Annotated in this window: 53 protein-coding genes (2 of these 53 running past the window's edge); 36 read left to right on the top strand and 17 right to left on the bottom strand. The window is 47.3% G+C overall.

Annotated features, from left to right (window positions below; translation table 11 throughout):
* A protein-coding gene (locus QZ367_RS01870; RefSeq protein ID WP_291936561.1) for a YbaK/EbsC family protein crosses the window boundary here: on the top strand, positions 1-422 show its 3' portion. It extends 280 nt beyond the left edge of the window; 422 of the gene's 702 nt are visible here — the last part of the coding sequence; the start codon falls outside the window, past its left edge; the stop codon is at positions 420-422.
* A 201-nt stretch (positions 423-623) separates the two neighbouring features.
* Positions 624-1,241 (top strand): hypothetical protein, encoded by a 618-nt coding sequence (locus QZ367_RS01865; protein ID WP_291936558.1) that lies wholly within the window; start codon positions 624-626, stop codon positions 1,239-1,241.
* Positions 1,242-1,701: 460 nt separating this feature from the next.
* Here the strand turns inward: QZ367_RS01865 and QZ367_RS01860 are convergent, their stop codons facing one another.
* Together QZ367_RS01860 and hisD are read right to left on the bottom strand one after the other, a co-directional pair.
* Entirely contained in the window at positions 1,702-1,992 is a 291-nt protein-coding gene (locus QZ367_RS01860; RefSeq protein WP_291936556.1) for a DUF5339 domain-containing protein, read from the bottom strand.
* 257 nt (positions 1,993-2,249) lie between these two features.
* On the bottom strand, positions 2,250-3,539 hold the full coding sequence (gene hisD, locus QZ367_RS01855) for a histidinol dehydrogenase (protein ID WP_291936553.1): 1,290 nt from the start codon (positions 3,537-3,539) through the stop codon (positions 2,250-2,252).
* A gap of 147 nt (positions 3,540-3,686) precedes the next feature.
* Between hisD and QZ367_RS01850 the strand changes: the two genes are divergently transcribed.
* Positions 3,687-4,727: an SEL1-like repeat protein gene (locus QZ367_RS01850; RefSeq protein WP_291936550.1), complete on the top strand. Its 1,041-nt coding sequence runs from the start codon at positions 3,687-3,689 to the stop codon at positions 4,725-4,727.
* A 331-nt stretch (positions 4,728-5,058) separates the two neighbouring features.
* Here QZ367_RS01850 and QZ367_RS01845 read toward each other — a convergent pair whose 3' ends face one another.
* Genes QZ367_RS01845 through QZ367_RS01830 form a run of 4 tightly spaced genes read right to left on the bottom strand, consistent with a single transcriptional unit; the run spans position 5,059 to position 9,247 of the window.
* Complete coding sequence (locus tag QZ367_RS01845) at positions 5,059-6,081, bottom strand: OmpA family protein (protein WP_291936548.1); 1,023 nt, start codon at positions 6,079-6,081, stop codon at positions 5,059-5,061.
* Positions 6,068-7,357, bottom strand: coding sequence for a MotA/TolQ/ExbB proton channel family protein (locus QZ367_RS01840; RefSeq protein ID WP_291936545.1), 1,290 nt, complete (start codon positions 7,355-7,357; stop codon positions 6,068-6,070). The genes QZ367_RS01845 and QZ367_RS01840 overlap by 14 nt, the downstream gene beginning before the upstream one ends.
* Before the next feature lies 1 nt (position 7,358).
* A complete protein-coding gene (fbaA, locus tag QZ367_RS01835; protein WP_291936542.1) occupies positions 7,359-8,423 on the bottom strand; it encodes a class II fructose-bisphosphate aldolase in 1,065 nt (354 codons plus the stop codon).
* A 14-nt stretch (positions 8,424-8,437) separates the two neighbouring features.
* Positions 8,438-9,247, bottom strand: coding sequence for a peptidyl-prolyl cis-trans isomerase (locus QZ367_RS01830; RefSeq protein WP_291936539.1), 810 nt, complete (start codon positions 9,245-9,247; stop codon positions 8,438-8,440).
* Between the two features lie 105 nt (positions 9,248-9,352).
* On the opposite strand from QZ367_RS01830, the gene nth reads away from it, so the two are divergent.
* Complete coding sequence (gene nth / locus QZ367_RS01825) at positions 9,353-9,988, top strand: endonuclease III (protein WP_291936536.1); 636 nt, start codon at positions 9,353-9,355, stop codon at positions 9,986-9,988.
* 195 nt (positions 9,989-10,183) lie between these two features.
* Here nth and QZ367_RS01820 read toward each other — a convergent pair whose 3' ends face one another.
* The 6 genes from QZ367_RS01820 to QZ367_RS01795 form a co-directional block, all read right to left on the bottom strand.
* Positions 10,184-11,515 carry a hypothetical protein gene (locus QZ367_RS01820; RefSeq protein ID WP_291936534.1) on the bottom strand — a complete coding sequence of 444 codons (1,332 nt, stop codon included), beginning with the start codon at positions 11,513-11,515 and terminating at the stop codon, positions 10,184-10,186.
* 295 nt (positions 11,516-11,810) lie between these two features.
* Complete coding sequence (locus QZ367_RS01815) at positions 11,811-13,088, bottom strand: M20/M25/M40 family metallo-hydrolase (RefSeq protein ID WP_291936530.1); 1,278 nt, start codon at positions 13,086-13,088, stop codon at positions 11,811-11,813.
* A 233-nt stretch (positions 13,089-13,321) separates the two neighbouring features.
* Positions 13,322-13,582, bottom strand: coding sequence for a heavy-metal-associated domain-containing protein (locus tag QZ367_RS01810; RefSeq protein WP_291936527.1), 261 nt, complete (start codon positions 13,580-13,582; stop codon positions 13,322-13,324).
* Complete coding sequence (locus tag QZ367_RS01805) at positions 13,575-13,976, bottom strand: aryl sulfotransferase (RefSeq protein WP_291936524.1); 402 nt, start codon at positions 13,974-13,976, stop codon at positions 13,575-13,577. The genes QZ367_RS01810 and QZ367_RS01805 overlap by 8 nt, the downstream gene beginning before the upstream one ends.
* 415 nt (positions 13,977-14,391) lie before the next feature.
* Positions 14,392-15,462, bottom strand: a complete 1,071-nt coding sequence (locus QZ367_RS01800; protein WP_291936521.1) for a transglutaminase-like domain-containing protein — start codon at positions 15,460-15,462, stop codon at positions 14,392-14,394.
* Positions 15,463-15,881: 419 nt separating this feature from the next.
* A complete protein-coding gene (locus QZ367_RS01795) occupies positions 15,882-16,937 on the bottom strand; it encodes a transglutaminase-like domain-containing protein (RefSeq protein WP_291936518.1) in 1,056 nt (351 codons plus the stop codon).
* A gap of 107 nt (positions 16,938-17,044) precedes the next feature.
* Here QZ367_RS01795 and cmoB point away from each other — a divergent pair, with 107 nt between their 5' ends.
* Positions 17,045-17,938 (top strand): tRNA 5-methoxyuridine(34)/uridine 5-oxyacetic acid(34) synthase CmoB, encoded by an 894-nt coding sequence (cmoB, locus tag QZ367_RS01790; RefSeq protein WP_291936516.1) that lies wholly within the window; start codon positions 17,045-17,047, stop codon positions 17,936-17,938.
* 518 nt (positions 17,939-18,456) lie between these two features.
* On the opposite strand, the gene QZ367_RS01785 is transcribed toward cmoB, so the two are convergent.
* Positions 18,457-19,056, bottom strand: a complete 600-nt coding sequence (locus QZ367_RS01785; RefSeq protein ID WP_291936513.1) for an MBL fold metallo-hydrolase — start codon at positions 19,054-19,056, stop codon at positions 18,457-18,459.
* A gap of 95 nt (positions 19,057-19,151) precedes the next feature.
* Between QZ367_RS01785 and nadE the strand changes: the two genes are divergently transcribed.
* The 13 genes from nadE (at position 19,152) to cmoA (ending at position 32,934) form a co-directional block, all read left to right on the top strand.
* On the top strand, positions 19,152-19,955 hold the full coding sequence (gene nadE / locus QZ367_RS01780; protein WP_291936510.1) for an NAD(+) synthase: 804 nt from the start codon (positions 19,152-19,154) through the stop codon (positions 19,953-19,955).
* A 10-nt stretch (positions 19,956-19,965) separates the two neighbouring features.
* Complete coding sequence (locus QZ367_RS01775; protein WP_177387787.1) at positions 19,966-21,102, top strand: DegT/DnrJ/EryC1/StrS aminotransferase family protein; 1,137 nt, start codon at positions 19,966-19,968, stop codon at positions 21,100-21,102.
* Positions 21,095-22,198 carry a tetraacyldisaccharide 4'-kinase gene (locus QZ367_RS01770; RefSeq protein ID WP_291936502.1) on the top strand — a complete coding sequence of 368 codons (1,104 nt, stop codon included), beginning with the start codon at positions 21,095-21,097 and terminating at the stop codon, positions 22,196-22,198. The genes QZ367_RS01775 and QZ367_RS01770 overlap by 8 nt, the downstream gene beginning before the upstream one ends.
* A gap of 18 nt (positions 22,199-22,216) precedes the next feature.
* Entirely contained in the window at positions 22,217-23,074 is an 858-nt protein-coding gene (gene argB / locus QZ367_RS01765; RefSeq protein ID WP_291936499.1) for an acetylglutamate kinase, read from the top strand.
* A 121-nt stretch (positions 23,075-23,195) separates the two neighbouring features.
* The gene (gene thrC / locus QZ367_RS01760; RefSeq protein ID WP_291936497.1) at positions 23,196-24,773 is read left to right on the top strand and encodes a threonine synthase; all 1,578 of its coding nucleotides are present in this window, start codon (positions 23,196-23,198) and stop codon (positions 24,771-24,773) included.
* A complete protein-coding gene (kdsB, locus tag QZ367_RS01755; RefSeq protein WP_291936494.1) occupies positions 24,770-25,492 on the top strand; it encodes a 3-deoxy-manno-octulosonate cytidylyltransferase in 723 nt (240 codons plus the stop codon). The genes thrC and kdsB overlap by 4 nt, the downstream gene beginning before the upstream one ends.
* Positions 25,482-25,619: a hypothetical protein gene (locus tag QZ367_RS01750; protein WP_291936492.1), complete on the top strand. Its 138-nt coding sequence runs from the start codon at positions 25,482-25,484 to the stop codon at positions 25,617-25,619. The genes kdsB and QZ367_RS01750 overlap by 11 nt, the downstream gene beginning before the upstream one ends.
* Positions 25,616-27,622 (top strand): NAD-dependent DNA ligase LigA, encoded by a 2,007-nt coding sequence (ligA, locus tag QZ367_RS01745; protein ID WP_291936489.1) that lies wholly within the window; start codon positions 25,616-25,618, stop codon positions 27,620-27,622. The genes QZ367_RS01750 and ligA overlap by 4 nt, the downstream gene beginning before the upstream one ends.
* The gene (locus QZ367_RS01740) at positions 27,619-28,194 is read left to right on the top strand and encodes a hypothetical protein (RefSeq protein WP_291936486.1); all 576 of its coding nucleotides are present in this window, start codon (positions 27,619-27,621) and stop codon (positions 28,192-28,194) included. Before ligA ends, QZ367_RS01740 begins: the two co-directional genes overlap by 4 nt.
* Positions 28,191-29,411 carry an SAM-dependent methyltransferase gene (locus QZ367_RS01735; RefSeq protein WP_291936484.1) on the top strand — a complete coding sequence of 407 codons (1,221 nt, stop codon included), beginning with the start codon at positions 28,191-28,193 and terminating at the stop codon, positions 29,409-29,411. Before QZ367_RS01740 ends, QZ367_RS01735 begins: the two co-directional genes overlap by 4 nt.
* Complete coding sequence (locus tag QZ367_RS01730; RefSeq protein WP_291936480.1) at positions 29,401-29,913, top strand: lipocalin family protein; 513 nt, start codon at positions 29,401-29,403, stop codon at positions 29,911-29,913. The genes QZ367_RS01735 and QZ367_RS01730 overlap by 11 nt, the downstream gene beginning before the upstream one ends.
* Complete coding sequence (locus QZ367_RS01725) at positions 29,913-31,295, top strand: riboflavin kinase (protein ID WP_291936475.1); 1,383 nt, start codon at positions 29,913-29,915, stop codon at positions 31,293-31,295. The genes QZ367_RS01730 and QZ367_RS01725 overlap by 1 nt, the downstream gene beginning before the upstream one ends.
* Positions 31,296-32,229: 934 nt before the next feature.
* Positions 32,230-32,934 (top strand): carboxy-S-adenosyl-L-methionine synthase CmoA, encoded by a 705-nt coding sequence (gene cmoA, locus QZ367_RS01720; protein ID WP_291936472.1) that lies wholly within the window; start codon positions 32,230-32,232, stop codon positions 32,932-32,934.
* A gap of 440 nt (positions 32,935-33,374) precedes the next feature.
* Here the strand turns inward: cmoA and rpsO are convergent, their stop codons facing one another.
* Positions 33,375-33,647 (bottom strand): 30S ribosomal protein S15, encoded by a 273-nt coding sequence (gene rpsO / locus QZ367_RS01715; RefSeq protein WP_005871877.1) that lies wholly within the window; start codon positions 33,645-33,647, stop codon positions 33,375-33,377.
* A gap of 104 nt (positions 33,648-33,751) precedes the next feature.
* Between rpsO and QZ367_RS01710 the strand changes: the two genes are divergently transcribed.
* From QZ367_RS01710 to QZ367_RS01695, 4 genes are all read left to right on the top strand, one after another.
* The gene (locus QZ367_RS01710) at positions 33,752-34,165 is read left to right on the top strand and encodes an Rrf2 family transcriptional regulator (protein ID WP_291936462.1); all 414 of its coding nucleotides are present in this window, start codon (positions 33,752-33,754) and stop codon (positions 34,163-34,165) included.
* On the top strand, positions 34,162-35,214 hold the full coding sequence (locus tag QZ367_RS01705) for a DHH family phosphoesterase (protein WP_291936457.1): 1,053 nt from the start codon (positions 34,162-34,164) through the stop codon (positions 35,212-35,214). Before QZ367_RS01710 ends, QZ367_RS01705 begins: the two co-directional genes overlap by 4 nt.
* Positions 35,204-35,446: a hypothetical protein gene (locus tag QZ367_RS01700; protein ID WP_291936455.1), complete on the top strand. Its 243-nt coding sequence runs from the start codon at positions 35,204-35,206 to the stop codon at positions 35,444-35,446. The genes QZ367_RS01705 and QZ367_RS01700 overlap by 11 nt, the downstream gene beginning before the upstream one ends.
* A 1,070-nt stretch (positions 35,447-36,516) precedes the next feature.
* Positions 36,517-37,710, top strand: a complete 1,194-nt coding sequence (locus QZ367_RS01695; RefSeq protein ID WP_291936451.1) for a TRAP transporter substrate-binding protein — start codon at positions 36,517-36,519, stop codon at positions 37,708-37,710.
* 957 nt (positions 37,711-38,667) lie between these two features.
* On the opposite strand, the gene QZ367_RS10370 is transcribed toward QZ367_RS01695, so the two are convergent.
* Positions 38,668-40,935, bottom strand: coding sequence for a molybdopterin-dependent oxidoreductase (locus QZ367_RS10370; RefSeq protein WP_297960597.1), 2,268 nt, complete (start codon positions 40,933-40,935; stop codon positions 38,668-38,670).
* Positions 40,936-41,329: 394 nt separating this feature from the next.
* Between QZ367_RS10370 and QZ367_RS01680 the strand changes: the two genes are divergently transcribed.
* Genes QZ367_RS01680 through QZ367_RS01630 form a run of 11 tightly spaced genes read left to right on the top strand, consistent with a single transcriptional unit; the run spans position 41,330 to position 51,731 of the window.
* Entirely contained in the window at positions 41,330-41,929 is a 600-nt protein-coding gene (locus tag QZ367_RS01680) for a 4Fe-4S dicluster domain-containing protein (RefSeq protein WP_005871891.1), read from the top strand.
* Complete coding sequence (locus tag QZ367_RS01675; protein ID WP_291936447.1) at positions 41,926-43,899, top strand: proton-conducting transporter membrane subunit; 1,974 nt, start codon at positions 41,926-41,928, stop codon at positions 43,897-43,899. The genes QZ367_RS01680 and QZ367_RS01675 overlap by 4 nt, the downstream gene beginning before the upstream one ends.
* Before the next feature lie 10 nt (positions 43,900-43,909).
* Positions 43,910-44,848: an NADH-quinone oxidoreductase subunit H gene (locus QZ367_RS01670; protein WP_291936444.1), complete on the top strand. Its 939-nt coding sequence runs from the start codon at positions 43,910-43,912 to the stop codon at positions 44,846-44,848.
* Between the two features lies 1 nt (position 44,849).
* Positions 44,850-45,494, top strand: a complete 645-nt coding sequence (gene hyfE / locus QZ367_RS01665) for a hydrogenase 4 membrane subunit (RefSeq protein WP_291936441.1) — start codon at positions 44,850-44,852, stop codon at positions 45,492-45,494.
* A gap of 2 nt (positions 45,495-45,496) precedes the next feature.
* Complete coding sequence (locus QZ367_RS01660) at positions 45,497-46,978, top strand: hydrogenase 4 subunit F (protein ID WP_291936439.1); 1,482 nt, start codon at positions 45,497-45,499, stop codon at positions 46,976-46,978.
* Between the two features lie 2 nt (positions 46,979-46,980).
* Positions 46,981-48,717, top strand: coding sequence for an NADH-quinone oxidoreductase subunit C (locus tag QZ367_RS01655; protein ID WP_291936436.1), 1,737 nt, complete (start codon positions 46,981-46,983; stop codon positions 48,715-48,717).
* Positions 48,714-49,253 carry a formate hydrogenlyase complex iron-sulfur subunit gene (locus QZ367_RS01650; protein ID WP_291936434.1) on the top strand — a complete coding sequence of 180 codons (540 nt, stop codon included), beginning with the start codon at positions 48,714-48,716 and terminating at the stop codon, positions 49,251-49,253. The genes QZ367_RS01655 and QZ367_RS01650 overlap by 4 nt, the downstream gene beginning before the upstream one ends.
* Entirely contained in the window at positions 49,250-50,074 is an 825-nt protein-coding gene (locus QZ367_RS01645) for an NADH-quinone oxidoreductase subunit B family protein (protein ID WP_177386901.1), read from the top strand. Before QZ367_RS01650 ends, QZ367_RS01645 begins: the two co-directional genes overlap by 4 nt.
* Positions 50,071-50,415, top strand: coding sequence for a formate hydrogenlyase maturation HycH family protein (locus QZ367_RS01640; RefSeq protein WP_291936431.1), 345 nt, complete (start codon positions 50,071-50,073; stop codon positions 50,413-50,415). Before QZ367_RS01645 ends, QZ367_RS01640 begins: the two co-directional genes overlap by 4 nt.
* Positions 50,415-50,867, top strand: coding sequence for a hydrogenase 3 maturation endopeptidase HyCI (locus QZ367_RS01635; protein ID WP_291936428.1), 453 nt, complete (start codon positions 50,415-50,417; stop codon positions 50,865-50,867). Before QZ367_RS01640 ends, QZ367_RS01635 begins: the two co-directional genes overlap by 1 nt.
* Positions 50,868-51,731 carry a formate/nitrite transporter family protein gene (locus QZ367_RS01630; protein WP_005871911.1) on the top strand — a complete coding sequence of 288 codons (864 nt, stop codon included), beginning with the start codon at positions 50,868-50,870 and terminating at the stop codon, positions 51,729-51,731. It abuts the gene before it with no gap.
* A 464-nt stretch (positions 51,732-52,195) separates the two neighbouring features.
* Here QZ367_RS01630 and QZ367_RS01625 read toward each other — a convergent pair whose 3' ends face one another.
* On the bottom strand, positions 52,196-52,834 hold the full coding sequence (locus QZ367_RS01625) for a Crp/Fnr family transcriptional regulator (protein ID WP_005871915.1): 639 nt from the start codon (positions 52,832-52,834) through the stop codon (positions 52,196-52,198).
* Between the two features lie 354 nt (positions 52,835-53,188).
* Here QZ367_RS01625 and QZ367_RS01620 point away from each other — a divergent pair, with 354 nt between their 5' ends.
* From QZ367_RS01620 to QZ367_RS01610, 3 genes are all read left to right on the top strand, one after another.
* Positions 53,189-54,019 (top strand): class I SAM-dependent methyltransferase, encoded by an 831-nt coding sequence (locus tag QZ367_RS01620; RefSeq protein WP_291936417.1) that lies wholly within the window; start codon positions 53,189-53,191, stop codon positions 54,017-54,019.
* A gap of 228 nt (positions 54,020-54,247) precedes the next feature.
* Entirely contained in the window at positions 54,248-55,660 is a 1,413-nt protein-coding gene (locus QZ367_RS01615; RefSeq protein WP_291936414.1) for a sodium:alanine symporter family protein, read from the top strand.
* A gap of 146 nt (positions 55,661-55,806) precedes the next feature.
* A complete protein-coding gene (locus QZ367_RS01610; protein WP_291936411.1) occupies positions 55,807-56,493 on the top strand; it encodes an MOSC domain-containing protein in 687 nt (228 codons plus the stop codon).
* Between the two features lie 770 nt (positions 56,494-57,263).
* Here the strand turns inward: QZ367_RS01610 and QZ367_RS01605 are convergent.
* Positions 57,264-57,671, bottom strand: the 3' portion of a protein-coding gene (locus QZ367_RS01605) for a hypothetical protein (RefSeq protein WP_291936410.1). The gene runs 609 nt beyond the window's last position; only the last 408 of its 1,017 coding nucleotides appear in the window; the start codon falls outside the window, past its right edge; its stop codon occupies positions 57,264-57,266.

Here is a 57,671-nt window from a genome sequence, read left to right as displayed (position 1 = left end):
GCGCAGCAAATTTAACTTTAACCGCCGATCAAATCTGCGCCAACGTACCGCAGCAGCTGAAGCTTCCTAGCGACAAACCCGCGGGCAGAAACGGCAGGATCTACGTCCTAGCGGTCTTCGCAGCAGATCATAAAACCGATCTAAAGCGCTTGGCAGAGGGGCTCGGCGGCACGAAAGCATCGCTCGTAAGTCCCGATGAAGTGGGCGATCTCACGGACTGCGTCATCGGCTCGGTGCCTCCGTTTAGCTTCCACGACAAACTGCTGCTAATCGCCGATCCGTCGCTGTTCGGACGCTTTGAAGAGATCGCTTTCAATGCGGGCTTGCTCGATCACTCGATCATTCTAAACGCGCAGGATTATGCGCGCATTGCAGCGCCGCGCATCGTTAGCTTCACCGAAAAGGCTACGGAAGGCGAATAGTCGCGCATCGTCCGTTTCACACAAGAAGAGGACTCGGATTAAATTAATCCAAAAGCAAGGGCAAAATAGAAAAAGATGGCTAAGGATGGCTGTAAAAGCGGCGCTTTGATTTTTAATCTTTTTTCTTCATATTAATAAGGCTTTAAAATTTTCAGTATGATTAGGAGAAAAGGGATCACGACCGAAACAAGGGGGAATGCTATGAAGAAGGTGTGGATATTTTTGCTGTGTCTACTTGCGCTATGCGGCATGGAAAATGCCGCGGCCAAGGGAGACGATGCGACGCGATCGGAGATTTACCAGACCATGAAAAATATCTACGACGATCTACCGATCGCGCAACTGCCGATTCGCTATCCGGGAGAAATTTCGCCCTTAGCGGCTATCGATAAAAATTTACTTGATAAAAATGAGCTGTTTTCGTTCGCAAAGGAGAACTTTTTAATCGACGATCTAAGCGCGTATTGGAAGAGGATCAAAGACATAAGAGCTTGTCGTTTGCCCGGAAAGAGCGCCAAAACAATTCTGCTAAGGCTTTATCTGAGGGATTTTCAAGATAGCAGGCACGGGCACGAATATGTTTTTATGTGCCTTTTAAACGACGCATTTCGTATAAGCGATTGTCGCGAAATTTACGCCGATTACGTGCACTGCGGTAAAAGCAAGCCGCCGATGCGCGCCAAGCAGGAGTTCGTCATCGGCGCCGATTTACGCTGCACAGTAACAACGTACTACTATACTTTAGATAGCGATAAAGAGCTGCACAGAAATGTCTGCGTGCACGAAATACAAAACGGCACGATCGTTACTAAGGATTAAAATTCAAGGCGATCTTGCGAGATGTTTTTGGTCGTAAAGCCGTAAATTCATAGGCAGAGCTGCAAACTGAGACGCGAATTCGCTCTATCTATGATCCCCGGCTATTTCAAATCGCGATAAAATAACGCTTAGACCGAGCCTCGAATTCATCATATTGATGAGGCACTGTTTCGAGCCGCGCCAAAACGGCTCGTAAATCTTTGGTACTCCGCAGCGTCCCACTAAGATGCGTCGCCTTACGGAGCATTTTAACGACGCGAGCGCTTTATTGGTTTTGACTTCCTGCAACAAGCTGAATATCAAATCTGAAATTCTTAGCAAGCCCCGAAAGCAGCGAGGATAAAACATCCAAATTTTAAAATTTAAAAATTTTTAAAAAAATGTGAGATTAAAGAGAATTAATCGCGACGATATCGCATCGCCGCGACTGAAGAAGGCATCATCGTGCCCGCGAAGGTATTTATTTCATAGCGCCTTGTTGTTTCATTTGATCCATCATCTGCTTAAATATCTCTTTAGCTTGTTTGCAAGTGGCCTCTTGCTGCTCCTTAGGAAGTGCGCTGATCTGATCCATAGACTGCTTTTTTTGATCCTCATACATCTTGACCTGCTGCTCTTGACCAGCTTGTTTGTAGGTATCAACCATCTTATCAAGATCTGCGAAGTACTCCTTGCAGCTATCTGAAAGATCTGCGGCGCTAAGACTTAGCGCAAAGCCAAAACTAGCCAAAACTAAAAGTGATTTTTTCATTTTTCTCTCCTTGTAAAAAATCAGCGAAAGTATATCATTTCGCTTAGTAAATTTGCCTTAAATTTTAATCAAATACGGCTATTTTTTTAAATTTATAGCGCTTTTGAAATTTTAAAATTTTACTCTCGTCGCGACGCTTACATTTTTTAAAATTTAACTCATCTTTAAATTTTAAAATTTCAGCTCTTGGTTTCGCAACTGCCGCCGGTGCTTTTTAAAATTTCGCCCTCGCCGCCTCTTGGGGCTGCAGCGCAAAATCACTTCTCATCAAATCTGATCTGCACCGATTTTTTGTGTGCGCCGAGCCCCTCTGCGTCCGCTAGCGCCATGCACGCGCCCCCAAGCTCGTCTATGGCGCGTTTATTTAGCGCTATGATCGAGCTTCGTTTGATGAAGTTATAAACCCCCAAAGGCGAGAAAAATCGCGCGCTTCCGCCGGTCGGCAGCGTGTGGTTAGGGCCTGCGAGGTAATCGCCCATCGCTTCGGGCGTGTAGTGACCCAAAAATATCGCACCTGCGTGGCGTATGCGCGGAAGCAGCTCGTAGGCGTTTTCAGTCGCGATCTCAAGGTGCTCGACCGCAAGCTCGTTCATCAGCTCCACGCATTCGTTCATATCGCGCGCGATGATGATCGCGCCTTTGTTTTGCACGCTGGCGCGAGCGATCGGCTCACGCACAAGCATAGACAGCTCGCGCTCGATGTGCTCTGCAACGGCGAGGGCGAATTTTTCATCATCGCTTATCAAAAAGCTGCTTGCGATCTCGTCGTGTTCGGCTTGGCTAAGCAGATCCACGGCGATGTTGCGCGGATTTGCCGCAGCGTTTGCGATGATGCCCACTTCGCTAGGACCCGCGATCATATCGATATTTACGTCGCCGAACACGAGCTTTTTAGCGGTTGCGACGAAGATATTCCCGGGGCCCGTGATGACATCGACCTTGCCGATCGTGCGCGTGCCGTATGCCATCGCCGCGATCGCGCTGGCGCCGCCCACTTTGTAGGCCTTTTTGATCCCCAGCACATGCATCGCCGCAAGCAGTAGCTCGTTTACGACGCCGCCTACGGCAGGGGTGCAGACGCTGATATCCTCCACGCCCGCGACGATTGCCGGGATAGCGTTCATCAGAAGCGAGCTTGGATACGCCGCCTTGCCGCCCGGGATATACAGCCCCGCGCGATCCACGGGCGTGATCTTTTGCCCAAGCATCGCGCCGCTTGGATCGAAGCTAAACCAGCTTCTCTCAAGCTGTTTTTCATGATAAGCGTAGATGCGCTCGTATGCGATCTGAAGCGCGTTTTTTAGCTCTGCGGTTAAGCCTTCATAGGCACGGCTCATTTGCTCTTGCGTGATAGCCAGATCGCCCTGCACGCGCCATCTGTCAAATTTCTCTATCTGTTCGGCTAGCGCCTCATCGCCGCGCGCTCTGATATCTTCGATGATGCCGCTTACGACGGGCATTACCGATCTCATGTCCGTCTCGCCGCGGCACATTAACCTCGCAAACTCCTCTTTAAAATTTGCGTTCGTGCTTTTTAAAATTTTCATTTTTGCTCCTTGTAATGCTTGGAATTTTAACGCTTTTTGCTAAATTTCGCCTTTAAGCTCGCGGCGATGTAAATTTACAGCTCGCTGATTTTCAAAAGATTAAGCGAAAATGAAATAAAATAACCGAAATTTTAAACGGAGCGATGTATGAAAAAGATATTTTTAGCGCTGATCGCCACGGCGACTTTATCGCTAGCAGAAGCCACAGCTTTGTCATCGGCAGAACAAGAGGGTCCCGGTATAAGCAAGTTGCAAAGCGAATGCGATAATAACAACACCTTAGCATGCGTAAATCTCGCCATGGCATACTATTCAGGGGATGGTGTGAAGCAGGATTATGAGAAAGCAAGGGAGCTAAATTTTAAAGCCTGTAGTTTGGGCGACGGCTGGGGTTGCACCACCTTGGGGGCGTCATACGAATACGGCAAGGGCGCGGAGCAAGATTATAAAAAAGCGATCGAACTGTATTCTAAGGCCTGCGACTTAAAAAATAGCATAGCTTGCGGCAATCTGGGTGTTTTATACTACTCAGGCAAGGGAGTAAAGCAAGATTATCAAAAAGCGATCGAAATGCTTTCCAAAGCTTGCGATTTGCAAGAAGGTGACGGATGCTACAATCTCGGGCTTTTATATGCCTCGGGCGAAGGCGCAAAACAGGATTATAAAAAAGCAAGCGAGCTATATTTGAAAGCTTGCGATTTAAAACATGGCAAAAGCTGCCATAATCTTGGAATTTTATATGAAAAAGGGGAAGGCGTAAAACAAAGCTACCAAAAAGCGAATGAACTATACTCTAGAGCTTGTGAGTTAGAGCTTGCCCAAAGCTGCTATAATCTCGGGAATTCATATGAAAATGGTAGTGGCACAAAGCAAAACTACAAAAAAGCATATGAGTTATATTCTAAGGCTTGCGATCTAGGATTAGTCAATGGGTGCTACAATATGGGAGTCCTATACTATTCGGGCGAGGGCGTAGAGCGAGATTCTAAAAAAGCAAACGAGCTATTTTCGAAGGCTTGTCGCTTGGAATTTGCCGACGGTTGCTATAATCTTGGGATTTCATATTTCTATGGTGAAGGCGTAAAACAGGATACAAACACTGCAAAAAAATATTTAAATAAGGCTTGCGATTTAGGATCTCAAGTCGGTTGCGACGGATATAAAAAGTTAAATGAGCTAGGCTTTTAATTCATTTAAATTTTTAAGCCGCCCGTGGGCCTGCTTAAATTTACGGCTTAAATTAAAGGTCTAAATTTAAACCATATTATCGCGCGGCAGCGCTAAAAGCGCGTCAAAATGCGCGGACTTAAAATTTAAACCAATTCCGTCGCGGCAGATGCTGCGTAGGTACTGCGTAAAATTTAGCAAGCGCCAAATTACGACATTCGCACCAAAATAAAAGGATACGTTCCGCCGCCCTTGAAATTTCAGATGAGCCGTTAATTCTTTAAGAATTTTAAAATTTTAAGTCCTCTTTTTTGCGGGCTAAAATTTCGAGCAAGCCGTTAAGGGCGAGCTACTAATTCGTAGCGTTCGCGTCGAACTGCAAAAATTTCCTGATCTCCTCCATCGCCTCTTTGTTTGAAAGGGTAAATTTGATCTCGATGCGGCGGCTGGCGTCCTTGTCCTCGACGCCTCTGCGCATCACGGGCTGCGTGTAGCTACGACCACTAGCGATGAGATATTTTTGCAGCCGCTCATCTTTATTCCATGAGTTGATGAAATCCATCACCGCAAACGCTCTGTTTTGCGACAGCTCGAGGTTGTACAAATATCCGCCGTCGCTGTCCGTGTGCCCTTCGATGATGATCTGATCTAAATTTTCGCGAATTTCGTCGTTATTCAAAAGCGCGGCGAAATAACTCTGCAGCGTCGAGCGGAGCGCCTCTTTGGCGCCCTCTTTCAGCTCGCTTGAGCCTTTGTCGAAAAGGATCGACGAGCTTAGCGTCATAGCGCCGCTTTCGTTATCGATGCGGATCTTGCCGCCCAGCTTCTCCTTCAGATCGGCGATGATCTTGACCTTCATTCCGGTGAGGTTGCGGATGCGGTTTTTCGTGACGTTGAGGTCTTGTAAAATTTTATTAAAATCGCTCTCCTTCTGCGTGAGTTGATCGAGCAAAAAGGCGATTTTAAGCTCGTTTTGGCTGATCGTAGCGTTGGCGTCCTCGCGCGCTTTTTGCAGAAGCGAGTTTATGTCTAAATTCTCTTTTTTCAGCCTCTCCGCCATCTCGGTCAGATCTTCGATCTGTATGAAATAGATGGAATTTTGCTTGCGAAGGTCGGTGTTTTCGATATTTAGCTTCTCGAGCTGATCGCTAAAAATTTTATTCAGCGCCTCAAGCTCGGCGCTTTTTTTCTCCTGGCTTTGCAGGCTTGCTAGCGCACTTGAAATTTGGCTTTCTTTCTCTTGCAGGTTGCTTTGCGTGAGGAAGTATTTGACGATGATGCCGCCTACTAAAAGCACGAAAACAAAAAGCAGTCCCGCCATCAAATCGGCGTACGCGATCCAAAAGGTCTCTTTTTCTTCGTTATTCGTTTTCATCTAAAAGTGCTTTTTCATCAATGCTTGCAAGCGTTTTTCGAAGCTCTTCGATGATGCTTTCGTTGCTCGTCTGCGCAGCGCCCTCTCCACCTAAAAGTGCCTTCAAATCCGCGCTTAGCCCCTTAAAGCTAGCGTCAATTTTAGCGGCGTAAGCATTCTGCGAACTTGAAATTTCGCCCGCAAACCCGCCCAAGGAAGCATTTAGGCTCTTGATTTGAGCGCTTAATGCACTCGTAACGTTAGTCAGCTCGCCTTGCCCGTCCGTTAAAGTCTTAGACTGGCTTAGATACTGCGCGGAAATTCCGTTTTGAATTTCGATTAGGCTTGCAGACACGGACTTAAGCGCAGATAAAATTTGAGCGAAGCTCTTATCTAACTCACCGTGAGCGAGATTTGTCCTTTGGATCATCTCGCCTGCTTTTTCAAGCTCTTCTTGTGTAATCGCCATACTTCGCTTCTCGGCTTCCATCACGCTTTCAAAAGCGCCGATTTTTTCATCGATTAGGCGGTTTAGCCTTTCGGTAAAATTCGTAGAGCTCATCATCGCAAATGAGCGCGAAATTTCAGAATTAGTGTTTAAAATTTCACTCAGATAGCCCTGCGTGATCTCGTCTTTGTTCCAGAAGAAATTTTTAGTGGAATTTTTGTATTTGATGAGCAGACGCTCATATTTGCTAATGCCTTTTTTCTCAAAATATATCCACCAAAGCGCTAAGAAAATTCCATAGATCGAGACGTAAAACGCCGTACCTACGCCGCCTAGAAGCTGTGCGATCTCGGTTTCGAGCCCATCGATATTGCTTGAGGAAAAGTGCGGCATCGAAATCGCAATCGAGATGAAAGTTCCTAAAATTCCAAGCATCGGAAAGACTGCCGACGCGACGGAAGCGTAGTTTTGATTACGCAGCGAGTAGCCGTATTCGTCCACAAAAAGATCAAAGCTGGCATCTGATTTTTTTTTACCGCCGATACTTAAGAGATTGGCGACAATGTAATTTTTCAGCTCGCACTTGAAATCATCGATATTATTTTGAAAATTTAAGCAGCCGTATTCGGCGTTGTGGCGGGCTAAAATTAGTGCAATAATGAGCAAAACCGCAAGCATCAGGATCGAGTGCGTTTCTACCTTCAGCCCGATAAGCCCCAAATAGCCCAGCAAAAACACCACAAAAACCGCGATCGGCAGAGCTACGATCTTAAAAAAAACGCCCGCTAGCGAGCGCTCCTTCGCCTCAGGTAGCGTGATATCGAGCACTTCGTTATTCGGGCGATCCATATTAGTTCCTATTTAGGCAATTTAGATTGTCAAATGCGACCTGCAAGCGCGCCACCATACTTTGCTCGCCTGCTCTCAGCCACTTGCGAGGATCGTAGAATTTTTTATTCGGTTTATCCTCGCCTTCCGGATTGCCGATTTGAGCTTGCAAATAGCCGCGATTTTTGGCTTCATAAGCGCGCACGCCGTCCCAAAATGCCCACTGCGTGTCGGTGTCGATATTCATCTTAACTACGCCGTAGCTTACGGCTGCCTTGATGTCGGAGGTTTCGCTTCCGCTGCCGCCGTGAAAGACGAAATTTACGGGCTTCTCGGATTGCAGATTAAATTTCTCGCGGACGAATTTTTGCGAATTTTTCAAAATTTCAGGTCTCAGCACGACATTGCCCGGCTTATACACGCCGTGGACGTTGCCGAAGCTCGCTGCAATGCTAAATCTATCGCTGATTTTGCTTAGCTGCTCGTAGGCCTGCGCGACATCTGCGGGCTGGGTGTAAAGCCGCGCGTTATCGACGCTCGTATTATCGACGCCATCCTCTTCGCCGCCCGTGACGCCAAGCTCGATCTCAAGCGAAATTCCAAGATCGCTTAAAATTTCCAAATACTTCTCGCAGGTCGCTAAATTTAACTCCAAATCATCCTCGCTAAGATCGAGCATGTGCGAGCTAAACAGCGGCACGCCGTGAGCTTTTTTATGAGTGGTATTAGCTTTGATAAGCTCGTCGATCCACGGGAGCAGCTTCCTTGCGGCATGATCGGTATGTAAAATCACCGCAACGCCATAATGAGCCGCCAAAGCATGCACTTGATGTGCGCCTGCAATAGCGCCTAAAACTGCGGCATTAGGGCAAGTAGCGCCCGCATAAAACGCTGCGCCGCCGTTGCTAAACTGAATAATAACGGGCGAATTTGCGATTTTAGCACTTTCCAAAACGGCGTTTATGGAGTTGCTCCCCACTACGTTCACCGCAGGGATCGCAAAGCCCTGCTGCTTCGCATACGCATAGACCTTACTTACGTCATCGCCGCTTAAAACGCCCGGTTTTACTATATCTAAAACGCCCATTTTTAGCTCCTATATTATTTATACTCGATTTTAGCGTTTTTGTGAAGATCTGCCGCTTTTTGCTCGACTACTTTTGCCGCTTTTTGCTGTCTAAGCACGCGCTCAATAAAAGGCTTTGCCTCGCTTTGGCTTAACTGCTTTTTAGCTTGAGACTCCTCTTTTAACACGACGTGATATCCAACCCTGCTTCTAATCGCTTTAGTAGTGATTTGACCATCTTTTATCTTAGAGATCGCATCGGCAAAAGGCTTGACCTGATCGCTAGGCATCCAGCCTAGCTCGCCGCCGGTTTGTTTAGCTTGCGGATCGATAGATTTAGCTTTGGCAAGCTCTGCAAATTTAGTAAATAGCGCACTGTCGCTAAGCCCTTTTAACTGCTTAATAATATCGTTTGCCTCAGCTTCGGTTTTAACGACGATCTGAGCCGCTTTGATTCTCGCAGGCTCGGTAAAGCGCGCTTTGTTTTTGTTATAAAAATCGGCTATTTCTTTATCGTCGATATTTATTTTGCTGGCTTCTTTAGCCTGCCATACACGAAGCGCTAAGTTATCTTTTACGATTTCAAGCTCTTTTTTATAAACGTCTTCGTCCATAACGCCCGATTTTTTAGCTTCATCCGTTAGCAGCATCAGATCGATGCCTTTATCGATAAGCTCCTTTTTTTGATCGGCATTAAGAGCAGCGATATCTACATTGCCTATGCCTTGAAGTAGCGGAGCAAGCTCCTTTTCGGTTACGTCTTTGCCATTGACGGTAGCGTAAACGGTAGCGTTGAGGCTGATAGCGGCAGCCAAACTAAGTGCTGTAAATAAAACTTTTTTCATCACAATTCCTTAAAAAAATTTTAACGGCGATTATAACTCAAAGTTGTTAACAATCAAACTGTACTTTAGAATTTTAGGGTAGAATTCCGACTTGAGGAAATGTAAATGAGAAGTAAAAAAGATATTTTAGAGATAAAAAAGAGAATTCTGCAAAACTTCGCGGAAGAGCGCAGTGAGTTGAAATTTAAAGATAACTATCAGCTTTTGGTCTGCGTGATGCTTAGCGCGCAGTGTACCGACAAGCGAGTAAATTTAATCACGCCGCGCTTTTTTGCGGAATTCCCTAGCGTTGCAGAGCTTGCAAAGGCCAATTTGGCGAGTGTTAAACTGCTAATTAGCTCGTGCAATTTCTACAACAACAAAGCGGTAAATTTAATCAAAATGGCGCAGGCGGTGGTTAGCGACTTCGGCGGCGTCGTGCCGCTTGATGAAGCGGGGCTCAAATCTCTTGCGGGCGTGGGTCAAAAGACCGCTCACGTCGTGCTTTTGGAGGGCGCGGGCGCAAACGTGATGGCGGTGGATACGCACGTATTTCGCGTTGCGCATCGCTTGGGGCTGAGCCGTGCAAAGACGCCTGAGCTTACGGAGCGCGATCTTAGCGAAGCTTTTAAGACGGACCTCGGCAAGCTGCACCAAGGCATGGTGCTTTTTGGCCGCTACACCTGTAAGGCGATCAAGCCAAACTGCAAGGAGTGCTTTTTAAACGAGCTGTGCAGCAGCAAGGATAAGAATTTTCCGTAAAATTTCAGCCTGCAGATGCGGGCTTAAATTTACGCACTTAAATTTGACGGAATTTTAAAATTTTGACGCCTTGCTTAAAGCCGCTTTACGACAGATGTTCGGCTTATTATGGCGCGGAAAATTTAGATTGAAATTTTATAAACGCCTCTTTGGTTTTTATCTTTTAGAAAAATTTAAAATTTTGCTTTTCGGAGCTTACTGTTTTGCCAGCCAAGCCCGGTATCCTTCGCTTTTAATCACGTCCGCGATGCTTTTTGCCATCTCCTGCGGCAAAAATTCGGACTTTTTATCGATGACGGACGCTAACGCGTAAGCGTTATCGTAATCTTGCAGCTCCAAGCTCGCGCGCACCAGCGTTTCATATAAAAACGGCTCGTCCTTTTCGATGCTCACCGCATCATCGTTTAAAAATTCATAGATGAACGCAAGCTGTTTTTTATCGCCAATCTTTAAAAAATAATCAGCCAAATTAGTCGCGCTCTTAATGATGATTTTGCGTAGCTCGTCTATCTGCCGCGCAGAGTAACGCTGGGTAATCAGCCGCCAATTTTCCGCCATTCTCGCCGCAATGATAGACAGCTTGAAAGCTCTGCCGCCATAAGCATATTTTTCGCTTTCGTCGCCGATTTTTTCTATAGCCTCGAATTCGCTCACCATATACTCGTATAGCTCCTCATAGCTGCCGCTGAAATTTTCTAAATATATCATCTCGGCGATAGTCTCGGAATTTTTGGGCAGATCGCTTGCGTATTCGGGCTCCTGCTCTTCATTTTCTTCGTCCCAGGCGGCTTTTCTAGCTTCAAAAGTTTTAAAGTCCACCAGCGGATTAGCGCCCTTTTTTACGAATTTAAAAAAGGTAGAAATATCGATCTGATGCTCATCTACGCAAATTCCGTCCTTAAACATCAGCTCGCAATCTTCAAAAAATTCCCAACCATCAAGCGCACCCAGGTAGCTTTGACCGATCCGTCCATCTAGGATATAGACGCATTCGCTAGCGCTATAATCAGGCATCGCGTGGTCGTTTGAGACGATATACGGCGCTTGCGTTTTTCCAAAAACCTGCAACATTCCGTCGTTGTATTCGCCGCTTATGCCCCAAAGCGCCGTTAGATTGCCGCCGATCGCGATAACGCCGTCCTGCGAATGCAGATAATCACACGCCGTATCTTTGGCGACTTGTAAAAACAGATAATCATCATCGATGATATCGCCGCCGGTGGATAAATTTCCGTTAACAAACATCGCTCGTGCGCTATTTTTACCGCCCGCTTCGCTAAATTTATCCTCAAGCCAAGCGGAATTTATCGTGCCTCCCGACAGGCTAAGATCGCCGTCAAACACCAGCACATCAAAACTACTATCCAAATGTAAATTTGAGCCGTATTTTTTCTCAAATTCATCATAAGGCAGTATAAAAACGGGTGGAATTTTGGTTGCAAAAGTGCTACGATTTTCGTATCGCTTTACCTGCAATTTAATAATCTGCTCGCAATTTTGCAGAAAATTTTTGATCTGGCTTTCCATTTTTATATCCTTTTAAATTTCTATTTCGGTAAGTAATCCCGCTGAGCAAATTTTAGCGTCCGCTCCGCTTCATTCTTTGCATTCGTAACTTTTCAAAAAGCAGTTGCGAGCAAAGCGAAGCAAAAATCTCTTTAAAAAGCGCTCGTGAGCCAAGCCGCCGTTAAATTTTAAAGGCGAAGTATTTTTGTTCTAGACGAGGCGGATTTAAATTTTACGACGGGAGCTACCTCGTCGGTAGTGACCGAGTAAAATTTGAATCCAACGAAGTATAGGACAAAAAGACAAGCCGCTAAATTTATTGCAATCTAGCGATTATATTTTTTACGACTTCCGCCATCATCTCCACCGACGCTATCTCGCAGTGCTCGTTCACGGAGTGCGGCGAGTAGATGTTCGGGCCTATGGAGCAGGCTTGCAGCTCGGGCTGTTTTGCGACCAGTACGCCGCACTCAAGGCCTGCGTGCACGGCGGCAAATTTAGCCTGCGGCTTTTGTTTTTGCAACTCCTCAAGCACCAGATGCGCGAAGTCGCTGACGTGCGGCGCCCAGTTCGCCGAGCGGTCGGCTACTCTCACGTCAAAACCAAGCGCGCTAGCCAGCGTAGCGGTCTCAAAGCCCAGATTTTCGAGCCCCTCTCGCTTCATCGCGCGTCCGAAAAAGTCAAACTCGATCACGCCCTCTTTTTGCTTAACGGTCGAGAGATTTATGCTTTCGTTTACCATGCCAAGCTGCGTGTCGTAGCTGCGCACGCCCTGAGCGAAGGAGTTAATTAGCGCTAAAATTTTGCCGCTGTTTACCAGCACGTCCGCTTCGCCTTCGCCTAGGCTCTTTACCCACGCTAGGCCGCGCTGCGCCGGCTCATGCGCGCACAGCGCCTTACACACGGCATTTGCGGGGATCGAGTTGCTCCTCTCGCCAAAATCCAGGCTGATTAGCTCGCAGCCCTCCTCGGCGAGAAATTTCGCCAGCAGCTTCGTCGCGTTTGGGATATTTTTATGTATCTCGTTGCCCGAGTGCCCGCCGCTAAGCCCAGTAACGCCGATCTCGTAAATTTTACCGCTCTTTTTGACGCTCGCGGCGCCTATTTTTGCGCTTACGTTTATACCGCCGGCGCATCCCAGCGTCACGCGGTCGTCCTCTTCGCTGTCTAAATTTAGCAAATTCGGCGATAAAATTTTACCCTTAAAGGCGTTTGCCCCCACGAGTCCGACCTCTTCGTCGTTGGTAAATAGACACTCCAAATTTGCAAACTCCCTCATCGCGCCCATCATCATCGCCACGCCGATGCCGTCGTCAGCGCCCAAGCTCGAGTTTTTCGCCCTTAGGATGCCGCTTTCCTCGATGAGCTGCAAATTCGGCGCCGCGCCCACGCAAACCATGTCGTAGTGGCTTTGCAGGCAGATTTTAGGCTCGCCCTTTACGGCGTGGATGTTGCCAGCCTCATCGACGTTTACGCTAAAGCCCAGGCAGCGCGCAAAATCCGCCAAAAACTCCCTCATCTGCTCCGTTTCGCAGCTACAGTGCGGTATCTCGCACAGCTTCTTAAAATCGTTCATAACCTCGTTTTTTTGCATGTTTGCTCCTTTTGAATTTATTATATCCACGCGTTATTGCGACACGCCCGTTAAATTTTAAAAGCGACCGCGCCGGCATAGCGCTTCCGCAAAACATGTGCAGAATTTCAATCGCGTTAGCTTACGCTGCAGGCAAGCCGCGCAAAATGAAATTTTATACAAAGTCGCATGAATTTTACCGAAATTTAGCAAGAATTTTATTTAAAATTTAGTCAGAATTTTGCCGGGGATTTTTATTTTACGATTACGCCTTCATAGCCCGTTTTCGCGATCGCCTCAAGCATCGCGGTCTCGTTTGCATCATCTTTTGCCGCGACGGTTGCGGTTTTGCTCTGCTGCGAGACCTTCGCACTTATCACGCCTGGCGTTTGCAAAAGCGCCTTTCGCACGATCGTGGTGCAGAGCGGGCAGTGGATTTTTTCCACGTAAATTTTAACCTCTTTGTCGCCAAAAAGCGCTGTAAATCCAAGCATCAAAAATAAAATTTTACGCATAAAGCCCTCCTAAAATTTCAGGATATGTAAGCATAAAGGCAAGCAAGGCTCCTAAGAGCGCGTAGATCAGAATCCATTTTTTGCGCCCGCTTTGCAGTGAGCATGTACGCGGCTTTTTGAAAAAGAAAAATGCAGAAAGCGCGAAGCAAAAAAGCGCTAACGCAGAAAGCGGCGCGCGGTAGTTGCCGAAAGCCTCTGCGCCTGAAAAAATGGAAAAGCTCGTGCCGAAAATCAAAAATAAAAGCGCAGGTAGGCAACAAAACGTCGCCGCGACCGCGCTAAAAATCGCGACAAATATCAGCCACAAACTGCGCGTGCTGAAGCGATTTTTGCCAGGATTTTCTCGCTTTTGCGCCAAGGTTTCTTGCGCGGAATTTTCTAGTTTGGTTTTCAAATTTTACCTTTTAATTATAATCTTGCCATAATCTTATCGCACCGCAGCCTGCTTTTGGCGCGGAATTTTATCTGCAAAATTTACCGCTACCAAATTGCGCGTAGAGTGGCGCAGAGCGGTAAAATTTAAATTCCATAAGCCGTAAATTTTAAAATTTCACGCGCCGAAAAATTTCAAAATTTTATTCATCTTGAAATTTTAAAATTCCGCCGCCATGTCGCTCACAAAATTCTAAAAAATTTTAAAATTCCACGCCAAATAAAGCGCGGAATTTTTTTCCAATGCAGACGCGGCAACATTTAGATTAGGCGCGCTTTTACACATCCGCCCAAAGTCGTCTAGCGGGAAGCCTCTCTTGTATACCTACTCAAAAAGCTCAAGTAGTTCGACGTTCCGCATAGCAAAACGCGAGCCGCTACAACTCCTTCGATCTGTAATCGTAGCTGAAATCTTTCGGCGAGTAGTAATTAAGAGTGTTGCCGTCCACTTCGCCGTAAGGATAGCCGAAATTATTGATCGGAAACTGCGCTGGGCGTGGGCTTAGCGTGAAGTCTCTGCCGTAGTTAAAGCCGATCCAGCACATCTCCCAGTTGCCGAAAAGATACTCGCGGATTTTAGTGAGCTTGCTGTCGTCATTGCTTAGCTTCTCGCCTAGGCGCACCTTCGTGACATCCGCGGGATCGACTGGGATCCAGCCGTGGCCTTTTAGATAAAATTCCGCCCTGCAGTGCTGCGCGCCCGAGATATGGCTGACGCCGTCTTTAGGCGCGGCGCCCATTTGAGCGCTAAATCTCGACGTGCCGACGCGGATGCCAAACATCTCTCTTGCGGCGATGCCCTGCGCGCGGCAAAGTGCAACGAAAACGCTATTTATGTCGGTGCATTTGCCGCTTAGCTTGCCGCTACTTAAAATTTGCTTCACGTCCCCTAGCCCGCAACCTAGCACGCTATTATCGCGCTGCATAGTGTTTGCCACCCACGTATAGATCGCGCGCGCCTTTTCCAAATCGCCCTTTATGCCGCCTGCAATCTCGTCTGATTTTTGCTTGACGACGCCGTCGATTTGAATCTGCGCACTAGGCTCTAAAAACTTCGCCACCTCGGGGCCAAGCTTTTCGTTCGGATTAAATTTTACCTTGCTAAAGTCGGTGTTACGTTCAAAGGTCTCGACGCTAAATTTAATATTTAGCGTGGGCTTTGCCACACCGACGTAGCCGGCATAGAGCGTCGGAATTTCGCCGTAGTCCACGGACGGATCGTTAAAATTGCCGTCAAATTTTATGTCGCTTACTTTTTGATACTCCGTGATAAGAGGAAGCGGTATCCAAAGCCGCGTCTGCTTACCCTTCTCCAAAATTTCGTGATTTAGCGATAGCCCGAAAGCTCTCTTTTTGCCAATGACTTTTTCCCCGCCCAAAATGGTACTCGGAGTTGCCATAACGGCGCCTAAAATCGCAGTGTTTCTTAAAAAATCGCGTCTTTGCATGAAATGCCTTCAAAATAAAATGGCTAAGCCTTAGCCCTAATTTACGCGCTGATTTTAGCCTTTTGCGGCTTTGAAATCGCTAAATTTTAAAATTCCGCAAGTCGTAAATTTTAAAATTCTATCCATATTTAAAATTTCAAAATTTCGCTCGCTTTAAAATTTTAGAATTTTGCTCGCCGCGGAATTTTAAAATTTCAAAATTTCGCCCAAAGACACGGCGCGAAATTTCGCCAAAGCGGGCGTGATAGCCCGCAAACTAGGCGCGAGGCAGTATGTATCGGGCGGCGTAGGCTAAACCACGCAAAAAGCGCCGCTGTCGCAAAGCCAAGCGTGCGCTTAGATTAAACGGTTGAGCTTCGAGGAAGCGCGGCGGCTTAGCTTAAGCAAATCGCGGCGGTAAAATGCAAGCCGCCAGAGGATTAAATTTCTCGCGAAAAATACTCGTAGATAAAATTTTTAGGCGAGTACGGATCTTTCGGCGTGCCGCCCACTTCGCAATACGGATGCGAAAAAATTTCGATCGGAACGTACGCCGGGCGCGGATTTAGCACGATTTCTCGAGCGTAGTTAAAGCCCAGCCAGCACGGCTCCCAATTGCCGAAAAGATATTCGCGCACCCGCGCCAGCTTAGAATCATCCTCGCTTAAGCCTTCGCCGAGTCGCACCTTCGTAACGTCCGCGGGATCAACTGGGATCCAGCCATAGCCTTTTAGATAAAATTCCGCTCTGCAATGCTGCGCGCCCGAAATTTCAAGCGCACCGCCGCTTAGAGCGCCCATGACGCCCATTTCAGGCGAAAATTTCTGTGCCGCGCCCGTGCGGATACCGTAAATAGCGCGCGCAGGAATGCCCGCTGCCCTGCAGAGCGCGACGAACACGCTATTAATATCGGCGCATTTGCCACTTAGCTTGCCGCTGCTTAAAATCGCCGCTGCATCGCCACTGCCGCATGCGATCACGCTATTATCGCGGCTCATATTTTTTGCGACCCACTCGTAGATCGCGCGCGCCTTTTCTAGATCGCCCTTAAGCGAGCCGGTGATCTCGTCTGATTTTTGTTTCGCAGCGCCTTCTACCGGAATTAGCTTTGAAGGCTTTAAAAACTCCTCGATCTCGGGGCTCAAGCGCTCATTTTCATTAAAGCTTACCTTGCTAAAATCGGTATTTCGCTCCGAAATTTCAATATCGAAGCTAAGCTCAAAATAATCATCCTCTTCGCCTACGACACCTTGCTCGCCGTATTTGCCGACGCCCGCTCTTGCCTCTTTATCGGGTGCGAAGCGCGCGTAGTACGTGCTTATATGATCTCCGCAGATAGCAGACTCTTGCGCATTTGAGCGGGCATGATATTCGCCAAGCAACCTCTGATAGGGCTCTTGCAGCACTAACGGCAGCCAAAGCCGCACCTCTGCGCCACTACTTGAAATTTCGTGATTAAACCTGAGACTAAATTTTCTCGTTTTTGCTTCTTGCATTTTTTGCTCCTTTGCTTGAATTGCAAGTCGATTTTATCTCTTTGCGCCTTAAAATGGATAAAATTTTATGTTAAAATGGCGCTAAATTTGAAATTTTAGGATTAAAAATGGATCTGCAAAAAATCAGAGACGAGAACTTTAAAAAGCTGCAAAGCGGGCAAAACCGCGAAATTTTAAGCGCGATCGAGGCGTTGAAAACAGGCGAATGCGACTGCGAGTGCGGCGACGTCGTGCGTGCAAGCTTTAACGCTAGCGCGGAGCAGAGAGATGAAATTTTGCGTATCGCGCGAGCGCTAAAGCCGTGGCGCAAGGGGCCTTTCGCGCTGAATGATCTTTTCATCGACGCCGAGTGGCGAAGCTTCATGAAATTTAACCTGCTGCGGCCGTTTTTAAATCTGAGCGGCAAAACCGTCGCCGACGTGGGCTGCAACAACGGCTACTATATGTTTCGTATGGGCGAGCTTGCTCCTGCGCGGCTCGTGGGGTTCGATCCCGGCGCGCTATTTTATCTGCAGTTTCGCTTCCTCGAGAAATTCCTCCGCAGCGGCGCGAAATTCGAGCTTTTGGGCGTGGAGCATCTACCGTTTTACGAGCACAAATTCGACACGATCTTCTGCCTCGGCGTCATCTACCATCGCAGCGACCCCGTAAAGATGCTAAAAGATCTGCGCGCTTCGCTAAATGCGGGCGGCGAGGTGTTTTTAGACACGATGTATATCGAAGGAGCGGGCGATTTCGCACTGTGCCCGAAAAACAGCTACTCAAAAATTTCAAATATCTACTTCGTCCCGACCGTCGGCGCGCTTCAGAATTGGTGCGAGCGGGCGAAATTTAGAGATTTTGAAATTTTGGCTCAAAAGCCCACGGATGCTAGCGAGCAGCGCAAAACGGAGTGGATCGACGGGCAGAGCTTGGAGAATTTCCTAGATCCGCTCGACGGCTCGCACACGATCGAGGGCTATCCCGCCCCGAGGCGTATCTACGTGCGGCTTCGGGCGTGATCTGCGCCTTTAAAACGCGTAAAATTTACTGAATTTATCGACTCGCAGCAAAAATTTTGTGTTCGGTAGAGCGTAAAATTTGACTAAATTTAGCGGGCTCGAATTGGATTAGATCACATTGTAGCGGCTAGGATCGGTACGGCGGCGCAAATTTTAAATTTCGCCTTTTGCACTACGCTTTACACGCGCGGCAGCACGAATTTTAAATTTTGCTTTTGCGTTACGCTTTGCGTCTTGTACGCGCGGCGGCGCGGAATTTTGCTAAATTTAATCAAGCGGCGGTAAATTTTAAAATTTTATCTGCGCAGCGCACGCTAGTGCAGTCATAGTGCGAACGCAGCGCAGAATTTAACGCCCGCAACCGTAAATTAAGCGGCAAATTTCGGCGCCTGCGATGCGAGTAAAGTGGTATCAATTCCGGTGCCCACGAGCAAAGCGGTATAAAATTTAACGCCACTTCGCCACTTCACGCCACTTCACAGCTCTTTGTGCGGCGAAACGCAGTTAAATTTAAACGATCAGCGCTCAAAAAATTGCAAAAAATATTTTAAATTTTGCCTCTCGGCCGCTAGGCTAGTATTTGCTCCGTGCCCCGGATATAGCGCAAAATCGCCCTTTATCTGCAAAATTTTATGCAAAGACTCTCTCATCTGTGCGCCGCTTGAAAAGGGAAAATCCCACCTGCCGATAGAGCCTTTGAATATTACGTCGCCGCTAAAAATCACGCCGTCCACTTCAATCATACAGCTGCCCGGCGTATGTCCGGCAAAAAGGCTAAATTTAACGTTAAAGCCCGCTATTTCAAGGCTTTGCTCCTGCCCTTTTACGAGCACATCAGCTTCTATGGGCTCGGGCATCGTCTCAAAAGGATCCGCCCGCAGCATAAAGGCGTCTTCCTCGTGGATATAAATTTTAGCGCCCGTCCTTTGCAGCTTCGCGTCATCATAAACATGATCGAAATGCCCGTGCGTATTCAAAACCGCCGCGATCTTTCCCGTATTTTGCATCACCCAATCAAAGCTGCCCTCGCCAGGATCGATCACAAGATCGCCCTGCTCGCCCTTTAGAATGTAGCAGTTCGTCGCGTATTCACCGAAAGCTTTTTTTAAAATTTGCATTTAAATCCTCCTTTTAAGCTTAAATTAAAGCCGTAATTTAGCCAAAAATAGTTAAAATTCGCGCAATTTAACGTAAAATTTTAAGGCTAAATATTATGTTTTTGGATGATTTGCTGCCGCAACTGACCGATTTTTTATCGGAGAGACTCGACGAGACTGGTGCGGACGCCTTTGTAGTGGGTATCAGCGGTGGGCTTGACAGCGCCGTGGTTTCTGCGCTTTGTGCACTTACTGAGATCCCCACTTACGGACTTATCCTGCCTAGTGCGGGTTCAAATTTAGAAAATATGGCAGACGGCATCTTTCACTGCGAATCCTTTAATATCCCCTACGAAATCCAAGAGATCGCGTCATTTGTAGAAAATTTTACCGCTTTAAATCCCGGTGCAAACCCGCTTCGCATCGGAAATTTCGCCGCGCGAATACGCATGAGCTTGCTTTATGATTACAGCGCGCAAAAACGCGGAGTAGTCGTAGGCACGAGCAATCTTAGCGAGAGGATGCTAGGCTACGGTACGATCTACGGCGATCTAGCCTGCGCGTTTAATCCGATCGGCGAAATTTTAAAAACCGATCTGTTTAAATTTGCAAAAATTTTATGCATAGACGATGCGATCATAAAAAAAGCTCCCAGCGCCGATTTATGGGAAAATCAAAGCGACGAACGTGAGCTTGGATACAGCTACGAGATTTTAGATAGCGTGCTAAGAGATATTTTTTCGCGGCCTAATCTAAGGGCCAAATTTCGCTCGGGCGAGCAGATCTGCGCGGACGATCTGAAATATCTGAAAAACTCGCGCCACAATCAAGAGCTGGTGAAATTTATCGTCCGTAGAATTCTTAAAAATAATTTTAAGCTTCGCGCGCCCGCGGTCGCCCGCATAGAGCCCGCGCACTAAGGAGAGATTTATGAAAGAGATACCGTTTTATAAGGCTCAAATCGATAAAAAAGAGGAAGACTTAATTAAAAGCGCCCTTTATAACAGCGATATAAGATATAGCGAAATTTTTGAAGAGGACATTTGTAAATATTTCGGTGTAAAGCACGCCGTATCGACTACGAGCGGCACGACGGCGCTGCATCTGGCGCTTTGTGCGATGGATATTAAGCGCGGAGATAAAATTTTATGCTCCGTAAATTCCTTCCCTAACGTTGCCGAAGTTATCCGCCACTTCGACGCAGAGCCCGTTTTCGTAGATATCGATCCGATAAGCTTTAACATTACGAGCGAAAGCCTTGCTCGCACGATAGATCAGAACCGCCACAAAAAGCTAAAATGCGCTTTCATCTCGCACATCGCAGGGCTTGCTGCGGATATAGACGCCATCAGCGAGGTCGCCAAAAGCGAAAATATCATCCTTATAGACGATGCGTGCCGCGCTATGGGCGCTACCTATAAGGGCGCAAAAATCGGAGCGCTTAAAAGCTCGCTCATATCGTGCTTTCAGATCAATCCTCAAGCGCAAGACGCAATCTCTACGGCGGGTTTTTTCGTTACGAACGACGATGAGATCGCAAGCGCCGCGCAAATTTTAAGAAACGGCGGCATCGTGGGAGACGCCTTTTACAAAGACGGCAATATGTCCTTTACCTACGACGTCGATCGCATCGGTCAAAAATACGATCTTAACGCCATAAATTCCGCCTACGCCATCGCTCAGTTTGAGAAAACCGACGCCTTTATAAAGCGCCGCAAGCAGATCGCCGCAGCCTACCGCGAGCAGCTCGCAAACTGCCCGCACGTGACGCTTCCAAGCGACAGCGAGGAGCATATCTATACTCAATTCATCGTAAAGATCGACAAAAACCGCGACGATTTCGCCAAGGCGCTGATCTCGCGCGGAGTGAGCGTTTCGCTGCACTATGTGCCGGTGCATCTGCTAAGCTACTACAAAAGCAAATATAATTACAAGGTCAATGATTTCCCGAATGCGCTTAAAAACTATCAGCAAATTTTATCCCTGCCGATCTATACGGCGCTTAGCGACGACGATGTGAGCTACATTTGCGAGCAGATCAAAGAGATAGCGCAAAATCGTGTTTAAACTCCTAATCGAGCGAAACCTATACGACCCGAGCCCCGCGTGGTTTGCGCTAGGAGTGATTTTAGCGCCGTTATCGCTACTTTATACGCTGATCGTATGCCTAAAAAGGCTCTTTGCTAAGCCGCAAAAATTTAAAATTCCAATAATCAGCGTCGGAAATTTAACCCTCGGCGGAAGCGGCAAAACCCCGCTAGTGCGGGCGCTTTTTAAAGAATTTAACGGGGAGTTCAAAACCTGCATCATCCTTCGCGGATACGGACGCAAAAGTAGAGGCTTGCTCGAAGTAGCGCTCGGCGGGCGGATACTTTGCGACGTGCGGCAAAGCGGAGATGAGGCGATGGAGTACGCGCTGTTTTTGCGCGGCGCAAACGTAATCGTTAGCGAAGATCGCGCCGCAGGGATTTTGCGCGCGCAAACTCTCGGCTTTGAGCTCGTGATCTTGGACGACGGATTTTCTAAATTTAATATCTCTAAATTTGATATCTTGCTACGCCCGCAAAGCGCGCCGAAGCTGCCCTTTTGCCTGCCGTTCGCCGCGTATCGCTACCCGCCGTTTTTTTATAAATTTGCGGATTTCATACCCTCTCCGAGCGACATTTTGCAGGAGCTTAAAATCATTTCGGCGGCGGATCTGCAAGAGGGGCTAAACGGCGCGGATGAAATTTCAAATCTTGCGGATGAAAATTCAAATTCCACCGCGGATGAAATTTCGGATTTAAATTTAAATCGCGCCACAGATGAAATTTCAAATTTAAACCCCGCCGCCGCGGATAAAATTTTAAATTCCAAAGAGGCGGGTTTTGAGAGATCCCGCACGATCTTAATCAGCGCCATCGCCAAGCCTTGGCGCTTGCAAGAGTTTTTACCGCTCGCAAAAGCCCACGCGTTTTTCCCCGATCATTACGATTTCAAAAAAGAGCATATTTTAGAGCTGCTAAGGCGCGAGGACGCGGAGCATATCCTATGCACGGCAAAAGATTACGTGAAATTGAGGGATTTGGGCGCGGAAATTTCGGTGATTTTGCTAAATTTGAAGCTAAGCGAAAACTTTATCCGCGAAATTCAAAACTACATAAACCAAGCTATGATAAAATAAGGTTTTTAAAGGAATTTTATGATAAAAAAGAGCAAAACCGCCGAAGTAATCATCTCCGCGCTGCCCTATATCCGTAAATTTAGAGATAAAATTTTCGTCGTCAAATACGGCGGCGCGGCGCAAACCGACGATGCGCTCAAGCTTGATTTTGCCCGCGATATCGTGCTTTTGCATATGGTCGGCATCAAGATCATCGTCGTGCACGGCGGCGGCAAAAAGATCAATCAGATCCTGGATAAGATCGGCGTGCAGAGCGAGTTTAAGGACGGGCTTCGCATAACGAATAAAGACGCGATCGAAATTACCGAGATGGTGCTAAGCGGCGCGGTAAATAAAGAGATCACGGCGCTTTTGAACCAAAACGGCGCGCCCGCAATCGGCATCAGCGGCAAGGACGGCGGGCTCTTGAAGGCAAAATTCCTCGATGAGAAAAAATACGGCTTCGTAGGCGAGATCACCGAGGTAAACACCAAGCTGATAAACGACCTGCTGCAAAAGGACTATCTGCCGGTGATCGCCCCGCTTGCGGGCGGCGAGACGGACGAAAACGTGAGCTTTAATATCAACGCCGATCTCTGCGCCAGCAGGATCGCAGCCGCGCTAAAAGCGAGCAAGGCGATATTTTTAAGCGACATTGACGGAGTGCTCGATAAAGAGGGAAATTTAATCAGCAAGCTCGATGCCGCGCTAATTTCGAAGCTTAAAAAGGACGGCACGATCGCAGGCGGCATGATCCCCAAAGTCGATGCGTGTCTGCAATGCGTGCGAAACGGCGCAAATGCCGCGCATATCATCAACGGCAAAATTCCGCACTCGATCCTGCTTGAGCTTTTCACGGACGGCGGCATAGGAAGTTTAATAAAGGAAGAAATTTAGGTGCGAGCGCGGATGCGGCGGGCGTAAAACCGCAATGCCGCAAGTCCGTGCAAAAAGTCCAAACGATCAAATTTAAAGCGCCTAGGCGGGCGTAAATTTTAAAATTTTAAAAAGGAAAAAGATGAAACTGGTTTCTACGAGAGATTTTTCGCAAAAAGCGGATCTTAGCTACGCGCTGCTAAATCCGAGCGCGAGCGGCGGCGGGCTTTTCAGCCCCGAGAAGCTGCCGCTTTTGAGCGAGGATTTTTTTAAGCAGTGCGAGGATCTGAGCTACAAACAGATCGCGCTTAAAATCATTGAAAGCTTCGATTTTGACGTAAGCAGCGAGGTCTTTGAGAGCGCGCTAAAGCGCTACGATAAATTTGAAAATCCCGCCTGCCCCGTCCAGATCAAAAAACTAAGCGAAAACGCCTATATTTTGGAGCTTTACCACGGCCCGACGCTCGCGTTTAAGGATATGGCGCTACAGCCCTTCGGCGCGCTTTTAAAAAGCATCGCAAAATCCAGAGGCGAGAAATTCTTAATAATGTGCGCCACGAGCGGCGACACGGGGCCTGCGACGCTGGAGGCTTTTGCGGACGATGAAAACATCAAAGCGGTCTGCCTCTATCCGCAGGGCGGCACGAGCGAGATACAGCGCCAGCAGATGGTTAAACAAAGCGCGGCAAATCTTAAAATTGTAGGCGTGCGCGGCAACTTCGACGATACGCAACGCGCTCTAAAATCGCTGCTAGCTGACGAGGATTTCAAAAACGAGCTCGCGCGGGCAAATTTAAATCTAAGCGCCGCAAACTCGGTAAATTTCGGCAGAATTTTATTTCAGATCATCTATTACCTCTACGCTAGTATCTATTTCTCAAAGCACGGCGTATTGAGCTCCGAGCAAAATTTAAAGCAAAGCGATCAGTGCACGGCGTGCGGTAAAAATTTAAACGCTTCGGGCAGCAAAAATTTTGGCGCGGCGGCGGGCGCAAACAGCGCGCAGAACGCAAAACAGAGCGCTAAATTTAACACCTTCGACGTCATAGTGCCAAGCGGAAATTTCGGCAACGCGCTAGGAGCGTATTTCGCCAAAAAGATGGGCGCAAAGATCGGCAAAATCAAGATCGCTTCAAACGCGAACAATATCCTAACCGAGCTTTTTACGCGCGGCATCTACGATCTACGAAAACGCGAGCTCATCCGCACGATCAGCCCTGCGATGGATATTTTGATTAGCTCCAACGTCGAGCGGCTGCTTAGCGATCTATTCGGCGATGCGCGCACAAGCGAGCTGATGCAAAGCCTGGCGCGAGATAAATTTTATCAACTTAGCGCGAGCGAGCTTGCGAAGCTGCGCGAGATCTTTGAAGCGGATTTTTGCGACGATGCGCAGTGCGCTAAGTTTATCAAGCAAGAAAGTGAGCACGGCGTGCTGATCGACCCGCACACGGCGACCTGCTTTAAGCTGCTTGACGAAAGCCGCCTAAATCTCATCATCTCGACTGCGAAGTGGATTAAATTTACGCCGTCGATGATCGGCGCGATCAAAGGCAGGGCTTGCGAGGACGAGCGAGCCGATATGATCGCACTTTCGAAGGAATTTCACAGCGACATTCCGCCGCAGATCTCGCGCCTTTTTAGCGCGCCGCAGGTACACTCCAGCGTCGTGGAGCAAAGCGAGATCAAAGACGCCATAATAGAGTGGATAAAAAAATGATAGTAATCCCCGCGCGCCTTGCTTCGACGCGCTTTAAAAATAAAATTTTATGTGAGTTTGATGGCGTTCCGATGTTTATCAAAACGGCTCAAAATGCCGCCAAGGCAGACCGCGTGCTAATCGCCGTGGATGAGCCGCAAATTTTGAAGATCGCGCAAGATTACGGCTTTGACGCCGTTCTCACCGCGCGCGAACATCAAAGCGGTACCGATCGGATCGCTGAAGCGGTCGCAAACGCAGCGCTTGCGGAGAACGAGATCATCATCAATATCCAAGCCGACGAGCCCTTTTTCGAGAGTGAAAATTTGATTAAATTTAAAGATTTCGCCCACGCCATGATCACGCAAAAGGGCGCATTTATGGCGAGCTGCTACAAATACATAAGCCAGCAAGCGGCGGCGGATCCGAATTTAGTCAAGCTAGTACTTGATAACGCTGGCTTTGCGATCTATTTTTCGCGCTCGCTCATCCCCTACCCGCGCGCGGCATGCGAATGCTACCTCGGACACATCGGTATCTACGCATACAGCGTGCGAAATTTAAAGCAGTTTTGCGCCCTGCCCGCCTCAGCGCTGGAAGATACCGAAAAACTCGAGCAGCTTCGCGCCATAAGCGCCGGTGAGAAGATCGCGATGTTAGGTATCGAAACCGAAAGCATCGGCATCGACACGCCGGCTGATTACGAGCGCGCGCTAAAGGAGTTCGGCAATGGAATTTAAAATTTACTCGTTGTGCGGCGCAGCGATTCAAGTACACAGATTCGCCGCTGAGCGTAAAATTTTAACGGAACGCGGAATTCTAGCGGCGCGCGGAATTTTAAAATTTAAAGATGCGAGCGCAAGATGAATTACGATGAATACAGATCCGCGGTAGATACGCTAAATGCGTGGGCGCGGGCATATTACACCGACGATAAGCCGATCGCAAGCGACGAGGAGTACGATGAGCTTTATTCGCAAGCGGAGAAATTCGAGCAGCAAAATCCCACGCTCGCGCTGCCCTACTCGCCTACGCAGCGCATCGGAGGCGCGATCAGCGAGGGCTTTTCCAAGCTCGCTCACGGCGCGCAGATGTGGTCGATGGAGGATATTTTCGACGACGCGGACCTTTTAGCGTGGCTAGCTCGCGGCGAGAAGAGCGGCGCGCAGTTTTACGTCGAGCCCAAATTTGACGGCGCGAGCTTAAATTTAACCTACGAAGGCGGCGTGCTGATAAGCGCGGCGACGCGCGGCGACGGGCTTATAGGCGAGGACGTGACGCAAAACGCAAGAGCGATCAAATCGGTGCCGCTTCAGATCCCCTACGCCGGAAGGATCGAGATCCGCGGCGAGACGCTGATCGCAAAGAGCGATTTTGACGCGCTAAACGACGAGCGCGCCGCAAACGGCGAGAGCCTGTTTTCAAACCCGCGCAACGCCGCCGCAGGCAGCCTGAGGCAGCTGGATAGCGCGATCGTAGCGAAGCGGAAGTTAAAATTTATCCCGTGGGGGGTCGGCGAGCATTCGTTAAACTTTGCGCTGCACTCGCAGATAATGGAGTTCGTGCGCAGTCTCGGCTTTTTGCGCGACGAGTTTTGCCGCATCTGCAAGAGCGCAAGCGAGATCAGAGCTGCGTACGAGGCGCTGCATAGCATGCGCGCGAGCAAAGACCTGATGCTTGACGGTATGGTAATCCGCGTAAATGAGCTTTCAAAGTGTGCGCAGATGGGCTATACGGTGAAATTCCCGCGCTTTATGGTCGCGTACAAATTCCCCGCGATCGAAAAGATAACGCGGCTGCGCGAGATCAATCTGCAAGTCGGTCGCACCGGCGCGGTCACCCCCGTAGCCGTCGTAGATAGCGTAAATATCGACGGCGCGAACGTTTCAAATGCGACGCTTCATAATTTCGACGAGATTGCGCGGCTGGGGCTGATGAAAAACGACTTCGTAGGCATCATCCGCAGCGGCGACGTGATCCCGAAGATCACAAGCGTTTATAAACAGCGCAGAGATGGCACGCAGAGTGAAATTTCGCGCCCGGATCGCTGCCCGGTTTGCGGCGAGAAGTTACTTGACGAAGGCGCGCTCATAAAGTGTCAAAACCTCGATTGCAAGGCGCGCGTGATAGGCGCGCTGATCTATTTCTGCTCCAAAAAATGCATGAATATCGAAGGGCTAAGCGATGCGACGATCACGCAGCTTTTTGAAAGCGGCAAAATTTCAAAGATCGACGATATTTACGCCCTCAGCGCGCAGGATTTGGCGGGGCTCGAGGGCTTTGCGGATAAAAAAATTTCAAATCTTTTGGGCGCGATAAATGCGAGCAAAAACGCGCCGCTTGAGCGCTTCATCGCTTCTTTGGGGATCGAGCACATCGGCGAGGTGGCCGCGCGCAAGATCGCCGCGGCATTCGGGCAGGATTGGCTGGATGCGAGCGAGGATGAAATCCTGCGCCTGGAGGGCTTTGGAGAGGCGATGGCAAGGAGCCTAGCGGAGTTTTGCAAGATAAATCGCGAAAAAATTCTAAATCTAAGCGAAATCATCACGCCTCGCGCGCCCCAGATGCAGACCGTCAAAAGCGCCTTCACGGACCGCAGCGTCGTCATCACGGGCACGCTCAGCCGTCCGCGCGACGAGTTTAAGGCCAGGCTTTTGGCGATGGGCGCGAAGGTGCAGGGCTCGGTATCTGCCAAGACCGACTTCGTGCTCGCAGGCGCAGAAGCGGGCTCCAAGCTACAAAAAGCTCGCTCGCTTGGCGTGCTGGTGATCGACGAGAGCGAGTTTGAAGCGCTTGCGAGCCTGGCGACGCCCGGTGCAAATTTACCCGGCAAGAGCGAGCCTGAAACGCTTGCGGGGAGCGGCGAGTGAAGGTTTTTTGCTCGGCGCCGAACCCACACGCAAACGGCGCGGGATTAAATTTTAAAAGCAATCTCCACCCTGCGGCACTTGTGTGTTTTATGAAGCGCGAGAATTTTAAAAATTTTGTAGCGCATGAGCAAGCGGCAAGAGCAAAAGCGACAAATCGAGTGGTCGGCGCTAGATCACAGGTCTTCGAGGCGCGTGCAAAAGCGGCAGACCGAGAGGCGATTTCTGCTAGGCGGGCGGGCTCCGCCTGCCGCGACACCAAAACCTCTAGCGCGATGTCGGCAGGTGCGGCTGCAAGCAAGAATATCTCAAATTTTGCACCACTAAAACACTGCGCCGATAGGAAAAATTTTAAAATTTTCGCTAGCGGCAAAATAAAATTTGCAACGCACGGCGAGCGGAAATTTACAATGCGCAGTATGGCTAAATTTGCGGCACGGCGCGGGTTAAAGTTTGAGCCTTGCGACACTGCTGCACGCGACTTTGCTATGCGCGATAAAATTTTAAGCTCAAGGCTGCGCAAAAACTGCGTAAGCTCTAAAATTTCATCGCGGCGCGGAGAAAAGAAAAAATGAGATTTGATCTGCTCGTCGCAAATACGCTTAAAATCAGCAGAAATCAGGCTGCCGCGCTGATAAAGCAGGATAAAATTTTGCTGCGAGGCGCCGTGCAAAACAGGCCCTCTGTGCAGATCGCGCCCGAGCAGAGCGGCGAAATCAGTGCGACCGATCAAATTTACGTAAGCAGGGGCGCGCTCAAGCTTGCGGGCTTTTTGGATGAGCTAGCCGAAAACGGGCTTTTAGCAAGCTGCGGCGCAAATTCGTCTAACTCGGCGGCAGAAATTTCAAAGCCGCGCAGTACCGCAAAAAGAGCGGATAGTAAAGCGGCAGCTACGCAAAAGGCGGGCGCAGTAACAACGCAAATTTCAAGTGCAGATTTTGCGGCTACGGATAAAATTTTAGGCGCGAACGAGGCTGATAAAATTCCAAGCGCGGCTGCCGCGACGACAAAGAGCGCTAAAGCAACTACCGAGGCGATCCGTACCGCAAAAACTAATGCCGATACGGCGGAGCTTTTACAAACCGGTGCAGGCAAGCAAACGGTGGAATTTTTACAGACGAGCACAGGAGCCGAGACGGTAGGGCTTTTGCAAACGGACGCGGGCGCCGATACGGCAGAGATTTTAAATGCGGCGAAAGCTTCCAAATCGGGTGGCAAGGCGGGCATGTGCCGCAGAGAAAGCAGCGCGGAGCTGGTACAAACAAAGCCCTCGCAAAAAGATATTTTCAATTTAGCTGGAGCAGATGTTTTGGACGTGGGCAGTAGCACCGGCGGGTTTGTGCAAATTTTATTGCAGCGCGGCGCAAAGAGCGTGACTGCGCTTGACGTCGGCAGCTCGCAGCTAAGCGAAATTTTGCGGCGCGATCCTCGCGTGATCGTGCGCGAAAACACCGACATCAGGGAGTTTGCAAGCGAGAAGAAATTTGATCTCATCACCTGCGACGTGAGCTTCATCTCGCTAAATTTGATCCTAAAAAGCCTCGCAAGCCTTGCAAAAAGCGCTCTCATCGTGCTATTTAAGCCGCAATTTGAAGTCGGCACGGAGATCAAGCGAAATAAAAAAGGCGTGCTCAGGGACGAAAAAGCAGTGCGCGCCGCACGGGCGAAATTTGAGCGACTATGCGCCGAGCTGGGGCTTACTGTACTGTACGCTAGCGCCTGCAAAATCACGGGTAAAGAGGGAAATAGGGAATTTTTCTATCTTCTAAAAAGGATGAACGATGAAATTTAAAAACTTAATTATATTGGCGTTTTGCGCGCTATTTTTGGGCTCATGCGCCAAAAGCCTGAGCCCAAAAGCGCCGATCGTAAAAAACTTCGACATCGCTAAATTTAGCGGCGGTTGGTACGAGATCGCCCGCATGAAGGGCAGTGGCGAGCTGCAAAACACCGCGTACGAGTGCTTTATCGATAAAAACTCTACGATCAATCTTTTAAAAACCGCTAAGACAAGCTCTGGTAAAATCGAAAACGAGCAGCACGTATTGGAGTTTGCGGGCGATAAAAGCGTAGGCCTGCTCTATCAAAAAGGCATGATTTCCGACTCACTCTACCGCGTGGCGCAGGTGGACGGCGACTATCGCTACGCCCTGATCTTCGGCGCCGATACGAGCGAGCTTTACATCCTATCGCGCACCAAAACCCTGCCCGAGCCGATCCGCATCCTCTATCTCAAAAAGGCGAAGCACAGTGGCTACGACACCAAAAAAATCGTCTGGACGAAGCAGCAATAATGGCTAATCAAAAATCAGGCAAAGACCATACAGAGGCTTCGCTGCGGAATTTTAAAGAGCAAAATTTCGTAGCACAGAATTCCAGCTTGAAAAATTTTACGGAACAGAATTTCACAAGCAATTGGGAGAATTCATCTCAAAATATCAAACGTCCAAGGCAAGAGTTGAGCGAAAACAAAACCGGCGATGCGCACCGCGCAGATGAAGCAGACACCGACGCCGCTTGCAGTAACGAAACGGCTTATGGCGGCACTTGCGGCAATGGCGTAGACGCGCAAGCTCAAGGCACGCTTCCTGCTTGTGCGGAAGTGCTGCGTGCGCGCCTAAGCGAGCAGTTCACACGTGGCGAGATTTTCGCAACGCTACAAGGCGCAAACCGCGATAATGTGCGCGCTGTAGCGATCGGTAACTTCGACGGCATGCACCTTGGACATCAAAAATTATTTGAGCGCCTAGGCGAGCACGGCGCAATAATCGTAATCCTAGCAGGAGGTGGCACGAAGCTAACCCCTTTTGCGTCACGGCAGGCATTTACGAACAAAAAGATTTTTTATTGCGATCTACGCGCTATCAAAAGCCTTAGCGGAGGCGAATTTATCGCACTTTTAAGGCAAAATTTCATAAATCTACAAAAAATCGTCGTAGGCGAGGACTTTAGATTTGGGTGTGATAGGGCGTGGGGCGCGGAGTTTTTAAGGCGCGAATTTCGCGGGCAAACCTGCGTCGTAGGAGAGTTTTGCTTAAGCGGCGGCGGCGTGCATTCAAGCAGGATCAAAGAGCTTTTATCGCGCGGTCGGTGCGAAGAGGCGGCGGAGCTTTTAGGGCGAAATTACGAGATCTGCGGACGCGTAGTGCGCGGTCAGGGGCGCGGGGCGCGGGAATTCGTAGCGACGCTAAATCTTGATGCGAGCGGCTATTTTATGCCAAAAAGCGGCGTGTATGCGACCCTGGCGCGCACTGGAAGCAAGGAATTTGCAAGCGTGAGCTTCTTGGGGCATAGGCTCAGCACCGACGGAGCTTTTGCACTTGAAACGCACATTTTAGGGGACTTTGCAGGCTTTGAGGCGGGTTTAAATTCCGCGCAAGATCACGCGCCGTGCTGCGGGGGGCAAGCCGCACATTCTGCGCAAAATTTAGATGAAATTTCGGCGTGTAATTCGGCTGAAATTTCTACACAAAATTTTGCGGCGAGCGAGAGCTTGGGCGTCGAAAATAAAAATTTAGAGGCTGCGGACAAAAACAGCGGCGCGAAATTTGCTTGCGTGAAATTTATAAAATTCCTACGTGAAAATCGCAAATTTAGCGATCTAGCGCAGCTTAAAGAGCAGATTTTAAAAGACGCTACGGAGGCGGAGGCGGTACTACGAAGCCGCAAATTTTAATCTACGGCTTATAAGCTTAAAGATGAAATTTTCGGGCTGTGCGCTTTAATTTAATGCATCCGTCTGCGCTTCGCATCTATGGCGCATTAAATGAGCCGTCTGCGGCATCCCGTATAAAAGTCGTGTGCCTGCCTCCGAGGATGCTTGGTGCACCGTCTGCGTCTGCGATGCCATATGGGAAGTGTACACAAAAGCGGCGCGCAAGCTGCTAAAAAGTCGTTATATTTTAACGGCGTACCGCCTGCAGGACTTTAACGCACCTTGGGCTTGGGTTTATGTAAGACGAGGCAAGTGCAAGCTGTGCCGAGAATTGAGAACGATAAAAAATCTTAGTTGTGCTGCGAAGCTTTAAAATTTAGCAGGGCTGAGCTTACGAGCAAGAGCCAAGCGGCTAAATTATACGCCTAGCTAAACGCGGGATTTTGTCAAGCGGGCTCCATTTTACGGCGCGTAAAATCGCAAAATGGGCGCGAAATTCTACCAATATAGCTTTGGCTATGCTTTTAGTTTAAGTTCATAATTAAAGAATTTAAAGGAGCTGTTTTGGCAGTGCGAGATTTGGCGGCGTAAAATTTAATGCTGAGAAATTCCAAGCCCGCTAAATGCGGCGCAAAATTTTAAGAACGTATTCGCACGGCGCGGAATTTTAGGGTCTGTCAAGCAAGGCGTGAAATTTAATCATGCATCGAGCGTATTTGGGCTAGAAGTTGGGCGCAAACTGGGATACAGCTCGCTCGCATCAAAAGCGCTCATGCTGCGTTTAAAATTTAGGTATGCTTCGCGCAGAGCAAACTAAGCGCAAAAATTCCATGCGTAGCGGTCGCAAATCGAGTGTCGCTTAAGTGCAGAAAGCACGGCGTGAGAATTCTGCGTTTAGCATGCGTAGGAAGTATAAATCGAGTACCGCGTAAATAGCGAAACTAAAAGGAAACGGATGAAAGACGAAATTTTTAAAGAGCCTATCAAAAAGCAGTTTGAGTTTGACGCCAGCGTCGCGTCGGTTTTTGATGATATGATCGGGCGCAGCGTGCCGTTTTACGAGGCCAGCACACGGCTTAGCAGCGAGCTTTTGGCGCGGATACTGCCGCAAAATGCACGCGTGATCGATCTTGGCTGCTCGACTGCGACCGCGCTGCTGGCGCTGTTTGCGCTGCGCCCAGATCTGCGGCTGTGCGGCATCGACAGCTCGGAGGCGATGATACAAAACGCCCGCGCCAAGGCGGCGGCGTTTGGCGCCGAGCTCGAGCTTAGCGTATCGGACGTGCTGGATGCGAGCCTCGCAGACTGCGACGCCGTGATTTTAAACTACACGCTACAATTTATCAGACCGCCTCGTAGAACCGCGCTCGTGAGTAAAATTTACGACGAATTGCGCGAAGGCGGGGTTTTGATCTTTAGCGAAAAGATCATCTACGAAGAGCCTGCGCTCGCGCGCCGGATGATCGAAATTTACGAGGATTACAAGCGCGCGCAGGGCTACTCGCGCTACGAGATCGCGCAAAAACGCGAGGCGCTCGAAAACGTGCTCGTGCCCTACACCGAAGCAGAAAACCGCGCTTTGGCGCTGGGCGCGGGCTTTAAGCGCGTCGAGAGTATCTTTAAATGGGCGAATTTTATGAGCTTTGCGGCGTTTAAATAAAAGTTCAAATTGCAAGAAGCAAAATTATTTTTAAAAAATTCCAAAAAACGGAATTCTACGAGCCGCCCTATTTTTGGCGGCATAGTAAAGCTTCATCCAAATTTTTGGAATTTAACAATTAAATTTTGATACAAATAACGCGAATGTATAATTCTGGCTGCACGCAAGACGGCGCAGATAAAATTTATTGCCGCTCGTAATTTCAAAATTCCGTAGCAGACGCAAACCGCTGGGATTCGACGAAATTTTAAAATTTCTACGGAATTTTAAAATTTCATAGTCCAAGCAGAATTCATAAATTTTACAAAATTCTCAAAAAATTCAAAAATTGAAAAAGTGTGGCTGTCTAAATTTAGGGTATAAAAAAAGCGCCCGCCGTTTGACGGACGCCGCGTATAAGTCACGGCGACGAAAATAAACGCCGCCGCGAGTAAAGGAGCTTATTTATCTCTTAAATTTAACTCGCTAACGAGCTTGGAGTAAACTGCGTAGTCTTTGTTTTTAAGATATTTCATCATTCTTTTGCGCTGACCTACTAGCTTTAGCAGTCCTAAGCGAGATGAAAAATCTTTCGGATTTGCTTGCAAATGAGTGGTAAGAAGCGTGATCCTCTCGGTAAGAAGCGCGATTTGCACCTCCGCAGAACCCGTATCTTTCTCTCTTCTAGCGAATTTCGCAACTATCTGTGCTTTTTGAGCCGTGTCTAAAGCCATAATGACCTCCTGATCGGTAAAATAGGAAGCGATTATACTTAATTAACCTAAATTTTTGCTTTCTTTGTGTAAAATGCACGCTTTCAGACCAAAGGAGAGAATAAATGCTTTTTACAAAAGCAAGCGAATACGCCCTGCTTTCAATGATCTGCATCGCGGGTAAGGAGGAATCGATGGATGTCGATTCGATCTCTAGCGAGCTTGGAATTTCACGCAGCTTTTTGGCTAAAATTTTACAAAATTTAGCTCGCGCGAGACTTTTAAATTCCTTCAAAGGCGCCAAGGGCGGCTTTGTGCTCGCGCGCAATGCGGATGAAATCACGCTAAGCGAGATCATCAAAAGCGCCGAAAGACGCAAGGCGACGGTATTTGACTGCACCGCCGAGGGGATCGACGCCTGCCCGAACGGTCGCACGCTGTGCCGCGTCAATCTAATGTTCGGCGAGCTTCAGGAGAAGGTCGATGATTATATGGATACGATCACGCTAGCAGACATCATCGGCAAAGAACGCAAATGAAAATATATCACCTAAGCCACACCGATCTGGACGGCTACGGCGCGCAATTCGTCGCGGCGCACTATTTGACGGACGTGGAATTTTTTAACGCTAACTACGGCAAGGAGATAAACGAAAAATTTGATCTCATCCTCGCCCGTATCGACGAGCGGCTCGCCGTAGACGCAGACGAGAAAAGCCTGGTTTTAATCACCGATCTAAATTTACTGCCCGCGCAGTGCGAGAAATTTAGCAGCGAGATAGCCCGTCGCAATGCCCGCGTGATCCTTTTGGATCATCATCAAAGCGGACTTGAGTGCGCGAAAAAATTCCCGTGGTATTGTCTGGACTCGTCGCGCTGCGCCACGAAGATAACGTATGATTTTTTCAGCGCGATGTTCGGCGGCACGGCGCGACTGGATAAGCTCGTGCGCGTCGTAAACGCCGTGGACATCTGGCTGAAGGAGCAGAGCGAGTTTGAGCTCGGCAAGGTCTGCCTCGGCATGGTCTCGGGCGCGAAAGAGATCAATAAAATTATGTTTGAGCGGGAGAGCAGGGATTATATCTTTTTCCTGTTAGAAAAAATTTTTAAATTTCAAGACGAGGCGGACGCACACATCGCGCTAGATAGCGCGCTGCACGGCATAAAGAAGGAATTTTTTAAAGGCGAGCGCGACGATACGCTAAGCAATCTCGTCTCGCATTTCGTAGTCGCCCGCCTAAGCGCGCAAAAGCAGCGCTTCGAGATCAGCTACCTCGATAAAAAGGGCATTTTGACCTACAATATCGGCAACGTAAGCGTCATCGGCAACGACTTTTTGACGCAAAACCCTGATGTCGATTTTTTCATCGACGTAACGAGCAAAAAAACGCTCAGCTTCCGCGCAGACGGCAAGATCGACGTGAGCGAAATGGCAAAGCTGCTCCTCGGCGGCGGCGGGCACGTAAATGCGAGCGGCGGGATGTTTGCGGGCTTTAAGGACGCTAGCTCGTACGAAGCCGTCAAGGCGCAAATCGTGGATCTGATCGAGAAAAAAACCCAAATTTCAAAGGAAGAAGATGAAAACTAATGATGAAAAAATCGCCGAGCAAGACCTCATCTACGAGATCAACATCCTGCTTGACGCGATGCTGCTTTATGCGGGCGTGAAGCGCGAGCGGCTCGCCGATGCGGCGCAGCTCTACATCGAGAATATCGATACGGTGCTTGAAAACTTGGACGCTAGCGGCGCGGACGAAGTGATCGCCGTGGTAGAGTTTTTGCGCGGCAAACACGCGGAGTTATTTGAAAATAAGGGCTAGCTCGCGAAATTTTAAGCGAAATTTTGCGAGCTAGAATTTTACGAAGCGCAAACTATGTGGAGTAAAATTTCATTTAGCGCAGAAATTTATGGAGCGATAAATCCGCGAGATAAAATTTTGCGAAATAGAATTTCAAAACGCAAAATACGGAATTTTGCGGGTTTAGATTTAAAATTTTAAAATTTAACAAGTAGGCTTTGCAAATAAAATTTTAAGGCATGGCGGCTACAGAATTTTGTTTTAAAATTTTATGCTGTCAAACAAGAGCAAAATTTCAAGGTCTGAAATTTACGCTAAGAAATTCCGCGCAATAGCAAATTTAAAATTTTAAGTGCATTTTGCGGCACGGAATTTTGCAAAAAATTTTAGACAACACGGGATGGCTCTGCGTAAAATTCTAATCTAGGCTTCTCGCGGAATTTACATCGAAACTCCGCGCGGAATTTTGCGCTCAACTAAGGCGCAAAATTCAAATATAAAGGCTAAACTTTTGCTTGCCTGTGATGCAAAGATTACCCAGATTGCGGAATTTTAAATTTAAAAGCACGATTCTGCCGTCTAAGATCAAAGAAATGGCGTAGCGTCTAAGCTTGCTGAAATGACAAAGCTCGCTTTGAAAGAAAAAGAGAATTTTATCTGCAAAAGCGCAAAGATAGCATTTTAAGATACTTTTGTTGTTTCTAAGCAAAATAGGTCTGCTGCCAGAGGTTTTTAAATAAGCGCGCTTGATAAAATATTATCGCTAGATATGGCGCAGGTGTAGGTAAGTACGCCCGAACGCGGCAAAATTAAAACGAACGCAGCGCTCTATCGTCGCAAAGCCAGGCATTGTAAAATAAAAAAGCTTGGGCAGGGCGCTAAGAAGTAAAATGTCGCGAAATAAGACGCCTATAAAGCAAAGTGCCGATAAGATGAAGCGTCGTAAAATAGAATAGAAGGCAACGTGTCGATAAAATAGACACCGTGAAGCAGAATTTCGTAGCAGTAACGCAGGACGCAATTAAATTTTAAGCCGGCGATGCGCTAAATTTTGAAATTTTATGAATTTAAAACTTTATGAAAGGATAGAAATGAAAAAGATTTTTTTGTTTGCATGTCTCATGCTTTTGGGCTCGCAGCTTTTCGGCGACGATAAGGTTTATCGCCTAAGACTTGCTAGTACATGGGAGGCGACTACGCCCGTTTTAGGCGCTGCCGCTGAAGATTTTAAAAACTATGCCGAAAGCCTTAGTGGCGGCAGGCTTCAGATCCGCATCGATACGCCGAGCAAGCACAAGGCAAGCTTTGGCGTATTCGACTTCGTAAAAAGTGGTCAATACGATCTAGGATATACTTCGCTTTATTATTATAAAGGCAAAGACGCCAAAACTATGCTCTGGACGGCAGTGCCTTTCGGTATGACTACTGATGAGCAGCACGCGTGGTATTACTATGGTGGTGGGCGAGAGCTTAATGATAAGATATTCGCGCAATACGGCATGAAGACCTTTTTGATGGGATCTACCGGCATGCAAATGGGCGGCTGGTTTAAAAAAGAGATCAACTCGGTCGCAGATTTGCAAGGGCTTAAATTCCGCATACCGGGGCTAGGCGGAGAGGTGATGAGCAAGCTGGGCGCTACTATAAACACGGTGCCTACGGGCGAGCTATTTATGGCGTTAGAGATGGGTACGATCGACGCGGTCGAGTGGGTAAGCCCTGTCTATGATATGCCACTTGGATTTCACAAAGTGGCTAAATACTACTACACAGGCTGGCAAGAGCCTATGGGAGACTGCCAACTGCTGGTAAATCAAAAGGCGCTAGAGAAGCTGCCTGCGGATCTTCAAGCGATCTTAGAGGCTGCAGCAAGACTTGCCGGCGAGAACTTCCAAAATAAGGGCTTTTATGAAAACGCTCGCATTTGGGCGGAGCTAAAAGCGCAGTTTCCGGATGTGCAGGTGCGCGACTTTCCTGCGGACGTGATAGCTGCACTTAAAAAAGCAACGAATGAAATCTTAGACGAGGAGGCGGCGAAAGATCCGATGTTTAAAGAGATCCTAGACAGCCAGCGCGCATTTTTGAAAATCGGCAGAGAATGGAATAAAATAAGCACCGTAGCCTACATAAATAACGTAAGCGGCATCGCGGGCGAAAGCATAGCAAATCCGATCTCCGCAAGTCCTAGCGGTACGACAAGCCCAGATTCTGCAAGCAGCGAAAATCACGGCGCTGCGAGCGATTCTAACACGACGGACGGCAAAAATTTAGGCGCAACAAAGTAAAGCGGGTGCTGCGAGCGATAAAAATAAGGTGTGACGAACAGATCTGGCACAACAAGTAGTTCAGGCGCGATAAGCGGCGGAAATTCTAACTACTTTTAATAAAGTAGATGGAATTCTGCCGCAGCAGCTTTGGCGCAATAGCTTCAATATCAGAGCCTAGTTTCATAAATCTCATCCACAAGCAAGGCAGAAGCTTTTGCGCAATAGCTTTAACATCGCAAGCGGCGTGATATGGCGCAGCAAAGGGCTCCCGCGTGAAAATAGAATGCCAAAAAACGCGCGATAAAATAAAATTCTAAAAATTCTAAATTCCAAGCACGACGGAATTCGGAATTTTAAATCTAAAATTTTAAAATCAAAATTTATGGATTTCGGACGGAGCGCGAAACTACTCCAACTATGCTATAAACCGACATTTGCGACCATTAAGATTAAAAGCCGTGTCTAGCGCTTTAAAAAGCCTATGGGTCTTTTGCATTCATCTATTAAAATCACAAAAATTGCATTTGTGTTATTAAAATTATGGCATTTCTTGGCAACAATATAGGCTAATTCGCATAAAATCAGCCTGCGCGCGTTAAAATTTAATCAATAATGTAATTTGGCAAGATTTGTCGCGATAAAATAGCCTTATTATCATGCTTATCTTTAAAATTTACTCCATTGCGCCGCTCTGATTAAGGCTAATTTATTAGGATTTGATAAATCGCGAATGCCCAGTCTCTGCCGCCGCATCTATTAAATGAAATAGTAGATAAATTTCTATGCCCTCTTATCGATAGTGCAACTACGCAAAAAAGCGTATTAATACCGCGAAATTTATTGAATTCTTGAAATTTTTGATCTTTAAAATATCACAAGACGGCTAGATCGCTAAAAATTTCATATTATTTGAATTGATTGTTAAAAAGTAGGTTCGGAAGCATAGCCCCCGAATCTACGGATAAGATTAAATTCTTAGAATTTAATCGGATGGTGGTGGAAGTCGTCGTAAACGACTTTATTGGTTTGAAATTTAATGCGCTTAAGCTCGCGGATACGCAAAAATTCCTCTTCGTCAATCTTTTTAATCTGAATCGCTGCCTTAAACGTAGGCGTTTTGGCGATGAGATCCCAGCCGCCGCTAGTTAGCTCGTTGCAGCAGCTCTCCCAGTAGTGATAAGACATCTGAATGATACCATCCATTATACACTCGGTGATGTCCGCCTTGATCGCGATATAGCCGTAGCGGCTCCACGCGACGATGAAATCGCCCTGTGAAATTCCGTATCGCTCGGCGAGTTTCGGATTCATTTCCGCAATCGGTCCTATCGCGTCGCCGCCCTGCTCGACGGTCTTAGAGCGCCTAGTCATCGCGCCTCCTGCGTACTCGTAAACCTTACGCGTAGTTAGAAGCTGGATCGGAAATTCCTCGTCGGTCTTCTCGTCCACGGAGCCCGCCATTACAGGATAATCTTTCGGCATATTCATACGCTTTGCGAATTCCTCTTTGGCGCTTTCGATCTTGCTCTTATCATCCACAAATAGAACCGGGACAAAATTTCCTTTACCGTCCGGGGTAAAGAATTTTTTATCAAGGTACAATGCAGGTCCGCCCATAGAATTCTCATCAGGGCACGGCCAGTGAAGTCCGTGGTATTTTTTGATGCGGTAATAGCTCATTCCGCCGTAGTTGTGTGGAGCTACCCTGCGCACCTCTTCCCAAATCTGCTCTGGAGATTGGAATGTGAAATAATCTCCTAGACCTAAACGTCTGGCAAGCTCGCAGATGATAGCCCAGTCTTGTCTAGCTTGTCCCGGAGGGGCAACTACAATTTCGCTATGCTGTACGCGGCGCTCGGCGTTAGCATAAGTACCCTCCTTCTCGCCGCTGCAAGCTCCAGGAAGCACAACATCTGCTTTGCGGCTCGTCTCGGTTAAGAAAATATCTTGGATCACATACATCTCTACCTGCGAAATCGCGCGCAAGAAGTGGTTTGCGTTCGGATCGGTCATAACCGGGTTTTCACCCATCGTCCAGAAGAATTTTACCCTACCATCAAGAATTGCGTCAGGCACTTCGGTTTTATGAATGCCGATCTTGCCATTTAGATGACCTTTCGGCAAATTCCACTGGCGCTCAAACCAATCACGGGCACTTTCGTCGGTTACGGCTTTATAGCCGGTAAATACGTTAGGAAGCATTCCCATATCGCAGCAGCCTTGAACGTTTTCTTGTCCGCGGATCGGTAGATCGCCGCTTCCGAGCTCGCCCACATTGCCCGTTACGAGCATTAAATTTGAAATGTCGCAGACTGCGCCTACGCCGTGGTTGAAGTGAGTTACACCCATTCCGTGCGTGATAACCGCAGGTCGCGTAGTGGCGTAAATTCTAGCTGCTTTTCTAATATCTTCAGCGTTTAGCCTAGTGTATTTGGCTACGGCTTCAGGCGAATAATCCTTAACCGCCTCTTTTACATATTCAAAACCCTTGGTGTATTTATTAACGAATTCATGATTTACCAAATCCTCGTCGATAATAGCATGGATTAGAGCATTGATGACTGGGATATTGTGCTCCGGCTCGAGCTGAAGGTGGATATCTGCGCGATTTGCAAATTCCGTCTTAACTGGGTCGATGACGATGAGTTTAGCGCCTCTATTTAACGCTCTTTGAACGTGCATAGCTACGATCGGGTGGCCATTTTCCGGGTTTGAGCCGATCATCATAATGCAGTTGCTGTGAGTTCCGATCTCCGTGAAGCTATTTGTAGCTGCTCCGTTACCGATTGTTTTGGCAAGACCTGCCACAGTCGGAGCGTGTCAAATGCGCGCGCAGTGATCGATATTATTCGTACCTAAAATTCTAAGTAGCTTCTGCGCTACGTAGTTATCCTCATGCGTACAGCGTGCGGAATAGTTTCCAGCTATCGCGTCGGCGCCGTATTTTTCTTTAACTTCGAGCATCTTTTTGGCAACCAGATCAAGCGCTTCGTCCCAGCTAGCCTCGACCAAATCGCCGTCTTTACTAAATTTGCCATTCTTTTTACGAATTAGCGGAGTAGTAAGCCTATCTCTAGAGCCTACGTAATTCCATCCGTAATAACCTTTCAAACATAAACAACCTTGATTTACGGGGTTGTCGCTTACGCCGGTTGCGGATTTGATATAATTGTCTTCCGCAGTCAGCTCGATTTGACAGCCTGTGCCACAATAAGGGCATATGACCTTGCCTTTATTCGCCATATTTTCTCCTTTCGAAAATACTAAACATGCAAAATTACCATATATGCAATTTCGGCACAATTATATAAATTCTTACCTAAAATAAAATTGAAATTTTGCCTTAAGCTAAAAGAATTTTTTCAATTATAATTAGGAGTAAGTTGGGGTAATTTAAGTAGTAATTTAAATTTTAAAATATACTTTAATACTGATATACTAGACTTTTAAAGCAAATAATCAACGAACTGGTTTAAAAAAGAAATTAGTTTTCAAATTTAAGCTTTGAAAGCAAATTTATCAAATAAATTCCAAATATCGTCAGATAAATGACGGAATTTTTTTACGGACTTAAATATAATTACACCAAAATTTTTAGTAAAAAATTTTTAAAATTCCTTAAGTCAAGGAGAAAGGTATGAAACAACATAAATTTGTAATCTGTGATTACAAACGATGTATCGGTTGCACGACGTGCATGGCGGCCTGTTACTCAAGTGCCTACGAGCGCGGCAAGCTTGCTAAATCGCGACTTACCGTGCTTAGACAGGCTTACGGCGTTATGCCTACGCAGTGCAGGCAGTGCGATGACGGACCATGCGCAAATGTCTGCCCTACCGGTGCGCTTCGCTTCGATAATAACTATATCGAATTACACGAAGAAATTTGCATCGGATGTAAGATGTGTACGCTCGCCTGTCCTTATGGCGCGATCAGCTCGAATGCCGAGCTTATGCCGTCAGTAAATTATGCGGTCGAGCCGAAGTATTATCTCGAGATCGAAAGCCAAGCGGGTGCCAAAAGCACCGCCATCAAATGCGATCTATGCAACGGACGCGAGAATGGTCCTGCATGCGTCGAGGTTTGCCCAACTAGCGCTATCATTATGATAGATCCTAAAGAGGGTAAGCATAAATTGGGCTTTGCGATAGACTACGATGCGGCTAATGCTTTTGCAAAAGACGTGTTAAACGGCGAAATCAGTTGCGTCGCCAAAAAAGAAGGAGGCGCAAAATGATAAGCGTCTATACTTTATTTATCGTCAGTGCAGTAATTAGTATCCTTTTATACTGCGCTCCAAAAACTGCCGTTAAGGTGGGATTTGGATTAGGTGCTATCAGCTGTTTTTACGCGATGTGTCATTTCGTAGCCAATATGGGCGTAAGCGACAGCTTCGTTTTGGGAGGCACTTTCTTATATGCGCCAAAATTTGCTTTAAGTCCGCTTGGAAATTTCTTCAGCTTCGTAGTCGTTTTTATAGGCTTTGCAAGCAGCGTTTACGGTATGAGCTATGCTGAGGAATATATCGGAAAGGCAAATATCGGCGTTTTTGCATGTTTATTTAATACTTTCATTTTATCTATGCTTTTAGTCATCAGCGCAGATAATGTATTTTGCTTCGCTGTTTTATGGGAGCTTATGACGCTAATCTCGTCATTTCTAATCATAGTAAACGATGGCAAAGGCACGCTCAAAGCCGTTATGGTATATCTAGGTATAGCGCAGATCGGTGCATTTTGTATCACCTGTGGATTACTTATCATTGCAAACTACGCAGGCAGCTTCGAATTTGCAGAGTGGAGAAAAGTAAATATGCCGATGGGCGCTTCCGTAGCAGCATTCATCTTGTTTTTGGTCGGCTTCGGTTCAAAAGCTGGAATGTGGCCTTTTCACGTTTGGCTACCGCAAGCTCACCCTGCGGCTCCATCAAATGTCTCTGCGCTAATGAGCGGCGTTATGATTAAAGTAGCACTTTTTACCCTTGTTAAATTTACGCTATTTTTGCCGCTAAGTATCTATTTTGGGCTTGCAGTTTTGATCCTAGGAGCAGCTAGCTCGCTTTTTGGCGTTTTATACGCGTTGTGCCAGCACGACTTTAAAGCACTTCTTGCGTACCACTCGGTTGAAAATATCGGCATTATCTTGCTAGGTCTTGGCACTGGAATTTACGGCGTCGCAGCAGGCAATGTAACACTAGCCGCAGTCGGATTTTTAGCAGGCTGCTACCACGTAGTAAATCACGCGATATTCAAAGGCTTGCTATTCTTATGTGCAGGCTCTGTAATCCACGCTACTCATACGCAAAATATGGATGTGCTAGGAGGGCTAGCTAAAAAAATGCCTCTAACCGCTATCGGTATGTTTATCGGTATCATGGGTATCGCGGCGCTTCCTCCGGTAAACGGCTTCGTTTCAGAGTGGTTTACCTATCAAGGAATGCTTCAAGGTGCTAAGGAAAGCGGAATTTTCATTAGATATGCTTTCTCTTTAGCAGTCGTTGCGCTCGCACTCACCGGCGTTTTGGTCGGTATGCACCTTAAGCTTTATGCGGTAATCTTTGCAGGAACCCCAAGAGATGAAAAAATTTGGGAAAATGCAAAAGAAAGCCCATTAGGAATGGTTTTAGGAATGATCATTTTGATGATAGGCTGCGTGGGATTTGGTGTAGGCGCACACTTCATAGTCGATTACATCATGCAGGCGGTAAATTCTATCACTTCCAATAGCGGGTATGTTGCAAGCCTAGGCGCTTCGTCAATCACTTCACCTTTGGGAAGTATCGTTTCAACTCCTCTTATTGCAGTGATTTTGTGTTCTACAATGTTGCTTCCGTTTATCATCCTAGCGGTTATGAAAGCAAATCGCGACAAACCTCGTGAGACAGATCCTTGGGCATGCGGTTTTAAATATAGCCCTCGCATGCAGATAACTGGCGGTCCTTTTACCGGCGATTTAAGAAAGATTATGGACTGGTTATTTAGAGGTCATAAACGCAGAATAGAGCAAAACGGCTACTTCGGACCGATCGAGTATCACAATCACCCACAAGACATTTGGTGGACGATGATTTATCAACCGGTAATCGATTGGAGTAAGAAGGTCGCCGATAAGATAGGAATTATTCAAAGCGGCTATGCAAATTTATATACGCTTTACATCCTAATCTACCTTTGCGCGATACTGGGCGTCGGATATTTCTTGATCTAGGAGGTTTGAGATGCAGACTATACAAACTATATTTTTAATGATATTTCAAGTCGCGGTTATCGTCCTAGTCGCTCCGCTCTTCGACGGTATGGCTAGAAAACTTCGAGCCAAACTTCAGTCGAAACAAGGAAGCGATTTTTTCCAGACTTACCGTGATATTATTAAGCTTTTTAAGCGCGGCAGGACCGTTCCTGCGTGCAGCCACTGGGTATTTAGATGGGCGCCGTTTTTCCTTTTCGCTACTTCGGCAGCGATTTTGGCGGCTATTCCTATTACATACAGCGATCCAACCACCGATAAAATTTTCGGAGCATATTCGGATATTTTCGTTATCTTATATCTAGGTGCGCTTTTGCGCTTCGTATTCGGTGCGGCTTCGATAGATAGCGGTAACCCGTTTGCCGCAACCGGCGGCGGACGCGAGCAGATGCTTGCCGTTTTTGTCGAACCTGTGATGATGATGTGCCTAATCGTAGTAATGATGGCTGCGGGAACTTCAAATTTAGTTGAGATTCAGGGGATGGTACGCAGCGGTCAGATCGGCTATCAAATTCCAAGCTTTGCCGTCGCTTCGATTGCATTTTTATGGTGTATGTATGTCGAGACCGGCAGAAAGCCATTTGATCTTGCCGAAGCCGAGCAAGAGCTTCAAGAAGGTCTACTTGGCGAATATGCAGGTAGCGATTTGGGCTTAGTGCAAGCGGCGCTTATTTTGAAGCAATTTGCGATGATCGGATTATTCCTAACGATATTTGAGCCGTGGAATTTTAGCAATCCGTTTTTGGCGATCATAATCTTTGTGCTAAAAACCGGCGTATTTTACGTAGCAGCCGTTTTCATCGACAACTTTGGACCACGCTTCAGAATGACTTCGAGCATGCGCAAAATTTCATGCGGCGCTCTTGCCATCGCTTTTGCGGCATTAACGCTTTACGTAGTAGGATTTTAAGATGAATAGTATCGATATTTTAGCAATTTGTATGATCGTAACGTCACTCGCGGTATTCGGACTTAGAAATTTAAAACTTTCGATCGGAATTTACGCGATTCAGACGCTATTTTTGGTAAGCATATTTTTTATGCTGTATTCTAACTTCAATGCGCCGCAGCTTAGAATTTGGGCGATAGTGGCGTTTTTTACGAAGGTTATTTTCGTGCCTGGAATTTTATTTTGGCTAGTTAAAAAGCTGGATGTGATCAGCGAGGATGAGCCGGTAGGCGGCTTTTTCGTAAGCCCCGTTATTGCGATGGGATTTTCGCTAGCGATTGCGATGACAATCAATCCGATCTTGCTTAAATTCTCTCTTATTCAAGAAAGAATCGTTCTAATAGCGGCGGTAACCGTATTTATGATGGGAATTTTCGGCTTCATGCTAAGAAATTCTTTCATCAAGCAAATTCTAGCCTACTGCCTCTTTGAAAACGGCATCCACCTAAGCCTTGCACTTATGGCTTACAACTCTCACGAGCTAGTCGAGCTTGGAATTTTAACCGATGCAATCTTTGCGGTTATTATTATGAGCATTTTGGCGGTTAGATTTTACAAAGCTTATGACGGGCTTGATACGTCTAAAGCTTCGAATTTAAGGGGTTAATGATGAATAGTTTAGCTTTTATATTAATTTTTCCGTTGCTCGGAGCGCTGATATTATTCTTATGCCCTAAGAATTTCAAGCTCCTAAGCTCGCTACACGTTTTGATTTCTGCAGTTACATCCGCAGGACTACTCTGTAACGTAGGCAAGCTTATCAGCGGCAACTTTGAGGCTTTTTACGCATACGATAAATTTCTATTCCTAGATAGCCTAGGCTGCGTATTTTTAGTGCTAATCGCCGTAACGGGCTTTTTGGTAAATTTATACTCCACCACCTATATGAAGTGGGAGATACAGGGCGGTCATCTGGATCTTAGCGATCTTAGAAAATACTACGCGCTCTGCCACGTTTTCGTTTTTACGATGACGCTTAGCGTGATCTGTAACAACGTTGCGTTTATGTGGGCTGCGGTAGAGGCTACTACGTTAGCATCGGTATTTTTGGTCGCTATTCACAAAGATAAAAAATCCACCGAGAGCGGTTACAAATATATCGTTATCTGCTCGATCGGCTTAGCATTCGCGCTTTATGCTACCGTTTTACTATATGCGGCTACATTCAAAATCACGGGCGACGGCGAGGCTTCTATGCTTTGGACGAGCATTATGGATAATGCCAAAAATTTAAACGGCGATGCCGCTAAGCTTATCTTTATATTCGCTCTAATCGGCTTTGGAACCAAAGCAGGACTTGCTCCTACTCACACTTGGCTTCCTGACGTTCACGCAGAAGGTCCAGCTCCGATTTCGGCACTACTTTCGGGTGTGCTTTTAAAATGTGCGATGCTAGCGATATTTAGATACTATGCCGTCACAGCCCAAGCCGTAAATTTCAGCTTCGTTCAATCGGTTATGCTGATTTCGGGCACGATCACGCTATTTATAGCAGGAATTTTCCTTGTTCGTCAGCACGACGTAAAGAGGATGTTTGCTTACCACTCGGTCGTTCATATGGGTGTTATTGCATTTGCGCTAGGCATCGGCGGATATTTTGGCTTGCTTGCCGCGATCTTTCACTGCTTAGCTCACAGCTTTACCAAGGCTCTTGCATTCTGCTCTACCGGTAATATCGCTAGAATTTATGGTCACAAAGATATGACTAGAATGGGCGGTATGGTAAAAATCGCTCCGCTTACTACGATAATGTTTGGCGCTGCGGTTTGCTCGCTCGTAGGTGTTCCTGCGTTTGCGATCTTTGTAAGCGAATTTAACGTTTTTAAAGGCGCGATAGCCAGCGGTCAATACATAGCCGTAGCATTATTTGCGATCGCGCTCGTAATTATTTTCATTGCGGACTTCGCGCACTTTAATCTAGCGAGCTTCGGTACGCCTAAAGGTGAAGTGGTTTATGCTAAAGAGATGAGCTTGTTTGAAAATTTACCGCTAATCTTGCTTTGCGCTTTAGTGATAATTTTCGGCGTATGGCACGTAGGTGATTTTTGGATGCTCGTCGAAAACGGCGTTAGAATAATGATGAGAGGTTAAAAATGAGAGGCGATAAATTTATAGAAATTTTAAAGACCAAAGTCAAGGTCTTAGAAGTTACCCGCCAAGCCGAGGATCAAATCACTGTTTTAGTGGATAGAAATGATCTGCCGCTTGCGGTTAAGACGCTATATTATGACATCGGCGGTTTTATCAGCACGATGATCCCTAACGATGAGCGTGAGCTAAACGGAAATTTCGCGCTTTACTATGCGATATCTATGGAAGGTGGTAAGATGACTGAAGCGGAGGATTTTGCCGCAGAGGATAAATGCTTCATCACCGTTAGGACGCTAATTCCCGGATCGGATCCTACATTCCCGTCAGTTACTCCTTTAGTGCCTGCTTGCGTATGGTACGAAAGAGAAGCCTTCGATATGTTCGGTTTAATCGCTGAGGGCTTGCCTGATAAACGCCGTTTGGTGTTAAGCGACGATTGGCCGGATGGGCTTCATCCGCTTCGCAAAGACGCGATGGACTATCGCTATAGACCCGATCCTGTAGATCATAAAGACGAACCTAATGCAGAGTTTTTATTTCCTAGCGGTGATGGCGTAGTGGATGTTCCACTTGGACCTCTTCACGTAACGAGCGATGAGCCGGGACACTTTAGACTATTTTGCGACGGCGATGAGATTATCGATGCAGACTACCGCTTGTTTTATCAACACCGCGGTATGGAGAAGCTAGCTGAAAACCGAATGAATTACGATCAGATGGGCTATTTAGCAGAGCGCGTCTGCGGAATTTGCGGCTACGCTCACGCGATTGCGTGTATTGAAGCAGCGGAGAAAGCCATCAAGCTTGAAATTCCGCTTCGTGCGCAAGCCATCCGCGTCATCTGTCTTGAGATCGAGCGCCTTCATAGCCATCTTTTAAATATCGGTCTAGCCTGCGAGGTAACGGGTAACTACAACGCCTTCATGCATATCTTTAGGGTGCGCGAGTATTCTATGGAGCTAGCTCAGCTAGTAACCGGCGGCCGCAAGACCTACGGCAATGTAATTATGGGCGGACTTCGCCGCGATATGACCAACAATGAAATTCGCAAGAGTATCGAGATCATCAATAAACTTGATGTTCAAATTTCTGAAATTTGGGACGCCGTTATGGAGGATAAACGCCAAATCGGTCGCTGGAAAGGCGTGGGCGTATTAGATCGCAAAGTGGCGCGTGATTTCAGCCCGGTAGGTCCAAATATGAGAGCTTCCGGTTTTAAACGCGACAACCGCTACGATCATCCTTACGATTTCTTTAACAAGATAGAATTCGAAGTAGCCGTAGAGCACGGTGGCGATGTATTCAGCCGCGAAGTCGTAAGGTATAAAGAGCTCAAACAATCGATCCACATCATCAGGCAGTGCTTGCATCAAATGCCGCAAACTCCGATAATGATCGATCCACAGACTATGATCAGACCGGAAAACTACGCTTTAGGTCACGACGAAGCACCGCGCGGCGAAAATGTCCACTGGATCATGCAAGGAAACGCGCAGAAGGTTTACCGCTGGAGATGTCGCGCCGCTACGTATAACAACTGGCCGAGCTTGCGATTTCAATTCCGCGGAAATAACATCTCCGATGCGGCGCTAATCGTATGCTCGATGGATCCGTGCTACTCATGCACCGAGCGCGTAACTTTAGTCGATATTAATAGCGGAAAGAGTAAAATTCTAACCGAAAAAGACCTTAAGAAATTTTGCCAAGACGGCAAGGTTAGCAAAAAGGATTTAAGATGATGAAATTATTCGACATTACCGAAAAATATGGTAAGGCGACCTATGCTTATCCGTTTGAGCCATACATCGTGCCCGAGAATTTTCGCGGGCAGCCTGAATATACCTATGAGCTTTGCATAGGCTGTGCTGCGTGCGGAATCGCCTGCCCATCTAATGCGATCGAGCTTAAGATGAACGAAGCCCAAACCAAGCTTATTTGGGAATTTGATTGCGGACGCTGCATATTTTGCGGTCGCTGCGACGAGGTATGCCCTACGGGAGCGGTAAGGCTAGGCAATAGCTTTGAGCTAGCGGTAAAATTTGATAAAAGCGCGCTTATCCAACACGGCGAGCTTGAGATGGAGAAATGCAGCTGCTGCGGCAAGCCGATGACCCCAAAAAGGCTCATCAACTACACGCTAGAGAAGCTAAGCACGGCAAATTTACTCCCGGGCAGATTGGAAGAAGCTAAAAAGTACCTCTATATCTGCCCCGAGTGTAAAAAGGCCCAATCGGTCGAAAGAGTGACCAAAGGTATAGAGGAGGCAATAAAATGAGTTTGTATCAAGTCCCCGAAAATATTAAAAACGCAAACGATCTAACCGCAAAATTGGAGCTTTTGAAAAATATCAAACGAAGCTTCAGCGTTTATCGTATCGACTGCGGAAGTTGCAACGGCTGTGAAATCGAAATTTTTGCTTCTATCACGCCGATGTGGGATCCGGAGCGCTTCGGATTTAAACTTGTAGCTAACCCTCGCCACGCAGATATCTTAGTCTGCACCGGTCCGGTTACCCGCCAGATGTATTATCCACTGCTTCGCGCTTATGAGGCTGCACCTGATCCTAAGATCGTAGTGGCTCTGGGAGCGTGCGGAAGCACTGGTGGAATTTTTCACGACGCATATAGCGTATGGAGTGGTATCGATAAAATTGTACCGGTAGATGTTTATATCCCCGGCTGCCCTCCGCATCCTGCTAGCATCATCTATGGTCTTGGCATGGCGCTTGGCATCATCGATCAAAAGCTTCAAAAGAAGAGCTACGAGCAAGATAGCACTCTTCCGCCACCGGTTAAGAGTTCAGTTATCGGCGATATTTTATTCGAGCGCGATCTGCAAGCTGAAGCTAAGAGGCTGATGAGCTATATTTTCGGAAGAGTTTTATTTGCAAAATATATGGATGCGATCAAAACCTCATCTGACGTTCACGATCCAAAAGCTTCTCGCGAGGCTTTACTTAACGCTATCCATACCGAAGAGGATCCTAGATACGCGGAGTGCATGGCACTATTGCACAATGACGTATATCTAAAATACGCCCGCGCTACGGAAGAATTTAAGATCGATCCGCAAAAAGAGGTCTGGAGTAAACGATGATTGAGGTTTTTAAGCTTACAAAGCGGCATATGGACGAAAACGAAAATTTACCTAAAGAGCTAAAGGATATCAAGGTTTTTTCCACCTGCGTCGGTCACGGCGTAGGTACGATAGATTTTAGCGAAAAGGTACTTGAGATAGACGATGAAGAATTTAAACGCATCGTCGAGAACTCGGGCGACTACGTTAAATTTAAGATCGGTAACCTAAGCAAGTATTTCGAGATTGAAATTTTTGCCGAGCACGCAGCCAAGCTAATCCCTCAGCTTTGCGAATGTGAGCTTAAAGATCTGCTAAAAAATATGCGCGAAGGATATTTCGTGCTAAGGAAGGATTTTTGATGCGAAAGGCGTTGCTTTGTATCGGCAATCCCCTTCGCGGCGACGACGACGTGGGCAATGAAACGGGGCGAATAGTCGAGGCGAATCTAAAAGACTGGCGCGTTTTTTACGGGCAGGATGTGCCCGAAAACGAATTTGCAGCACTTAGGGAATTCGCCCCTGAAATTCTGATCGTAGTAGATGCGATGAGCGGCTTTGATGAGGATAAGATAGAATTTTTCGACCTCAGCAACGATCGCGACTATATCTACTCGACGCATAACCTGCCTACGCCGGTGCTTCTAAGCTATCTGCGCAAAATTTGCCCAAAGACGTTGTTTTTGGGCATTAGCGTGTTGCTCGATAACGTCCTTGATTTTAAAGAAGGACTGAGCGAGAGCGCAAAAAAAAGTGCGCAAAAAGCTTATGAGCGTATCTTAGAAATTGATTCAAATTTAAATGAGGAGGAGTAAATGTTAAATCCTGCAGAAACCGCGCAAGCGGTATCTAGTTCGATGCAACACAAGGCGCACACCCCGCTAATTAGCATAATTTTTCTAGCTATAATGGCGGGCGCTGCAATCGCTATGGGTGATATTTTCTGGGCTCACTCGACCGTCGGAATGGCTGAAAAGCAATCTATTGGCTTATCGAATTTCATCGGCGGTATTACCTTTAGCTGCGGTCTGATGATGGTGGTTTTTTACGGTGGGCATCTATTTACCAGCTCGGTTTTAACGGGTGTACCTGCTGCCGACGGCAAATTACCGCTAGGTAAAACAATCGGCTATTGGGCTATCGTTTGGTGCTTTAACTTCGTAGGCGGCGCGTTAATCGCGTATATGTATTATTACTCAGGACTTCCGCTTAAATATGATGGCTACATCTTGCAGCACTTCATTCCTGCAGCAGCAGGCAAAATAAACGCACCTTTTCATGAGCTATTCATCCGCGGAATTTTTTGTAACGTGTTTGTATGTATGTCTATCTGGACTGCGACCAGCGAGAGTAATCTATCGGGTAAATTCTTTGCAATTATGTGGATGATCGGCGCATTCGTAGCCTGCTCGATGGAACACTGCGTGGCAAATATGTTTATCCTAACTGAAGGCATCATCGCTAAAGGCCACTATCTTGCGGCTGCAGGTGGCGATGTAAATGCTCTTGCAAGCTCACTTCACGGCGTAACGGCGGCTCAAATAGATTCAATAAACTGGGGAAATTTCATCGTTAAAAATATGATCCCGGTTACGCTAGGTAACATCTGCGGCGGTCTATTTTTCGTAGGCTTGGTCGGATTTATGGTCAATAAATACGATATGAAAAAGAAAGACTAATCTATCGCGCTTCAGCACGATATAATCAAAATACGGCGCGGCACTTTGCCGCGCATTTTTAGTTTCTTAAATTTTAAAAATTCCGATGCGTAAAATTTCGTTCGATCCAAAATTTTAAATTCCATAGCAACCCATAAAATTACAGCTTGATTTAAAATTTTAAATTCCATAGCCTGCCGCTAAATTTAAAATTCCAAAGCTTTGCGTTTTGAGATAGCGGATAAAATTCAAAAGTGAATTACGTGTTAAAATTTTAAACGAGATTGCAACCCAAAATTTTATATAAGTTAAAATTTTAGACGAAATCCTAAACGAAATTCGGGATGAAATTCCAAAACCAAGCTCTTGATAAAAATTTTACGCTGTAAATCTAGGTAAAATTCTGCGCCGTAACTTTAGACAAAATTTCGCGCTTAAGCCGTAAGCGTAAGCCGCATAAATGCTTTAAAAACTCTAGCCCGAGCCTAAACACAGTAGCTAAGCAATCTGTCGTAGTCTAGGATCAAAAACTCGTGCTGACTGATTTTTTGAATTACGTTATCTTTTACAAGCTCGTTAAACGCGGTACTCGCGCTTTGACGCTTGAGCCCCACAAAGGATGAAAGCACCTTTAGCGAAAAGGGCAAAAAGACGTATTTGTAGCCGTTTTGATGAAAATTCTGCTCGTTTGCAAGCTCGATCAAAAAGCTCGCGATGCGCCCTTTTGCATTTTCAAAAAGAATGGAGCGAGTGATTTTGCGCTGCAGTAGTATTATTTCGGTTAAAATTTTTATATACGCCTCGCAAAAGCTGCGATTTGCCAAGATCTCCCCGAGTCCGCTCGCATCGATCGTATAAATCTCGCTGTCTTCTAAAAACTCAAGTGCGCAAATTTCATTAAGAATAGTGATATTATCCTTGTTTAGGTAGTTGATGATGAATTCTTCGCCGTCTTCAAAAAACGAAAGCTTCGCCTGCCCGCTTTTAAAAATAAAAACTTTAGGCGCCTCGCTATAAAAAACATAGCCTTTTTTGATGACTTGGTGCTCGAACATTGCAAGCTCCTCGTCGCTAAGCGTGGCGATAGCCTCGGTTTGCAGTAGTCCCAGCCGCGATTTTTCCATATAACCTCCAAAAGCTAAGAATTATACAATGAAATATTTAGACAAAGATAAAGCTGCGCGGATGAAATTTACCATCCGCGCTATGGCTGCGCATCTAGGTCGCCTAAGCTAATAAATTTTATAGCTTTTAAAATTCTAAATTTCGCCCGCGCTTTACATAGCGTAAAATTTCAAAAATTAATTGAACTTTACGCGGCAATATTATAGCCGAAACCCGCGGCGCGAATTTAAAATTCTACCTCTAAATAAAAATTCATATCATTTTATTGAAATTTTATTTAGCAAGGATATAATAATGCATATTAAAAATAAGCGGAATTTTACTCGCGATAATACCGCAAGAAAGAAAACTTCATGCAAAAGTTAAATTTTAAAGATAACGTCTCCGAGACGCTGCTAATCAATGTCTATATGCGCCATTTGGATTTCAAAGACGCGGATCCGATCCTAAACGATCCCTTTTCAAGCGCCGCGGTCAAACAGATCGATTATGATTTTGCGAAATTTAACGACGCGCGCCTTAGCAAAACGGGCACCGTGATCCGCGCGAAATTTTTCGACGACGAGACGCTGCGGCTCGCAGCGGAGCTTGATCACCCTATCATCGTGCAGCTCGGTGCCGGGCTCGACACTCGCCCGCTTAGATTGCAAAAAGCCCTACCGAGCGCCCTATTTTACGATCTCGATCTGCCCGACGTCATAGCCGTGCGCGATGCGCTGCTGCCCAAAGCAAAGAATAACTTCAGCCTGCCCTACTCGATGCTAGATCCATCGTGGATGGACGAGCTGGTCGCAAAGCACGGCAGCGCGGGCTACATCTTCATCTTAGAGGGCGTGAGTATGTATTTTGAAAAGGAGGAATTTAAAAAATTTTTTATCGCGCTTTCGCAAAAATTTAGCGGCTACGTGCTGAGCGACTTTATGAGCGAGTTTTCGGTAAGAAAATTCGACTCCAAACGCCACGACGCGATGCGGCACATGCAAAACGCGCCCTTTAAAATGGGCATCGGCGGCGGCGCGGAGGTGCAGGACTGGGATAGCGCGCATATCAGATTCGTCAGGGAGGCCGCGATGCTAAAAATGTATAAAAGCCACTGGAGCCTCAAAGGGCGCCTCTTTAGCCTAATCCCCGCTTTTTGCAACGCGTGCAAGATGTTCGTTTTCAAAATCGGCGGTGATGAATAGGCTTAAAAATTTCAGTTGATTGCTTTTCAAATTTCGACAGCTAAGGCGCGAATTCTAAGCTGCTTATCTGGCAAGCTGGCATGCAGAGCAAACAGCACATACCGCTTTGCTTAATGCTTGAGTAAAATTATAAAAACGCTTTAAAATTTTGCTTAAATTTACCTCGATTTATAGGAATTTAAGAGTTTTTAAAATATATTTTCGCATCTTAAATTCACGGAAAAGATCATGCAAAATTTTCTCGACAAACTCACCGCCACAATTGACGCAATCAACTCCTTTTTGTGGGGTCCGTACTTTCTAATCGCCCTACTTTGCGGCACCGGCGCGTATTTTACGGCGCGTTTGCACCTGGTGCAGATTTTTAAATTTAGAATGGGCGCGCGCAAGCTCTTCGGCAACTTCTCCCTGCACGGCGAGGCTGCGGGCAAAAGTGGTATGAGCTCGTTCCAAGCCGTCGCCACGGCAATCGCGGCGCAGGTCGGTACGGGCAACCTGGTAGGCGCCAGCACCGCGTTAGTAATGGGCGGACCGGGCGCCATATTTTGGATGTGGTGCGCGGCGTTTTTAGGCATGGCAACGAACTTTGCAGAGATCTGCCTGGCTCAAATTTACCGCACCAAGGACGACAGCGGACATATGATCGGAGGGCCCGCGTTTTACATCAGCCGCGGACTTAAAAGCCCCTTTGCCAAGCCTTTAGCGGCGTTTTTTGCGCTGGCCATCATCTTTGCTTTGGGCTTCATGGGCAATATGGTGCAGGCAAACTCCATCTCAGACGGCTTTAGCAGTGCATTTGGAATCCCGAAGTGGGTGAGCGGCGCAGCATTGGCGCTCATCTGCTGCGTCATCTTTTTCGGCGGCGTCAAAGCGATCGCACGCGTAGCAGAAAAGGTCGTGCCACTAATGGCGATCTGCTACGTGCTGGTGGGTCTCGTCATCATCGGCTCAAATTTCGATAAAATTCCATCCGTCATCGCGCTGATATTCAAAGCCGCGTTCGATCCATCCGCTGCCTGGGGCGGCGCTACGGGCGCTACGATCGCCACTGCAATGAGATATGGCATCGCGCGCGGGCTCTTTTCAAACGAAGCGGGCATGGGCTCGACGCCGCACGCACACGCCGCGGCGAACGTCAAACACCCCGTAGATCAAGCCGTGCTCGGCATAATGGGCGTTTTCGTCGATACATTCATCGTGCTTAATATCACCGTTTTCGTGGTGCTTAGCACCGACGTAGTCACTTTCGAAAACGGCAAGGCGGTATTTTCGGGCATCTCGCTGGTGCAAGAAGCCTTCGGATCGCAAATTTTAGGTCGCAGCGGCGGCTACGGCTTCGTGGCGATCTGCCTGTTTTTCTTCGCATTTACCACGATTTTGGGCTGGTATTACTTCGCCGAGATCAATGTGCGATACCTCCTGGGCGCAAAATTCGTCAAGCTCTTGCAAATTTTAGTCGTCGCATTCGTATTCATAGGAAGCGTGCAAAAGATCGACCTAGTTTGGGGGCTAGCCGATATGTTTAACGGACTGATGGTGATCCCAAACTTAATCGCAATCATCCTGCTTAGTCCCGTCGTCGTGCGGCTTTTGAGCGACTTTAACGACGGCAAAAGCTACGACGCAAACGACTACAAATAACGCCGCGCGCTAAATTTCAAGCTCGCACTTGAAATTTAGCGCAAAATCGCCGCAAAATTTAGAATTTTAAAATTCTTTTCAAGCTAAAATTCTTGCCTAAATTTTATGATCTAAGGAGAACGGATGCAAATTTTAAGGAGCAAAAAATGCCAATTTTAAAGGCATTACTGACCGGACAGCCGCGCGCTTACGGCGACGAGCGCGCTACGCAGCCTCTAAAAAAACGCTGGGAGACGGCGATATTCAAGCAAGCCAGAGCGGGCGAAGTGCGCGCGAATGAGCTTGGGTTCGAGGGCGACGCGGTAGCCGACACGCTGCATCACGGCGGCACGGAAAAGGCAATTTTTGCCAACTCGCTGCAAAATTACGCCGCGTGGGAGAGATTTTTGGGGCTTAAAAATCTAGCTTACGGCGCAATGGGCGAAAACCTCACGATCAGCGAACTACACGAGCAAAACGTATGCATCGGCGATGTGCACCGCATAGGCTCGCTGGTGCTGCAAGTAAGCCAGCCGCGCAAGCCCTGCTACAAGCTCTCAATGCGCTGGGGCAACGCGGAGATGACGGCGGAAATCGCGCGCAGCGGGCTTACCGGCTGGTACTACCGCGTGCTGGAGGCGGGCTCGTGCCGCGCGAGCGACGAGATCTACGTCGTAGAGCGCGACCCCGCTATGATGAGCGTGATGGAGCTCAACCGTCTATTTTACGGCGATCGCCTCGATGAAGGGCTGTTAGCAAAATTTAACCGGCTTGCGACGCTTACGCCAAAATGGCGCGAGGACATGCGCCGCAAGCTAGAAGGCGGCTACGACGACAGCTTTATGCGGCTATGAAATTTAGCCTCGAAGCGACGTAATAAAACCAGCAAGTAGTGCCGCGTCTTGTTAGTTTTAAAACGCTCTCTTGGTACGGATTTTAAAAACGCTTTCTTGCGTGCTAGCCTGCAAAATACTTTCTCGACTTTGAGCATTTAAAACATCTTCTAGGCTTTCGGTATCAGCGCGCAAAACTACTTCTTAAGTGCGAGCCCTAAATTTGGTTAAATTTCAAAGCTGGAATTTTAATTTAATCCTCGCCTCACGCACGCAAACGATCTATTCTCTCACCATGTTTTGCGGCATGATACAGGCTGCAAGCAGAATTAAAGACGCAAATTCAACCGCACTTAGAATTTAAGCCGCTATGAAATCTAAATTTAATCGCACATTAAAAGCCGCGCGCGCCGCTCTTTGTAAATTTTAAAATTTAAAAGCGGTAAATTTAACTCTCTTGCTGCGCAGTGAATTTTCCATAAAAGCCAAAAAGCAAAAAGCGAACTATTTTTACTCGCGTGACACTCTCATCTTGCGCATTTAGCGACGCAGCTCTTATGTATGCTGCAAAACGAGCTCCTAAGCTTTTAACGCGCGCCAAATTAGACATGTCAGATACTTCGCCAAGCGCCTTTCAAAGTTCATTCATAGCGCTCGCTATAAGTAGAATTTTGCGTGGAATTTTCCGCGGCGCGGCAACAATTACGACCTTTAAAAGCGCGCACCGTAGCTCAAAAGCCTATTTTAGCTTTTTAAACCGCACCCGTATAGCTCAAAGTCCACTTCTGCGCTCAATCAACTATCGTAATTCCCGCATCCGTTAATGCTTTTTGCGCCTTTTTTGATATGCTGATGCCGGTCGTTTCGATTTTCTTAAGATTAACGAAGGGCGCAAGCTCGGCAGCGTCAATGTTTTTGATATCGAAAAGCTCGTCCTCGCCGTCCCAATCAGGCGCGATTTGCAGGTAAATTTCGTTTCCGCCGTCAAGGTAGAGTTCGCTCACCTGCTCCGCCAAATTTGCGGGGACCGGATAGTCCTTAAACCACTTTTTGGCTTGCGGCAGGGCGCCGAAGTCCGCGTACGGATCGATGCCGCGCTCCTCGCAGTACTCAAACACGTTAAATTTGGGCTCCAGCAGAGCTTTTTGATACATCAGCTCGTTCATTACGGCGATTTTGAAATTGAAATTTTTAAACGC

This window comes from Campylobacter sp., assembly GCF_019423325.1.
Classification (GTDB): domain Bacteria; phylum Campylobacterota; class Campylobacteria; order Campylobacterales; family Campylobacteraceae; genus Campylobacter_B.
The sequence above is the reverse complement of the archived record's forward strand: the minus strand, read 5'-3'. Positions and strand labels throughout refer to the sequence as shown.

Bases quoted from the DNA above. Each gene is read 5' to 3' on its own strand.
- QZ367_RS01650 (WP_291936434.1), top strand. From the start codon at position 48,714: ATGATGAAATTATTCGACATTACCGAAAAATATGGTAAGGCGACCTAT.
- QZ367_RS01680 (WP_005871891.1), top strand. From the start codon at position 41,330: ATGAAACAACATAAATTTGTAATCTGTGATTACAAACGATGTATCGGT.
- QZ367_RS01675 (WP_291936447.1), top strand. From the start codon at position 41,926: ATGATAAGCGTCTATACTTTATTTATCGTCAGTGCAGTAATTAGTATC.
- kdsB (WP_291936494.1), top strand. From the start codon at position 24,770: ATGATAGTAATCCCCGCGCGCCTTGCTTCGACGCGCTTTAAAAATAAA.
- hyfE (WP_291936441.1), top strand. From the start codon at position 44,850: ATGAATAGTATCGATATTTTAGCAATTTGTATGATCGTAACGTCACTC.
- thrC (WP_291936497.1), top strand. From the start codon at position 23,196: ATGAAACTGGTTTCTACGAGAGATTTTTCGCAAAAAGCGGATCTTAGC.
- QZ367_RS01830 (WP_291936539.1), bottom strand. From the start codon at position 9,247: ATGAAAAAAGTTTTATTTACAGCACTTAGTTTGGCTGCCGCTATCAGC.
- QZ367_RS01730 (WP_291936480.1), top strand. From the start codon at position 29,401: ATGAAATTTAAAAACTTAATTATATTGGCGTTTTGCGCGCTATTTTTG.
- QZ367_RS01630 (WP_005871911.1), top strand. From the start codon at position 50,868: ATGTTAAATCCTGCAGAAACCGCGCAAGCGGTATCTAGTTCGATGCAA.
- QZ367_RS01795 (WP_291936518.1), bottom strand. From the start codon at position 16,937: ATGCAAGAAGCAAAAACGAGAAAATTTAGTCTCAGGTTTAATCACGAA.
- QZ367_RS01850 (WP_291936550.1), top strand. From the start codon at position 3,687: ATGAAAAAGATATTTTTAGCGCTGATCGCCACGGCGACTTTATCGCTA.
- QZ367_RS01625 (WP_005871915.1), bottom strand. From the start codon at position 52,834: ATGGAAAAATCGCGGCTGGGACTACTGCAAACCGAGGCTATCGCCACG.
- argB (WP_291936499.1), top strand. From the start codon at position 22,217: ATGATAAAAAAGAGCAAAACCGCCGAAGTAATCATCTCCGCGCTGCCC.
- hisD (WP_291936553.1), bottom strand. From the start codon at position 3,539: ATGAAAATTTTAAAAAGCACGAACGCAAATTTTAAAGAGGAGTTTGCG.
- QZ367_RS01640 (WP_291936431.1), top strand. From the start codon at position 50,071: ATGATTGAGGTTTTTAAGCTTACAAAGCGGCATATGGACGAAAACGAA.
- QZ367_RS01660 (WP_291936439.1), top strand. From the start codon at position 45,497: ATGAATAGTTTAGCTTTTATATTAATTTTTCCGTTGCTCGGAGCGCTG.
- nadE (WP_291936510.1), top strand. From the start codon at position 19,152: ATGTTTTTGGATGATTTGCTGCCGCAACTGACCGATTTTTTATCGGAG.
- fbaA (WP_291936542.1), bottom strand. From the start codon at position 8,423: ATGGGCGTTTTAGATATAGTAAAACCGGGCGTTTTAAGCGGCGATGAC.
- cmoA (WP_291936472.1), top strand. From the start codon at position 32,230: ATGAAAGACGAAATTTTTAAAGAGCCTATCAAAAAGCAGTTTGAGTTT.
- QZ367_RS01710 (WP_291936462.1), top strand. From the start codon at position 33,752: ATGCTTTTTACAAAAGCAAGCGAATACGCCCTGCTTTCAATGATCTGC.
- QZ367_RS01735 (WP_291936484.1), top strand. From the start codon at position 28,191: ATGAGATTTGATCTGCTCGTCGCAAATACGCTTAAAATCAGCAGAAAT.
- QZ367_RS01820 (WP_291936534.1), bottom strand. From the start codon at position 11,515: ATGGAAAGCCAGATCAAAAATTTTCTGCAAAATTGCGAGCAGATTATT.
- QZ367_RS01610 (WP_291936411.1), top strand. From the start codon at position 55,807: ATGCCAATTTTAAAGGCATTACTGACCGGACAGCCGCGCGCTTACGGC.
- QZ367_RS01615 (WP_291936414.1), top strand. From the start codon at position 54,248: ATGCAAAATTTTCTCGACAAACTCACCGCCACAATTGACGCAATCAAC.
- QZ367_RS01635 (WP_291936428.1), top strand. From the start codon at position 50,415: ATGCGAAAGGCGTTGCTTTGTATCGGCAATCCCCTTCGCGGCGACGAC.
- QZ367_RS01655 (WP_291936436.1), top strand. From the start codon at position 46,981: ATGAGAGGCGATAAATTTATAGAAATTTTAAAGACCAAAGTCAAGGTC.
- QZ367_RS01865 (WP_291936558.1), top strand. From the start codon at position 624: ATGAAGAAGGTGTGGATATTTTTGCTGTGTCTACTTGCGCTATGCGGC.
- QZ367_RS01845 (WP_291936548.1), bottom strand. From the start codon at position 6,081: ATGAAAACGAATAACGAAGAAAAAGAGACCTTTTGGATCGCGTACGCC.
- QZ367_RS01785 (WP_291936513.1), bottom strand. From the start codon at position 19,056: ATGCAAATTTTAAAAAAAGCTTTCGGTGAATACGCGACGAACTGCTAC.
- nth (WP_291936536.1), top strand. From the start codon at position 9,353: ATGAGAAGTAAAAAAGATATTTTAGAGATAAAAAAGAGAATTCTGCAA.
- QZ367_RS01860 (WP_291936556.1), bottom strand. From the start codon at position 1,992: ATGAAAAAATCACTTTTAGTTTTGGCTAGTTTTGGCTTTGCGCTAAGT.
- QZ367_RS01705 (WP_291936457.1), top strand. From the start codon at position 34,162: ATGAAAATATATCACCTAAGCCACACCGATCTGGACGGCTACGGCGCG.
- QZ367_RS01645 (WP_177386901.1), top strand. From the start codon at position 49,250: ATGAGTTTGTATCAAGTCCCCGAAAATATTAAAAACGCAAACGATCTA.
- rpsO (WP_005871877.1), bottom strand. From the start codon at position 33,647: ATGGCTTTAGACACGGCTCAAAAAGCACAGATAGTTGCGAAATTCGCT.
- QZ367_RS01775 (WP_177387787.1), top strand. From the start codon at position 19,966: ATGAAAGAGATACCGTTTTATAAGGCTCAAATCGATAAAAAAGAGGAA.
- QZ367_RS01725 (WP_291936475.1), top strand. From the start codon at position 29,913: ATGGCTAATCAAAAATCAGGCAAAGACCATACAGAGGCTTCGCTGCGG.
- QZ367_RS01620 (WP_291936417.1), top strand. From the start codon at position 53,189: ATGCAAAAGTTAAATTTTAAAGATAACGTCTCCGAGACGCTGCTAATC.
- QZ367_RS01810 (WP_291936527.1), bottom strand. From the start codon at position 13,582: ATGCGTAAAATTTTATTTTTGATGCTTGGATTTACAGCGCTTTTTGGC.
- QZ367_RS01815 (WP_291936530.1), bottom strand. From the start codon at position 13,088: ATGCAAAAAAACGAGGTTATGAACGATTTTAAGAAGCTGTGCGAGATA.
- QZ367_RS01800 (WP_291936521.1), bottom strand. From the start codon at position 15,462: ATGCAAAGACGCGATTTTTTAAGAAACACTGCGATTTTAGGCGCCGTT.
- QZ367_RS01750 (WP_291936492.1), top strand. From the start codon at position 25,482: ATGGAATTTAAAATTTACTCGTTGTGCGGCGCAGCGATTCAAGTACAC.
- QZ367_RS01670 (WP_291936444.1), top strand. From the start codon at position 43,910: ATGCAGACTATACAAACTATATTTTTAATGATATTTCAAGTCGCGGTT.
- QZ367_RS01840 (WP_291936545.1), bottom strand. From the start codon at position 7,357: ATGGATCGCCCGAATAACGAAGTGCTCGATATCACGCTACCTGAGGCG.
- ligA (WP_291936489.1), top strand. From the start codon at position 25,616: ATGAATTACGATGAATACAGATCCGCGGTAGATACGCTAAATGCGTGG.
- QZ367_RS01695 (WP_291936451.1), top strand. From the start codon at position 36,517: ATGAAAAAGATTTTTTTGTTTGCATGTCTCATGCTTTTGGGCTCGCAG.
- QZ367_RS01700 (WP_291936455.1), top strand. From the start codon at position 35,204: ATGAAAACTAATGATGAAAAAATCGCCGAGCAAGACCTCATCTACGAG.
- cmoB (WP_291936516.1), top strand. From the start codon at position 17,045: ATGGATCTGCAAAAAATCAGAGACGAGAACTTTAAAAAGCTGCAAAGC.